The sequence below is a fragment of the Phenylobacterium sp. genome, assembly GCF_035569475.1.
Classification (GTDB): Bacteria; Pseudomonadota; Alphaproteobacteria; order Caulobacterales; family Caulobacteraceae; genus Phenylobacterium.
In genome coordinates, this window is record NZ_DATMNA010000003.1 from 1 (window position 1) to 40443 (window position 40443).

Annotated in this window: 35 protein-coding genes and 1 pseudogene; 3 read left to right on the forward strand and 33 right to left on the reverse strand. The window is 70.0% G+C overall.

Annotated features, from left to right (window positions below; translation table 11 throughout):
- The first annotated feature begins 339 nt into the window (after positions 1-339).
- Positions 340-807, forward strand: coding sequence for a hypothetical protein (locus VNW53_RS00215; protein ID WP_325552764.1), 468 nt, complete (start codon positions 340-342; stop codon positions 805-807).
- Here VNW53_RS00215 and VNW53_RS00220 read toward each other — a convergent pair.
- The 8 genes from VNW53_RS00220 to VNW53_RS00255 all read right to left on the reverse strand — a co-directional run bounded on the left by VNW53_RS00220 (position 804) and on the right by VNW53_RS00255 (position 10165).
- On the reverse strand, positions 804-1595 hold the full coding sequence (locus tag VNW53_RS00220; RefSeq protein WP_325552813.1) for a dienelactone hydrolase family protein: 792 nt from the start codon (positions 1593-1595) through the stop codon (positions 804-806). The two genes, VNW53_RS00215 and VNW53_RS00220, sit on opposite strands and share 4 nt — an antisense overlap.
- A gap of 36 nt (positions 1596-1631) precedes the next feature.
- Entirely contained in the window at positions 1632-2135 is a 504-nt protein-coding gene (locus VNW53_RS00225; protein ID WP_325552765.1) for a DUF2939 domain-containing protein, read from the reverse strand.
- 160 nt (positions 2136-2295) lie between these two features.
- Positions 2296-2763: a hypothetical protein gene (locus VNW53_RS00230; RefSeq protein WP_325552767.1), complete on the reverse strand. Its 468-nt coding sequence runs from the start codon at positions 2761-2763 to the stop codon at positions 2296-2298.
- Between the two features lie 183 nt (positions 2764-2946).
- Complete coding sequence (gene infB, locus VNW53_RS00235; protein WP_325552769.1) at positions 2947-5943, reverse strand: translation initiation factor IF-2; 2997 nt, start codon at positions 5941-5943, stop codon at positions 2947-2949.
- Positions 5944-6089: 146 nt separating this feature from the next.
- A complete protein-coding gene (locus VNW53_RS00240) occupies positions 6090-6737 on the reverse strand; it encodes an RNA-binding protein (protein ID WP_325552771.1) in 648 nt (215 codons plus the stop codon).
- Between the two features lie 157 nt (positions 6738-6894).
- Positions 6895-8592, reverse strand: a complete 1698-nt coding sequence (gene nusA / locus VNW53_RS00245; RefSeq protein ID WP_325552772.1) for a transcription termination factor NusA — start codon at positions 8590-8592, stop codon at positions 6895-6897.
- A gap of 12 nt (positions 8593-8604) precedes the next feature.
- Positions 8605-9153 (reverse strand): ribosome maturation factor RimP, encoded by a 549-nt coding sequence (gene rimP, locus VNW53_RS00250; protein ID WP_325552774.1) that lies wholly within the window; start codon positions 9151-9153, stop codon positions 8605-8607.
- Between the two features lie 436 nt (positions 9154-9589).
- The gene (locus tag VNW53_RS00255) at positions 9590-10165 is read right to left on the reverse strand and encodes an NADPH-dependent FMN reductase (RefSeq protein ID WP_325552775.1); all 576 of its coding nucleotides are present in this window, start codon (positions 10163-10165) and stop codon (positions 9590-9592) included.
- A gap of 108 nt (positions 10166-10273) precedes the next feature.
- On the opposite strand from VNW53_RS00255, the gene ppa reads away from it, so the two are divergent.
- Complete coding sequence (gene ppa / locus VNW53_RS00260; protein ID WP_325552777.1) at positions 10274-10807, forward strand: inorganic diphosphatase; 534 nt, start codon at positions 10274-10276, stop codon at positions 10805-10807.
- On the opposite strand, the gene trmB is transcribed toward ppa, so the two are convergent.
- From trmB to VNW53_RS00365, 22 genes and pseudogenes are all read right to left on the reverse strand, one after another.
- The gene (gene trmB, locus VNW53_RS00265) at positions 10804-11478 is read right to left on the reverse strand and encodes a tRNA (guanosine(46)-N7)-methyltransferase TrmB (protein ID WP_325552778.1); all 675 of its coding nucleotides are present in this window, start codon (positions 11476-11478) and stop codon (positions 10804-10806) included. The genes ppa and trmB overlap by 4 nt on opposite strands.
- Before the next feature lie 147 nt (positions 11479-11625).
- Positions 11626-12846: a methionine adenosyltransferase gene (metK, locus tag VNW53_RS00270; RefSeq protein WP_325552779.1), complete on the reverse strand. Its 1221-nt coding sequence runs from the start codon at positions 12844-12846 to the stop codon at positions 11626-11628.
- Between the two features lie 134 nt (positions 12847-12980).
- A complete protein-coding gene (locus tag VNW53_RS00275; RefSeq protein ID WP_414693225.1) occupies positions 12981-13403 on the reverse strand; it encodes a helix-turn-helix domain-containing protein in 423 nt (140 codons plus the stop codon).
- 54 nt (positions 13404-13457) lie between these two features.
- Positions 13458-15047, reverse strand: coding sequence for an apolipoprotein N-acyltransferase (gene lnt, locus VNW53_RS00280; protein ID WP_325552782.1), 1590 nt, complete (start codon positions 15045-15047; stop codon positions 13458-13460).
- Between the two features lie 8 nt (positions 15048-15055).
- The gene (locus VNW53_RS00285) at positions 15056-15979 is read right to left on the reverse strand and encodes a hemolysin family protein (protein ID WP_325552783.1); all 924 of its coding nucleotides are present in this window, start codon (positions 15977-15979) and stop codon (positions 15056-15058) included.
- Positions 15954-16439 (reverse strand): rRNA maturation RNase YbeY, encoded by a 486-nt coding sequence (gene ybeY, locus VNW53_RS00290; RefSeq protein WP_325552785.1) that lies wholly within the window; start codon positions 16437-16439, stop codon positions 15954-15956. Before ybeY ends, VNW53_RS00285 begins: the two co-directional genes overlap by 26 nt.
- Entirely contained in the window at positions 16436-17401 is a 966-nt protein-coding gene (locus tag VNW53_RS00295) for a PhoH family protein (RefSeq protein WP_325552786.1), read from the reverse strand. Before VNW53_RS00295 ends, ybeY begins: the two co-directional genes overlap by 4 nt.
- Complete coding sequence (miaB, locus tag VNW53_RS00300) at positions 17398-18780, reverse strand: tRNA (N6-isopentenyl adenosine(37)-C2)-methylthiotransferase MiaB (protein WP_325552814.1); 1383 nt, start codon at positions 18778-18780, stop codon at positions 17398-17400. The genes VNW53_RS00295 and miaB overlap by 4 nt, the downstream gene beginning before the upstream one ends.
- Positions 18781-18966: 186 nt before the next feature.
- Positions 18967-19341 (reverse strand): Fur family transcriptional regulator, encoded by a 375-nt coding sequence (locus VNW53_RS00305; protein ID WP_325552815.1) that lies wholly within the window; start codon positions 19339-19341, stop codon positions 18967-18969.
- 77 nt (positions 19342-19418) lie between these two features.
- On the reverse strand, positions 19419-19841 hold the full coding sequence (locus VNW53_RS00310; protein WP_325552788.1) for a GNAT family N-acetyltransferase: 423 nt from the start codon (positions 19839-19841) through the stop codon (positions 19419-19421).
- Between the two features lie 35 nt (positions 19842-19876).
- Positions 19877-20503, reverse strand: coding sequence for a tRNA (adenosine(37)-N6)-threonylcarbamoyltransferase complex dimerization subunit type 1 TsaB (tsaB, locus tag VNW53_RS00315; protein WP_325552816.1), 627 nt, complete (start codon positions 20501-20503; stop codon positions 19877-19879).
- 14 nt (positions 20504-20517) lie between these two features.
- Positions 20518-21090: a NifU family protein gene (locus VNW53_RS00320; protein ID WP_325552790.1), complete on the reverse strand. Its 573-nt coding sequence runs from the start codon at positions 21088-21090 to the stop codon at positions 20518-20520.
- A gap of 191 nt (positions 21091-21281) precedes the next feature.
- Entirely contained in the window at positions 21282-21755 is a 474-nt protein-coding gene (locus VNW53_RS00325; protein WP_325552792.1) for a universal stress protein, read from the reverse strand.
- 38 nt (positions 21756-21793) lie between these two features.
- Positions 21794-22828: a tryptophan--tRNA ligase gene (trpS, locus tag VNW53_RS00330; RefSeq protein WP_325552793.1), complete on the reverse strand. Its 1035-nt coding sequence runs from the start codon at positions 22826-22828 to the stop codon at positions 21794-21796.
- Positions 22829-22947: 119 nt separating this feature from the next.
- Positions 22948-24600 (reverse strand): murein biosynthesis integral membrane protein MurJ, encoded by a 1653-nt coding sequence (gene murJ / locus VNW53_RS00335; RefSeq protein WP_325552795.1) that lies wholly within the window; start codon positions 24598-24600, stop codon positions 22948-22950.
- A gap of 128 nt (positions 24601-24728) precedes the next feature.
- Entirely contained in the window at positions 24729-26516 is a 1788-nt protein-coding gene (locus tag VNW53_RS00340) for a mechanosensitive ion channel family protein (protein ID WP_325552796.1), read from the reverse strand.
- Positions 26517-26594: 78 nt separating this feature from the next.
- Positions 26595-26744: pseudogene (locus VNW53_RS19875) on the reverse strand (DUF3772 domain-containing protein); the annotation flags it as partial.
- A gap of 12 nt (positions 26745-26756) precedes the next feature.
- The gene (locus tag VNW53_RS00345) at positions 26757-27167 is read right to left on the reverse strand and encodes a hypothetical protein (RefSeq protein WP_325552797.1); all 411 of its coding nucleotides are present in this window, start codon (positions 27165-27167) and stop codon (positions 26757-26759) included.
- 180 nt (positions 27168-27347) lie between these two features.
- Entirely contained in the window at positions 27348-28037 is a 690-nt protein-coding gene (locus VNW53_RS00350) for a DUF1080 domain-containing protein (protein ID WP_325552798.1), read from the reverse strand.
- Between the two features lie 12 nt (positions 28038-28049).
- Complete coding sequence (locus VNW53_RS00355) at positions 28050-28685, reverse strand: gluconate 2-dehydrogenase subunit 3 family protein (protein WP_325552799.1); 636 nt, start codon at positions 28683-28685, stop codon at positions 28050-28052.
- Positions 28682-30382 carry a GMC family oxidoreductase gene (locus VNW53_RS00360; RefSeq protein WP_325552801.1) on the reverse strand — a complete coding sequence of 567 codons (1701 nt, stop codon included), beginning with the start codon at positions 30380-30382 and terminating at the stop codon, positions 28682-28684. Before VNW53_RS00360 ends, VNW53_RS00355 begins: the two co-directional genes overlap by 4 nt.
- 3 nt (positions 30383-30385) lie before the next feature.
- On the reverse strand, positions 30386-31633 hold the full coding sequence (locus VNW53_RS00365) for a Gfo/Idh/MocA family oxidoreductase (RefSeq protein WP_325552803.1): 1248 nt from the start codon (positions 31631-31633) through the stop codon (positions 30386-30388).
- A 178-nt stretch (positions 31634-31811) separates the two neighbouring features.
- Here VNW53_RS00365 and VNW53_RS00370 point away from each other — a divergent pair, with 178 nt between their 5' ends.
- Complete coding sequence (locus VNW53_RS00370; RefSeq protein WP_325552805.1) at positions 31812-33029, forward strand: MFS transporter; 1218 nt, start codon at positions 31812-31814, stop codon at positions 33027-33029.
- A gap of 77 nt (positions 33030-33106) precedes the next feature.
- On the opposite strand, the gene VNW53_RS00375 is transcribed toward VNW53_RS00370, so the two are convergent.
- The 3 genes from VNW53_RS00375 to mutS all read right to left on the reverse strand — a co-directional run.
- Positions 33107-35335, reverse strand: a complete 2229-nt coding sequence (locus VNW53_RS00375; RefSeq protein WP_325552807.1) for a TonB-dependent receptor domain-containing protein — start codon at positions 35333-35335, stop codon at positions 33107-33109.
- A gap of 75 nt (positions 35336-35410) precedes the next feature.
- Positions 35411-38236, reverse strand: coding sequence for a [protein-PII] uridylyltransferase (locus VNW53_RS00380; RefSeq protein WP_325552809.1), 2826 nt, complete (start codon positions 38234-38236; stop codon positions 35411-35413).
- 175 nt (positions 38237-38411) lie between these two features.
- Positions 38412-40443, reverse strand: a 2032-nt coding sequence (gene mutS / locus VNW53_RS00385; RefSeq protein ID WP_325552811.1) for a DNA mismatch repair protein MutS, incomplete at its 5' end; no start/stop codon positions are given.

Sequence of the window (40443 nt, forward strand, 5' to 3'; positions counted from 1 at the left end):
GCGCGGCTTGTTCGGCAGCAGGGGCTCGATCAGCCGCCACTCCACTTCGCTCAGATCGTATCGCGCCATCCCAGGCTCCTTTCGGAAGCCTTGAATCAAGCGTCGACCTCAGCCGCAACCTTTATGGGTTCAGAACCTAGGCCCTGTCCCGGCTGACTTGGATCGAGTCAGCCGTGAAAGAACAGGGTCGTCACCCATATCTGGAGCCTTGCCCATTCAGGTTGAATCAACCTGAATGGGCAAGGCTCCAGGAAGGCGATGCAGCTAGGTTGCGCCAGCGCACAGCAGCCGCTAAGCGCTATTGCGAACGATTCGCAGCAATGCGCTTGGGAGATTATCTTGGCGAGACCGAAGACCGCGCGGGCCAACCCGGCCCTGCGCCTGGCGTTCATCCGGCAGTTGCACGTCTATGTCAGCGTCTTCGTCGCCCCCAGCCTGATCTTCTTCGCCCTGACGGGGGCGTTGCAGACGTTCCGCATCCCCGACCTCGCGGCCTCGCCGGCGCTGATCCAGAAACTGGCGCGGGTGCACAAGGACGATGTCTTCGCCGTCAAGCCGGCCCGGCCCAAGCGGGCGAACCCCGCCGGCCACGACAAGCCCGCCCTGCCGAAGCCGCCGCAGGCCGAGCCGCCGCCGAAGGCCTCCACCGAGACGCTGAAGTGGTTCTTTGCGGCCGTGTCGGCGGCGATTGCGGCGACCACCCTCTTCGGCCTCTGGATGGCGCTGGCCTACAGCAAGCGCAGGCCGGTCATCTGGGCCCTGCTGATCGCAGGCGCCGCGGCGCCGATGCTGATCCTGGCGTTTTAGGCGCCGGTCCGTTCCCTGAAGAAATCGATCACCCGCATCTCGGCGGCCTTGGACGGGCCGTCGGGCTTCAGGTGCAGGGTCAGGACCGAGTGAGGCGGGATGTCGGCGGGCGCGGCGTCCTCGTCGCTGAGTTCGATGGTCTCGACGCGGTGGCCGAATTCGCGCTTCAGGGTGGCGAAGCGCGCGTCGGGGACCAGTACGTCGCTCCTGTAGCGCAGCGCGAGCATCGTCAGATCCTCCGCCTCGAAGCGCTGCCTGGCGCAGGCGATTTCCCGGGGCGACGCATCCAGGCCCGCGGCGCGCCGCCTCGACCCCGCGGCGATGGGCATGGAGGGCTGCGACAGCACCGGGGCGACCACCGAGGGCTCGGTCATCATCGCCAGGGCGAAGCCGCCGGTGAAGCACATGCCGACGGCGCCCACGCCCTTGCCGCCGCATTCGGCGTGGGCCGAGCGGGCCAGCGCCCGCAGCCACTCGACGATCGGGCTCGACGACCGGGTCGACCAGACGTGGAACTCGCGGCGGATGCAGATCGCGCCCAGCATCGAGGTCATGGCGTAGCCGCGGCTCACCGGCTTGCCCGGCGTGCCGAACAGGCTGGGGCAAAAGACCGTCATCCCGGCCTCGGCCACGTGGTCGGCGAACCGGACCACCAGCGGATGCAGGCCCGGTATCTCGTGGATGACGATCACCGCGGGGCCGGAGCCCTTGCGGTAGACGGGCCGCGTATAGGGCCCGTCCGTGAACTCGAACTTCTCGTAGCCCTCGAGCGCCGCGTCGTAAGCCATTCCGGTCCCCGCCAACTGCAGCGTGACCTTAGGCAATCACAGCTTCAGGCGCAGCATCGATGAATCGCCCTCGAAGCTGGTCAGCTTCCAGACGCCGGCTTCCTTGGTGAAGACCAGCAGGCAGGGGCCGTCCTTCTTCTGGGTCGCGCAGACCCGGCCGTCCGGCAGGGTCTTCAGGGCCTGGGAAATGGCGATGGGCCCGGGGATCTGCGTGTCGGCGCGGTAGCCGTAGTGCTCGGCCACCATGCGGAAGGTCTTGGGCTGCACCAGGAGTTGGTCGGCGAGGTCCAGAGTCTGGGGGCCCAGGAGCGCGGCCAGGCCCTTCAGCTTCTTGTTCGTGCTGAGCTGCTCCTCGATCTTGGTCTGCAGCTCGGCCTTCAGGGCCTGGTGGTCGACGTGGGCGTCGAAGGCGGCGCTGTCGTTGTCGCGGATGGAGATCAGCAGGGCGTGGACGTCGTTGGCCGCGCCGAGCTTCTGCGCCGTGGCGCAGGCGGCCAGGGCGAGGCCGGCCACGACAACGGCGAAGAGGGGCTTGCGCATGATCGAGCCTTCCTGAGGGTGACCCATGTTAGCCCGCGAAGACGGCCACATCACGGCTTCGATCTCATGGCCGGACTTTGCCGGCGCTTCAAGCTCGCCTGGACCCTGTCTGGAGCCCTTCTTGCCCAGTCAGGTTGATTCAGCCTGACTGGGAAGGGCTCTAGCCGCGGCCCAACAGCGCCCGGGCCCAGAGCGCGATCGGCAGGCCGATGACGAACATATGGCCGCAGACCTCCTCGACGAACTGGACGCCCTTGGGCGCGCTGGGCGGGGCGTGGGACAGCGGCACCACCACGAAATGCATCACGACGTAGATGCAGATCCCGAACAGCGGGCCGGCGATCCAGGCCATCCGGCGCAGGACCGGAAACCGCAGGGAGGCGCCGACGAAGATCGCCGCGGCCACGATCAGGATCGCGTAGTGCGAGGCGACGCCGATCGCGTCGACGATCGGCGGCATGGACTTGACCGCATCCCCATACCAGCCGCGGGCGATGGCCTTGGCCACCCCGCTGGCTGGGCCGTGGTAGATCAGCATGGCGGCGAAGAAGTCGAAGGTGGCGGCCATGAAGCCGCCGCCCAGGATGGCGGCCAGCGCCATGCCGGGCGTCTTGGCTGTTGAAGTCATGATTGTTTTCCCGTTCGGGCGGGACGCTTTCACGGAATTCCGCGAGCGGCAAAGCTTGGCGGCGGAAAATCGACCAGCGGTCGCCGGGCCGCCACGAACGGACCGGCCGGCGGCGGCGGGGCAAGAAAAAGCCCCGGAGGATTGCGCCTCCGGGGCCTGGTTCGTTCGGATCGACGCGCTGGCTTAGAGCGAGCGCTTCACTTCCTCGAGGCTGAAGCACTCGATGGTGTCGCCCGGCTTGATGTCCTGGAAGCCGGCGAAGGCCATACCGCACTCCTGGCCCGACTGGACCTCGTTGACCTCGTCCTTGAAGCGCTTGAGCGTCTGGAGCGTGCCGAGTTCGAGGACCACGATGTCGGCGCGGACGATCCGCACCCGCGCGCCCTTGCGGACCACGCCTTCGGTGACCCGGCAACCGGCGACGCGGCCGATCTTCGAGATGTCGAAGGCCTGCAGGACCTCGGCGTTGCCGAGGAAGGTTTCCCGCTGGATCGGGGCCAGCATGCCCGAGAGCACGCCTTTGATGTCGTCCAGCAGGTCGTAGATGATCGCGTAGTAGCGGATCTCCACGCCCTCGCGCTCGGCCAGGTCGCGGGCCTGTTTCGAGGCGCGGACGTTGAAGCCGATGATCGCCGAGCCGGCGCCCTTGGCCAGCATAACGTCGCTTTCGCTGATGGCGCCGGCGCCCGACAGGATGATCCGCGCGCGGACCTCGTCGGTGCCGATCTTCTCGAGGCTGCCGATGATGGCCTCCACCGAGCCCTGCACGTCGGCCTTGATGACCAGCGGCAGCTCCGACGCTTTCTTGTCGGTGATCTTCGACATCATCTCGGCCAGCGAGTTGCCTTGGGCCGGCGCGCCGGCCTTTTCGCGCTTCACGCGGACGCGGTAGGCGGTCAGCTCGCGGGCGCGGGCTTCGTTCTCGACCACGGCGAAGGGATCGCCGGGAGCGGGCGTGCCGTCGAGGCCGAGGACTTCCACCGGCACGGAAGGTCCGGCTTCCGTCACCTGCTCCTCGCGCTCGTTGAGCAGGGCGCGGACCTTGCCCCAATGGTCGCCGGCCACGACGATGTCGCCGCGGCGAAGCGTGCCGCGCTTGACCAGCACCGTCGAGACGGCGCCGCGCCCGCGGTCCAGCTTGGCCTCGATCACCACGCCGTCGGCGATGCGGTCGGGGTTGGCCTTCAGGTCGAGGACCTCGGCCTGCAGCAGGATGGCTTCCAGCAGGTTGTCGAGGCCGGTCTTCTCCTTGGCGGAGACTTCCACCGCCTGGGTGTCGCCGCCCAGGCTTTCCACGACGATCTCGTGCTGCAGCAGTTCGTTGATCACCCGCGTCGGGTCGGCGCCGGGCTTGTCCATCTTGTTGATGGCCACGATGATCGGCGCGCCGGCGGCCTTGGCGTGATTGATGGCCTCGATGGTCTGGGGCATCACCCCGTCGTCCGCCGCCACCACCAGCACCACGATGTCGGTCACCGTCGCGCCGCGCATCCGCATGGCGGAGAAGGCGGCGTGGCCGGGGGTGTCCAGGAAGGTGACCCGCTGGCCGTCCTCCAGGCGCACCTGATAGGCGCCGATGTGCTGGGTGATGCCGCCGTGCTCGCCCGACACCACATCGCTGGCGCGCAGCGCGTCCAGCAGGCTGGTCTTGCCGTGGTCGACGTGGCCCATGACGGTCACGACCGGCGGCCGTGGCAGCAGGTGGTCGTCCACGTCCTCGGCGCCGATGAAGCCCTCTTCGACGTCGGATTCGGAAACGCGCTTCACCGTATGGCCGAACTCGGTGGCCACCAGCTCGGCGGTGTCGTTGTCGATGACGTCGTTGATCTTCAGCATCACGCCCTGACGCATCAGGAACTTGATGATCTCCGCGCCGCGGATCGCCATGCGGTTGGCGAGCTCGCTGACCGTGATGACGTCGGGGATCACCACTTCGCGGGCCGCGCGGGCCTGCTCCTGGGCGCCGCCCTTGCGCTTTTCCCGTTCGCGTTCGCGCGCCCGGCGGACCGAGGCGAGGGAGCGCATCCGGTCGACGGCGCCCTCGTCGTCACCGGCCACGGCCTGGATGGTCAGGCGGCCTTCGCGGCGCTGCGGGGCGCCCTTGGCGCGGGAGATGGCCTTCGACGGCGCGGCCTCGCGGCGGCGGTCGTCGTCGTCGGGACGGCGGTCCATGGCCGCGCCGCCGGGCCGCGGGGCCTGACGCGCAGCGCGCTGGATCTCGGGCGTGGCGGGCGGAGCGGCGGGGCCGATGCGCGGGCCGCCGGGCCCACGCGGGCCGCCGGGACCGCCCGGACGGGGGCCGGCCGGACGGGGGCCGGCCGGACGCGGGGCGAGCGCCGAATAGCGGACCGTATCGCCGGTCGGCGCCGGGCGCGGGCCGCGATCGTCGTCGCGGCGCGGCGGGCCGCGATCGTCACGAGCCGGGCGGCGGTCGTCGTCGGGACGCGGGGCGCGCTGGTTGAAGCTGGCGCCTTCGAACCGCGAGGGGCTCGGCCGGTAGGTGGTGGTGCTGGCCCGGTCGTCGCGGCGTTCGGCCGAGGGCTGGTAGGTGCGGGTCTGGCCGGGACCGGCCGGAGCGCTGGGACGCGGCGCGGCCGGCGCTTGCGCCGCAGGCGCGGCGGCGACCGGAGCGGCCGGGACCGGGGCCGGCGGCGGCGGCGCGGCTGGGATCGGCGCGGGCGTGGGCGCTTCAGCCACGGGCGGCGCCGCGGCGACTGGCGCGGCGGGAGCAGCCGGGGCCGCGGCGGGCGGCGGAACAGCGGGGGCCGCAGGCTGAGCGGCGGCGCGGGCCGCGGCGTCGGCGCGGGCGCGTTCCTCCGCGGCGCGGCGCTCGGCGGCCTGGCGTTCCTGGGCCGCGTCGATGGCCCGCTGGCGGGCGGCGCGTTCCTCGGCCGAGAGGCCGTCGTTCGGCGCGCCCGCGGGACGGGGGGCCGACGGCGGCGCGGCGGGGCGCGGTTCGAACAGGCGCTTTTCGGCGGACGAGGGCGCAGCGAGGTTGCCGCCGCCCGGCACGTGGGTGCGGGCGCGCTTGGTCTCGACGACCACCGTCTTCGAACGGCCGTGGCTGAAGCTCTGCTTCACCGTGCCGGCGCTGACCGATCCGGCCCCGCGGGGCTTCAGGGTCAGAGGCTGGCGCCCGCCCGGAGGGGGGTTACGGCCGTTGTTGTTCTCGTCGCTCATGCGCTCGCTTTACTCGTCAGCCGGCAAATCCGGCCAAAGGATCGATTATCAACCCGGAGCATCCCGTGGGATGCGCCTGATCTCTCATTTGCGGATCTCGCTTTGCGAAATCACGCGGAAGCGGCGGGACAATGTCCCGTTCGCCTCTAAGGCTCCTCGCGCCAACTCTCAGGAAGGAGCGGGCAAAAGCCCGACAGCCGAAGAGCGTCCTGCGCCCAACGATCGGCGGCTCGCCCCGCAAGGAAGGCGGTGTGTATCACATTCTCCGCGCCTAAGGCCAAACCCAATTCCTCCGCGCTGAACAGGCCGAAGACCGGCGTCGGCGGAGCTTGTTTGCGAGTCTTGCCCCAGAGCTTGCGGCGGCCGTCCGCAGCGCCGTCGGACGCCTCGATCAGCCAAGCGGCCCGGCCCGCGTCGATCGCGGCCGAAACCTTTTCGAATCCAGAGGTAAGCTCGCCGGCCCGCCGCGCAAGCCCCAGCCCCGACAAAAGCCGGCGCTTCAGAAGCGATTCCACCTGGTCGGCGAGGTCCGGCGGGGCCACGAGCTTGGCCTTGGCGGCGCGGGCGAAGAGGCCCTTCTTCGCCGCGGTCTCCACCGAGGCGCGGTCGGCGGCGACCCACAGGCCCCGGCCCGGTAGCTTGCGCGCCAGGTCCGGCGTCACGAAGCCCTCCGGCCCCGCGACGAAACGGATCAGGCCCGCCTCGTCCGTCACCTGGCCGCTGACGATGTCCCGCCGCTCACGCGCCGCGGCGGCGAGGGTCTGAGGCCTGGGATCAGATGTTTGATGCTCCACGAGTCACAACCTCATCCCGCTCATCCCCGCGAAAGCGGGGACCCAGGCTTTTTTCGTTGCTGCAGATTGAGGGGCAGCACCGATGAGGTTGAAGGTCGGAAACACAAAAACTCCTGGGTCCCCGCTTTCGCGGGGCTGAGCGGTTGGGGGGTTGGCCTTACGCGTCGCGGGCTTCGCCCTCGAGTTCGGCTTCGGCGAAGGCCTCGGTTTCCTCGATGGCCTCTTCCTCCGGCTCGGGTTCCGGCTCCGGCGGGGCCTCGACCCAGCCCATGGCGACGCGGGCGCGCATGATCAGGGCCTCGGCGTCCTGCGGCTCGAGGCCGAAGGTTTCGAGGATGCCCGGCTCGCGGACCCGCTCGCCGTTCTTGGTCTCGAACCAGCCGCGCAGGTCGTCGGGCACCAGGTCGGCCAGGTTCTCGACGGTCTTCACGTCGCCCTCGCCCAGGGCGACGGCGATCGGCAGGGTGACCCCTTCGATCTCCAGCAGGGCGTCCTCGACGCCCAGCTCCACGCGCTTGGCGTCGAGTTCGGCGGCGATCTTGTCCAGGAAGTCGGTGGCGCGGGCCTGGATCTCGGCCCCGGTATCCTCGTCGAAGCCCTCGATGGAAGCGATCTCCGAGACGTCGACGTAGGCCACGTCTTCCACCGTGGCGAAGCCTTCGGTGACCAGCAACTGGGCGATCACCTCGTCCACGTCCAGGGCTTCCTGGAAGAGGGCGGTGCGCTCGGCGAACTCACGCTGGCGGCGCTCGCTCTCCTGGCTCTCGGTCATGATGTCGATCTGCCAGCCGGTCAGTTGGCTCGCGAGCCTTACGTTCTGGCCGCGGCGGCCGATGGCGAGGCTGAGCTGCTCGTCCGGCACCACCACCTCGACGCGCTCGTCCTCCTCGTCCATGACGACCTTGGAGACTTCGGCCGGGGCCAGGGCGTTGACGATGAAGGTCGCCTCGTCCGGGCTCCACTGGATGATGTCGATCTTCTCGCCCTGCAGCTCGGCGACCACGGCCTGGACGCGGCTGCCGCGCATGCCGACGCAGGCCCCGACCGGGTCGATGGAGCTGTCGTTAGAGACCACCGCCATCTTGGCGCGGCTGCCCGGGTCGCGGGCCACGGCGCGGATCTCGATGACCCCGTCGTAGACCTCCGGCACTTCCTGGGCGAACAGCTTGGCCATGAAGCCGCCGTGCGCGCGGGAAAGCAGGATCTGCGGGCCCTTGGTCTCGCGCCGGACGTCGTAGATGTAGCAGCGGATCCGGTCGCCGATGTTGAAGTTCTCGCGCGGGATCGACTGGTCGCGCCGGGCGATGCCCTCGCCGCGGCCCAGGTCGACGACAATGTTGCCGTATTCGACCCGCTTGACCGTGCCGTTGACGATCTCGCCCACGCGGTCCTTGTACTCCTCGTACTGGCGCTCGCGCTCGGCCTCGCGGACCTTTCCGGTCACCACCTGGCGGGCCATCTGGGTCTGCACCCGGCCGAACTCGAAGGGCGGCAGCACCTCTTCGTAGGTCTTGCCGATGGCGGCGTCCTTGTCGGTGCGCTTGGCGTCGGACAGGCGGATGATGCCCACCGGCTCGTCCGCCGGGACCTCCTCGCCTTCCTCGTTGACGACGGTGCCGAAGGTGGCGTCGTCGGCGACCACGGTCTGGACCCGCTTGACCACGACCTCGCCGGTCTTCTGGTCGATGTTGACGCGGATGTCGTGCTCGGCGCCGTAGCGGGCGCGGGCGCCCTTCTGGATCGCCTCTTCGATCGCCTCGATGACGATCTCGCGGTCGATGGACTTTTCGCGCGCGACCGCGTCGGCGATCTGCAGCAGCTCAAGCCGGTTGGCGGAAATGCCGGTCAGGCTCATGGGATGTCCCTCTTAGTCGGAAGTCTGTTGTTGGGATTCGGATTGCAGGCGGGCCGCGCGAACCTCGGCGCCCCGCTTCATGAGTCGATCGGTGAGGACCAGCTTGGCCTCGGAAATCCAGGAGAACGGGATGAGGGCGGTGTCTTCCTCGCCCTCGATGTCGAACGCCACCTGGCCCTCGTCGACGCCGGCCAGCACGCCCTTGAAGCGCTTGCGCCCCTCGGCCAGCCGGTCGAGCTCGATGCGGGCCAGATGACCCTCATAGGTCTCGAAGTCCTCCAGCCGGGTGAGCGGCCGGTCGACGCCGGGCGAGGAGACCTCCAGGGTGTATTCCCCGGCGATCGGGTCGGCGGCGTCCATGATCTCGGAGATCGCGCGGCTCAATCGCGCACAGTCCTCGACGTTCATGTCGCCGTCGGACGGCCGTTCGGCCATGATCTGCAGCCGGCGCGCATGCTCGCCGCCCATCAGCCGCAGGCGCACGATGGCGTAGCCGGCCACTTCGGCCACGGGGTCGAGCAGCTCCAGCAGGTTCAGGTCTTCGGCGGTCTTCCCACGCATGGGCTTCGGCCTGGCTCCGGCAAAGAAAAAAGCGGCCGGGCCGGAGCCCGCCGCTCGTAGGCGCCATACAGCGCAAACGGACGATGTTGACGGGAATATAGGCGGTTAGGAGGCGTTTGTCAGCCCTGTTGAGTCGAGGGGCGGTTTGCGGGGCGGCCGGGCGAAGCCCGGTCCTTGAGAAGCCGAGGCCCCAATGCAAACTGGCCGCCATGAGATTTAAGCCGCATTCCGACCGTGACCCTCCTCTCCCCCGAGGCGAAGCCCGAGAGGGAGAGGATAAAGGAGAGGGCGGCGGAGGGTTTTCCGAGCGCGCTCCGGGCGGATCGATGTCCCGCCAGGGCCACGGGTTCACCGCCTGTGATCCGTCGAGCGTCGCGCCGCCCTCTCCTTTATCCTCTCCCTCTCCGCTTCGCGGGGGGAGAGGGAGCGGCCGCCCCTACCCCGCCCTGAACCTCAGCGTCCAGGCCCGGAAGGCCTCCAGGTACGCGCCCAGGAACTTGGCCGTGCCCTCGTCGGTCAGGCGGCCCTCGGCGTCGAACTTCTCGTGCGCGCGGGCGACCAGGACCTCCGGCTGGGGCATGCAGAAGGAGTTGGTGAACTCGAAGGCCTGGCGCAACTGGCTCTGGCCCCGCGCGCTGCCGGTCATGCCGGGCGAGGCGCCGATGATCCCCACCGGCTTGCCGCCCAGCGGCGCGTCGCGCGGCGGCCGCGAGGCCCAGTCGAGCGCGTTCTTCATCACGCCCGGGACGCCGTGATTGTACTCCGGCGTCACGAAGAGGACGCTGTCGGCGGCGCGGATCGCGGCCTTCATCGCCGCGACGCCCTCAGGGTCGCCGCCCGCCTCGACGTCGCCGTTGTAGAGCGGCACCTCCAGCAGGTCGAAGGCCTCGATGGTCATGCCCGCCGGCGCCAGGGCCTGGACGGCGCGCAGCAGGGCGCGGTTGTAGGAGCCCTGGCGCAGGCTTCCCGCCAGGCCGACGACGCGAACGGGGGTCGAAGTGGGTTGCGACAAGGGCGCCTCCGGAATTTACCCCAATTATGCGCCCCCGCCGGGCTTACGGTCGAGCCGGATTGGCCTTAAAGACCCCACCCTGCTTCCTCCCCAGAAGGCCAACTCCCCATGGACCTGTCCAAGATTCCCGTCGGCGTGAACCCGCCCTACGACGTCAACGCCATCATCGAGATCCCGCAGGGCGGCGAGCCGGTGAAATACGAGATGGACAAGGCCTCGGGCGCCATCTTCGTCGACCGCTTCCTGCACACGGCGATGTTCTATCCGGGCAACTACGGCTTCATCCCGCACACCCTGGCCGACGACGGCGATCCCATGGACATCATGGTGGTGGGGCCGACGCCGGTGGTGCCGGGCGCGGTGATCCGCTGCCGGCCGATCGGGACCCTGATGATGACCGACGAAGCCGGCGGCGACGAGAAGGTGCTGGCCGTGCCGGTGGACGCCCTGCACCCCTTCTACAAGGGCGTCGAAAGCTGGCGCGGCCTGCCGGTGATCCTCACCGAGCAGATCGCCCACTTCTTCCAGCACTACAAGGACCTGGAAAAGGGCAAGTCGGTGAACATCAAGGGCTGGGCCGACCCCGAGCAGACCGCCGACCTGATCCGCGCCTCGATCGAGCGGGCGAAGGCGGCCGGCTAGGTTCTGACGAAATCCAGGAACACCGGGGCGCAGTCGCCCAGGCGCTTTTCCTCGTAGCGGGTGGTGATGTGGTCGGCAGGCGGGGTGCGCCAGTCGTCCGCGCGCTCGGCCGTCCAGCGGAAGGCGGGGTCGGCGGTGAGCCGCAGCAGGCTCCAGTCCACGTAGTCGGCCCAGTCGCTGGCGAAGCGCAAGGCGCCGCCCGGCTTCAGCAGGCGGGCGAACTCGGCGACCGTCTCGGCCTGGACGATGCGGCGCTTGTTGTGGCGCGTCTTCGGCCAGGGGTCGGGGAACAGCACGAAGATCCGCGCCAGGCAGGCGTCGGGCAGTCGCGCCATCAGGTCGCGGGCGTCGCCGTCGTGGACGCGCACATTGGCCAGCCCCGCCTCGTCGATGTGGCGAAGCGCGCTGGCGACTCCGTTCTGGAACGGCTCGGCGCCCAGGATCAGGACGTCGGGGCGGCGCGCGGCCTGGGCGGCCATGTGCTCGCCGCCGCCGAAGCCGATCTCCAGCCAGGCCTCGGCCCCGGCGGGCGTCAGCGCGCGCGGGTCGAACGGCTCCGCCGGCGGGCGCAGCGACGGCAGCAGGGTCTCCATCAGCGCGGCCTGCCGCGGCTTGATGGCGCGCGTCTTCAGGCGGCCGTAGGAACGCAGCGGCGGGTGGGATTCAGCCATGAAATACCCCTCCGCTCATCCCGGCGAAGACCGGGACCCAGATGGCGAGCGCCCACGTGGGCTCCAGACGCGCAGAGCCTTATCCAAACCGCCTCTGAGCTACGAGTCTGGGTCCCGGTCTTCGCCGGGATGAGCGGGCTTTGAGTCCTACGCCAGCTTCTTCAGCTCTTCCGCCAGGTCGGGGCGTTCCCAGGAGAAGCCGCCTTCGTTGTCGGGCTGGCGGCCGAAGTGGCCATAGGCCGCGGTGCGCGCGTAGATCGGGCGGTTGAGCTGCAGGTGCTCGCGGATGGCGCGCGGCGTCGCGCCGCCGATCAACTGCGGCAGGGCCACTTCCAGCTTGGCGGGATCGATCTCGCCGGTGTTGTGCAGGTCGACGTAGAAGCTGAGCGGCTGGGCCACGCCGATCGCATAGCTGATCTGGATGGTGCACTTCTTGGCCAGGCCCGCGGCGACCACGTTCTTGGCCAGGTAGCGGCAGGCGTAGGCCGCCGAGCGGTCGACCTTGGTCGGGTCCTTGCCGGAGAAGGCGCCGCCGCCGTGCGGGGCCGCGCCGCCGTAGGTGTCGACGATGATCTTGCGCCCGGTGAGCCCGGCGTCGCCGTCCGGTCCGCCGATCTCGAAACGGCCGGTCGGATTGACGTGCCACTTGGTCTTCCGCGTGATCAGGCCGGCCGGGAAGACCGCTTCCACGTAGGGGCGGATCGCGGCCTCGATGCGCTTGGGCGTCGCCGAATGCAGGCCGATGCGCTTCTTGTGCTGGGTCGAGACGACGATCTGCAGCACCTCAACGGGACGGCCGTCCTCATAGCGCAGGGTGACCTGGCTCTTGGCGTCGGGCTCCAGCACCGCGCATTCGCCGGAGTGGCGAACCTCGGCCAGCTTCCGCAGGATGTCGTGGCTGTACTGCAGGGTGGCCGGCATCAGCGACGGGGTCTCGTCGCAGGCGTAGCCGAACATGATCCCCTGGTCGCCCGCGCCCTCGTCCTTCTTGTCGTTGGCGTCGACGCCCTGGGCGATGTGGGCAGACTGCGGGTGCAGGTGGCAGGCGTACTTGGCCTTGGCCCAGTGGAAGCCCTTCTGCTCGTAGCCGATGTCCTTGATCGCCTGGCGCACCTTGGGCTCCAGCGATTTCACGATGTCGCGGGTGAGCGCCTTGTTCTCGGCCTTCGAGCCGCCCGGACGGCCGGCGCGGACCTCGCCGGCCAGCACGATGCGGTTGGTGGTGACCAGGGTCTCGCAGGCCACCCGCGCCTCCGGCTCCACGCTCAGGAAGGCGTCGACGACGGTGTCGGAGATGCGGTCGGCCACCTTGTCGGGATGGCCTTCGGAGACGCTTTCGGACGTGAAGATGTAGTTGGAACGGCTCAAGGCGCTCTGGCTCCGCTGACGGGCCGCCCGTGCAGGGCCGCCCGGAATGAGGTCGGCAAGCCTATAAAGATATCTTTATGTCCCGCCAAGCGCGCGTTTCGCGGCTTGGTTAAGCGACAGCCCCGCCTGCGGCCTCAGGAGTCGACGGGATCGGGCTCGCCGGCCATGGCGCGGACCAGGTCCAGCACCTTGCGGCGCACGCGGCTCTTGGTGATCTTCGGGAACAGCGAGGCCAGCTCGATGCCCTCCGGCGTCATCAGGAAATCCTGCATGGTTTCGCGCGGGATGTTGGAGCCGGCGGCCTCGAGGCTGTCGCCCAGGCCTTCGTAGAAATAGCTGATGGAGGTGGAGAGCGCGCGGCTCATCTCCCAGAGCTTGGACGCGCTCACCCGGTTGGCGGCGCGCTCGTACTTCTGCACCTGCTGGAAAGTCAGGCCGATGGACTCGGCCAGGCGCTCCTGGCTGATCCCCAGTTCCTTGCGACGCATTCTTATTCGCAGACCAACGTGTCGGTCTATGGGGTTCGGGCCTAGTGTGGCCTCTCCGGGCTTGTCCATTCAGCTCTCGTTGAAACGTCGCCGGACAAGCGGAGCGCCGGGCGTGCTCGAAATCTAAGGGCCGCCGACAACTTGCGGTCTGCGCCTAAAATAGGCCAAGGCGGCCAAGCCAGACAATAGAAGCATGCCCCCAAAGTAACTATCTCCCGCGCGGGAAAAGGCTGTGATTTCAATGGCAGGCGGCAGGGGTGCGTCAATAACCCCCAGGTCGCCGAGACCCAGGCGCGCGCCTGGCCGGGTCCGTCCGTAGGCGTCTATGATCGCCGAGACCCCCGTCGGCGTGGCCCGAACGATGGGCAGGCCCTCCTCGATGGCGCGGTAGCTGGCGATGTTGAGGTGCTGCAGCGGCCCGGAGCCCTGGCCGAACCAGGCGTCGTTGGAGATGTTCAGGATCCAGGCCGGGCGGAGGCCCGCGCGCGCCGCCCCGGACCGTGTGACGCCCGGAAACAGGGCCTCGTAGCAGATCAGCACCTGGACGGCCGGCATCCCCCAGGGGGCGATGGGCTGGGACGGGCCGCCGGCCGTGAAGTCGTCGGGCATGTGGACCAGGCTACGGAAGCCGATCCGGGTCGCGAAATCGGCGGCGGGCATATATTCGCCGAACGGCACCAGGTGGTGCTTGTCGTAGACGCCGGTGACGCGCAGGGCGTCGGCCTCGCGGCGGAAGGCGACCAGGCTGTTGTAGTAGCGGGTGACGCCGTCGCGGCCCGCCTCGGCGCGGTTGGCGCCCATCAGCAGGGTCTGGCCGGGCGACAGCACGTCGCGCAGCAGGGGGGCATAGGGCGAGCCCGGCGCCACCAGCTCGTCGATCACCGCCGGCAGGGCGCCCTCCGGCCAGATGACGATGGCCGGCTGGACAATCGCCGGGCGCTTGGTGAGGCCGGCGTAGGTGTCGAAGACCAGCCTGAGGTTCTCGGGCTTCCACTTGTCCTTCTGGTCGATGTCGGCCTGCACGACGCGGACCACGGGCGCGCCGGGCAAGGGCTCCGGGGCCATCTCCAGCCGGTGGAAGCCGTAGCCGTAGAGGCCGGCTAGTCCCGCCGCCGCCAGGACCAGGGCGGTCGCCCGGTCGCGCCAGCCGACCGGCTGGACCAGGACGGCGGGCGCCGCGGCGATGGCCAGCGTGATCCAGGTCAGGCCATAGGCGCCCGCCAGGGCGGCGGCCTGGGAGGGCGCGGAGCCGGCGGCCCAGGTCTCGCCGGGCAGGTCCCAGGGAAAGCCGGTGAACACATGGCCGCGCAGCCACTCGAAGGCCGCCAGGGCGCCCGCGAACACCAGCACGCCCGCCGCGCCCCTGGCCTTCGACGCCCGGTGGAGCAGGGCCGCCGCGCCCCAGAAGGCCGCCAGACCGCCGGCCATCAGCACCAGGGCGAAGGGGGCCATCCAGCCCTGCTCCTTGGCGTCGACCATGAAGGGCTCGGTGATCCACCAGACCCCGACCGCGAAATAGCCGACGCCCGCCAGCCAGCCGCGGAAGAAGGCCGAGCGCAGCGGTCGCGGCCCATCCGCGCCGATCACCGCCAGCAGGAGCGCATAGCCCAGCAGGCCGGGCAGCACCCCGAACGGCGGATGGGCGAACCCGGCGGCCAGCCCGGCCACGAGGGCGAGCGCCCTGAGCGCCCACGGATTGCGCCAGTTCAGCAACCGCGGCCTCAGGCGTGGGACTGGACGGCCGGGGCGGCGTGCCGGCGGACGCGGACGCGCTTCACCCGGCGCGGATCGGCGGACAGCACCTCCAGGGCGAAGCCGCCGGGATGGTCGACCACCTCGCGCCGCTGCGGCACGCGGCCGGCCAGCGCATTGACCAGCCCGGCGACGGTGTCGATCTCCTCGTCGAGGTCGGGCGGCGCCAGGTCGATGCCGCCGCCGATCGCGGCCTCCAGGTCCTCCAGCGGGGTGCGGCCGTCGACCACCCAGCCCACGCCGTCCTGGACGATGGGCGGATGGCCATCCTCGGCGGCGTCGTCGTGCTCGTCGGAGATCTCGCCCACCAGGGTCTCCAGCAGGTCCTCCAGGGTGACCAGGCCGTCGGTGCCGCCGAACTCGTCGATCACCAGGGCCATGTGGGTCTGTTTCGCGCGCATCTGGCCGAGCAGCTCGGAGGCGCGCATGGAGGCCGGCACATAGAGCACGGGGCGCACCAGGTTGTGGCGGCCGGACAGCACCTGGTCGGTGGGCCGTGGCTTGCGGGTCTTGCGGGCCAGCAGCTTGAAGACGTCCTTGACGTGGACCACGCCCACCGGCTCGTCGAGGGTCTCGCGATAGACCGGCATGCGGCTGTGCTCGGCCTCCACGAAGCGGGCGACCAGTTCGGCGAAGGCGCAGCTACGGTCGATGGCCACGATGTCGGCGCGCGGCTTCATCACGTCCTCGACCCGCAGGTCCTGGAAGGCGCGCGCCTGGCTGACCAGTTCGCCGGTGGCGGCGATCATCGCCGGCTCGGGCGGCGCGACGTCGGTCTGCGAGGGGCGGCTGCGGAAGCGGTCGAACAGCGAAAGCACGCCGCGGGTCCTGGCATGGGCGTGCGACAGCGCCGGAGGTTGGGCCGCGTCAGGCGCTGGGGCGGGGTCGGTCATGGTCTCCCTCCCCGGCCGCGTAGGGATCGGGGATCCCCAACCCGGCCAGGACCGCGCGCTCCAGCCCTTCCATCTCGAAGGCCTCGGCGTCGCTGATATGGTCGTATCCTAGAAGGTGCAGCACCCCATGCGCCACCAGATGCTGCAGATGATGTGCGAGCGGCTTGCCCTGTTCGGCCGCTTCGCGCGCACAGACGCCGTAGGCCAGGGCGATATCGCCCAGGAAACGCTCAGGATTGGTAGGGGCCGGGAAGGACAGGACGTTGGTCGGCTTGTCCTGGCCGCGGAAGCGGGCGTTCAGGTCGCGCAGCGTCTCGTCGTCGGTGAGCAGCAGGGTCACGCCCTCGCCGACCGCGCCCTCGGAGGCCAGGGTGGCCTCGGCGGCCGCCAGCACCAGGGCCTCGGCGTGGGCCAGGGCCGACGTCCAGGCCGCATCCTCGATCTCGATGTCGGGCGTCAAGTCGACGGCCCTGGTCCGGGCCGGGCGGCCTTGGCGGCGTCGGCGTCGTAGGCGCGCACGATCCGCTCGACCAGCGGATGGCGCACCACGTCCTCGGCCGTGAAGCGGGTGACCGCGACGCCCTTGACGCCGTCCAGCAGGCCGACGGCGTGAGCCAGGCCCGAGTCGCGCAGGTTCACCAGGTCGATCTGGGTCGGGTCGCCGGTCACCACCATGCGCGCGCCCTCGCCCAGGCGGGTCAGCACCATCTTCATCTGCAGGCGGGTGGCGTTCTGGGCCTCGTCGACGATGATGAAGGCGTGCGCCAGGGTGCGGCCGCGCAGGAAGGCGATGGGGGCGACCTCGATCTCGCCCTTCTCGCGGCGGCGGCGAAGCTGCTCGGCGCCCAGGATGTCGGTCAGCGCCTCCCAGACGGGCGCCATGTAGGGGTCGACCTTCTCGGTGAGGTCGCCCGGCAGGAACCCCAGCCGCTCCCCGGCCTCGACGGCGGGGCGGCTGACGATCAGCCGGTCGACCTCGCCGCGCAGCAGCAGGCCGGCCCCGTGGGCCACCGCCAGGAAGGTCTTGCCCGTGCCGGCGGGGCCGAGGCCGAACACCAGCTCGCAGCGGCCGAGCGCCTGCAGATATTCCGCCTGGGTCTTGGTCTTGGGCGCCACCTGGCCGCGGCGGCCGACCGGCAAGCCGCCGGCGCCCGGCGCGCCGGAGCGGGCGTTGCCGATGGCCACGCGCACATCGGCCTCGGAGATGTCGAGGCCCTGGTCGGCGCGTTCGGCGATGGCGTGGACGGCCTTCTTGGCCGCGGTCCGGCCCTTGGCGTCGCCGCTCAGCGAAACCCCGCCGCCGGGAGTCTCCACCAGGACGTCGAAAGCGTCCTCGATCAGGGCCGCGTGGCGGGAGTTGGCGCCGGCCACCGCACGGGCGGCGACGTCTGACAGGGTGATGAATTCGGGCGCGCGGCTCAAGCGGGCTCCAGCTCCCCAGAAACGTCATCCGACACGAGCGCGCCGGCCAGGCTCATCCGGGCCGATCCCTCGATCCGAACCGGAACGATTCTGCCGATCAAGCGATCCGGCGCGGTGGCGTGGACGGCCTGCAGATAGGGGCTTCGCCCGATAAGCTGGCCGGGATGGCGGCCGGGGCGCTCGAACAGCACCGGCAGGACCTTGCCCACCTGGCCGGCGTTGAAGGCGCGCGCCTGTTCGTCCAGCAGGGCGTTCAGCCGCGCCAGCCGCTCGTCCTTCACCGCCTCGTCCACCTGGCCCGGCATGGCGGCGGCCGGCGTGCCGGGACGGCGCGAATATTTGAAGGTGAAGGCGGTGGCGTAGTTCACCTCGCGCACGAGGGCGAGCGTCGCCTCGAAGTCGCTGTCCCGCTCGCCGGGGAAGCCCACGATGAAGTCGCCGCTGATCGCCATGTCCGGCCGGCTGCCGCGGATCCGCTCGATCAGGCGGACGTAGCTCTCGGCGGTGTGCGACCGGTTCATGGCCTTCAGGATGCGGTCGGAGCCGGACTGCACCGGCAGGTGCAGATAGGGCATCAGGGCGTCCAGTTCGCCATGCGCGGCGATCAGCGCCTCGTCCATGTCGCGCGGGTGGCTGGTGGTGTAGCGGATGCGGTCGAGGCCCGGGATCGCCGCCAGCCGGCGCACAAGCGCGGCGAGCCCACCTTCGCCGGCATAGGCGTTGACGTTCTGGCCCAGCAGGGTGACCTCCCGCACGCCCTGGGCGGCCAGGTCGCGGGCCTCGGCCTCGATGGTCTCGGGCGAGCGGGACCACTCCCCGCCGCGCGTGTAGGGGACCACGCAGAAGGTGCAGAACTTGTCGCAGCCCTCCTGCACGGTCAGGAACGCGGTGACGCCATGGGCCGTGCGGCCGACCGGCCCCAGCGCGTCGAACTTCTCGTCGGCGGCGAAGTCGGCGCTGAGCCGCTCGCCCCGGGCGCGGTGCGACCGCGCGATCAGCTCCGGCAGTTGGTGATAGGCCTGCGGGCCCACGACCAGGTCCACCGCGGGCTGGCGGCGCATGATCTCCTCGCCCTCGGCCTGGGCGACGCAGCCGGCGACGGCGATGATCATCCGCGAGCCACCCTCGGCCACCCGCTCGTCGCGCATCTCCTTCAGCTTGCCGAGCTCGGAATAGACCTTCTCGGTGGCCTTCTCGCGGATGTGGCAGGTGTTCAGCACCACCAGGTCGGCTTCGTCCGGCGTGTCGCTGAGCGCGTAGCCCAGCGGCGACAGCACATCGGCCATCCGCTCGCTGTCATAGACGTTCATCTGACAGCCGTAGGTCTTGATGAAGAGGCGCTTGGAGGGCGCCCCCTTTGTGGGTGTCTGGCCGGACATGGCTGGGGTTATGGGGTTGGCGGGGGCGCTCTGCAACATCCCTCCTCTTTAGGGGAGGGTGGACGAGGCGGAGCCTCGGACGGGTGGGGGTCTGTGGGTCAAGCTGAGAGTCTGCCGCCTGAGCGCGACTTCCCCACCCTGGCCGCTACGCGGCCTGTCCCTCCCCTAAAGAGGAGGGATGAGCGCTCACTTCTCCTCGATCGGCATGCCGTAGAGTTCCAGCCGGTGATCCACGAGCCTGTAGCCGAGCTTCCGCGCGATGGCTTCCTGCAGGGCCTCGATCTCGGCGTCGACGAATTCCACGACCTGGCCGGTCTTCATGTCGATCAGGTGGTCGTGGTGCTGATCGGGGTGCTCCTCGTAGCGGGAGCGGCCGTCGCGGAAGTCGTGGCGGGTGATGATCCCGGCCTCGTCGAACAGGCGCACGGTCCGGTAGACGGTGGCGATGGAGATGTGCGGGTCGATGCCGTGGGCGCGGCGATGCAGCTCCTCGACATCGGGATGGTCGTGCGCCTCGGACAGCACGCGGGCGATCACCCGGCGCTGCTCGGTCATGCGCATGCCCTTCTCGATACAGAGCTTTTCGATGCGGTCCGACACGAGGGCTCCCCAACTCCCAGTTCCCAGCCAGGATAGGTCTAAGCGGCGGCGGCGCCCAGGTCGAGGCGCATCACCAGGGCGTCGGTGAATCCCGCGGGCCTTCGGTCATAGTAGGCCTTGCGCAGGCCGGCCTGGCGAAAGCCCGCCGCGTCGTAGAGGGCGATGGCCGCGGAATTGTCCACCGCCACCTCCAGGAAAGCCTCCGCCGCACCGAGGTCGCGGGCGGCGGGCATGGCCACAGCCAGCAGGGCGCGGGCGACGCCGCGGCGCCGGGCGGCGGCGGCCACGCCGAGGGTGAGGACCTCCACCTCGCCGGCCGCGACGCGGCAGAGGATGACCCCCAGCGGCGTCTCGTCCGGCCCGGCGGCCAGGAAGCCGTAGATCCCCTCGCCGTCCAGCAGGTCCTCGAATTCGTCGTCGCGCCAGGGCTTGTCGAAGGCTTCGGCGTGGACTTGCGCCATGGCTTCGCATTCGGCCGGCGTTGAACGGATCAGCCTCATGCCGGCAGCTTGGCGTCCGGGGCGCGCAGGTAGAGGGGCTTCAGGGGGCCCCCGGCGCGGGCGGCGGCCAGGCGCGCCACGTCGCGGGCGTCGGCCCCCTCGGCGGAGACCACCGTCGCTGAGGGCGCGAAGTCGGCCAGCAGGGCGGCGCCCGACCCGACCAGGGTGAAGGGGCGGCCCTGGGACAGCTCGGCGATCCGCGCGGCAGCCACCTCGGCCGTGAGCGCGTCGGGGGCCATCAGGGCGGCGCCGCCGTCGAAGGCCTGCAGGTAGAGCTGGCCGCGGCGGGCGTCGATGGCGGGGAAGACCAGGCCTGAGGCCTGCGCCGCCAGGGCCTCCAGCGCGCCCACGCCCACCGCCGGGCGGTCGAGCGCGAGCGCCAGGCCCTTGGCGAAGGCGATGCCGACCCGCAGGCCGGTGAAGGAGCCCGGCCCCACCGTTACGGCGATTCGGTCGAGGCGATCGAAGGCCAGGCCCGCTTGCGCCATCACCTCGCGCGCCATGGGGGCCAGCCGCTCCTGGTGCCCGCGGGCCATGACCTCGCGCGCCGACGCCAGCACGCGCCCGCCATCGAGCACGGCGACCGAGCAGCTTGAAAGGCAGGTATCGAGCCCGAGGACGATCATCCCTTCGGGTTCTAGAGGGTCTGCTCCACGCCCGTCACCTCCGGCACGTAGTGCTTCAGCATGTTCTCGACCCCGGCCTTCAGCGTCGCCGAGGAGGACGGGCAGCCGGAGCAGGCGCCGCGCATGTTGAGGTAGACCACGCCGGTCCCCGCGTCGAAGCGGCTGAACAGGATGTCGCCGCCGTCCTGAGCCACCGCCGGTCGGATGCGGGTGTCCAGCAGGTCCTTGATCTCGGCGACGATCTGGGCGGTCTCGCCCTCGTAGACGCCCTCGTCATGCCCGCCGGCCTGGTCGCCCTCGCCGGCGAACAGCGGCTGGCCCGAGGTGAAATGGTCCATGACGGCCGCCAGGATCGGCGCCTTCAGATGGCTCCAGTCGTAGCCGGGCAGCTTGCCCACCGTCAGGAAGTCCGGGCCGAAGAACACCCGCTCCACCCCCTCGAGGCCGAACAGCTCCGTAGCGAGGGTGGAGGCCTTCGCGGCCTCGGCGTCGCGGAAGTCCCGCGTGCCCACGCCCATCACGTCCCGGCCGGGCAGCAGCTTCAGGACCTCGGGGTTCGGCGTCGGTTCGGTCTGGATGAACATGGGGAAGATGTGGCGCGCCGGAGAGCAGGATGCAAGTTCATGGCATCATCCCTCCTCTTCAGGGGAGGGTGGCCGAGGCGAAGCCGAGGTCGGGTGGGGGTCTATGGGCCAAGCTGGGAGGTTCCGCGCTTGAACGCGGCTTCCCCACCCTGGCCGCTGGCGCGGCCTGTCCCTCCCCTAAAGAGGAGGGACTAGGCCAATTCCGCGATCTCGTCGTCGGTCAGGTCGCCGGGCACCAGGGTCACCGGCACCTTGCGGCCGCCCCAGCTCACGCCTTCCTTGGCGAGCGAGGCCACCAGCGGGCCGGGGCCGCGCCCGCCGACCGCCGCGGCGAGCACCAGGATCTTGATCGCCGGATCGCCGGCGATGACCTCGCGCAGCGCCGTGCGGACATTCTCGGCGTGCTTGATGATGAACTCCGGCGGCAGGCCGGTCTCGGCCTGCACCAGGGCCGCGGACCTTTGCAGCACCGCCTCGGCCTCCTCGCGGGCCTGGCGCTCGATCTCCTCGCGCACGCCGGACCAGTGCTCGAAGTACTCCGGCTCGATCACCCGCAGCAGGGCCACGTGGCCGCCGGTGGAGCGGGCGCGGCGGCAGGCGAAGCGCAGCGCCGCCTGGAACTCCGGCGTGTCGTCGGCCACGACCAGGAACTTGCGCGGGCTCATGCCGCGACGGTGCGGCGCCTTCGCCGTGCGCGCAAGGTTCAGCCCGCCCAGTAACCCACGATGCGCTTGACCTCGGCGAGGGTCGGGGCGGCGACCTCCCGGGCGCGCTCGGCCCCGGCGCCCAGGATGCGGTCGATCTCGCCCGGATCGGCCAGCAGCCGGCGCATCTCACCGCCGATCGGCCCCATCACCGAGACCGCCAGGTCCGCGAGCTTGGGCTTGAAAGCCCCGAAGCCCTGGCCCGCGAATTCGGTCAGCACGTCCTGGGCGCTGCGGCCCGACAGCGCCGCATAGACCCCGACCAGATTCTGCGCCTCGGCGCGGCCGGCCAGGTCGTCGAGCTTTTCCGGCAGCACGTCGGCGTCGGTGCGGGCCTTGCGGATCTTCTGGCTGATGGCGTCGGCGTCGTCGGTCAGGTTGATCCGCGAATTGTCCGAGGGGTCGGACTTGGACATCTTCACCGACCCGTCGCGCAAGCTCATGATCCGCGCGCCCGGCCCCTGGGTCAGCGCCTCGGGCAGGGGGAAGAACCCCGGCGCCGCGAAATCATGGTTGAACTTGGCGGCGATGTCGCGGGTCAGTTCGAGGTGCTGCCGCTGGTCCTCCCCCACGGGCACGTGGGTCGCCTTGTAGACCAGGATGTCGGCGGCCTGCAGCACCGGGTAGGTGTAGAGGCCGACGCTCTCGCGTTCCTTGTGCTTGCCGGCCTTGTCCTTGAACTGGGTCATCCGGTCGAGCCAGCCCAGGCGGGCGACGCAGTTGAACACCCAGGCGAGCTCGGCGTGGGCCGGCACCGCGGACTGGGCGAAGATGGTGGCGACCTTGGGATCGAGGCCGGTGGCCAGATAGGCCGCGGCGATCTCACGGACCTGATGCTTCAGCTTCGCCGGGTCCTGCCAGGCGGTGATGGCGTGCAGGTCGGCCACGAAGATGAAGGTCTCCATCTCGTGCTGCAGGCGCGCGAATTTCACGAGCGCGCCCAGGTAGTTGCCCAGGTGCAGGTCGCCGGACGGCTGCACGCCGGAGAGCACGCGCGGTTTGCCCGCATAGGCGGGTGGAGCTTGGTCGGTCATGGAATCAGGCTTCTCTGGGAATGGGCGTGAGGGCGCAAGGCCCGCGTGAGGCAGGTCGGGCGTTCAGCGCCATCGCCAGGTCAGAGACGTCATGTGGCCGAAATAGTCCGGTCGGCCGATCAGGACAAGTCTTCGGCGGCGACGCGGCGGCCGCGCAGCGCGGCGCGCACCTCGGCGATCGTCATGCCGCCCGAGCCGAACAGCAGCAGGGGATAGAGGCCCGCCGCGCCCACGGCGACCAGGCCGATGGCGAACTCCTTCGCCCCGATCTTCCACAGGTGCAGGTGGCCGAACGCGCCCTGGATCGCTTCGCGCCAGTGGTTCACGGCGACCAGGGCGAGCGCTAGTCCGACGTTCGCCGCCAGAATGCGCAGCAGTCGGTCTACGGCCTGCGGCGTGGGTCGGTAGTGCGATCGCCGCCATAGGGCGACCGCCATCATCACCACGTTGGTCCACCAGGCGACCGTGGTCGCCGCCGCCACGCCGGGGACGCCGATCAAGTAGAAGAGGCTCACCCCCACCGCGACATTGGCCGCCACCGACACGAAGCCCAGGCGCATGGGCGTGGCGGTGTCCTGGCGGGCGAAGAAGGCGCGGTTGAAGAGCTGGGCGGCCACGAAAGCCGGCACGCCCCAGCCGTAGAAGAAGAGCGCATTGGCCGTCCGATGGGCGTCGGCGACGGTGAACTGGCCGCGCGTATACATGGCGTCGATCAGGAAGAACGGGATGGTGATCAGGGCCACGGCGCAAGGCAATGCGAAGGCCATCGAGAATATTACCGCCTGGTCCATGGCCGCCCCGGCGCCCTTTTCGTCGCCGACGTGGATGCTCCGCGATAGCCGGGGCAGCAGCGCCACGCCGATGGCCACGCCGATCAGGCCCTGGGGGAGCTGGTAGAGCCGCTCGCAGTAGAACAACCAGGAGCGCGCCCCGTTCACCTGGCTGACCAGGATACCGGAGACGAAGACGCTGATCTGGGTGGCGCTGGCGGCGATGGCGCCGGGAATGGCCAGGCCGATGAGCTTCTTGATCTCGGGCGTGAGCCGCGGCCAACGAACGTCGACCCTGGCCCCCGACCGGCGCACCCCCCACCACAGCAACGCGGCCTGGGAGATGCCGGCGAGGATGATCCCCCAGGAGCCCCAGACCGCGGCCTCGTGCGGGGTCTTGGCTGGCAGGACCGTGGCCAGGGTCCACAGATTTAGCAGGATCGGCGCCGCGCCTGACAGAATGAAACGATTGCGCGCATTCAGCACGCCCGAGAGGTGGGCGTAGATCGCCATGCACGGCAGGTAGGGCATGGTGATCTGGGTGAGCAGAATCGCCAGCTTGAATTTCTCGGGGTTGGCCGCGAAGCCGGGCGCGATCAGGTACATGAGCCACGGCATGGCCAACTCGGCCACGACCGTGATCGCGAGCGAGGCGGCGGCCAGCGTCGCCATGGCGTCGGCGGCCAGGACGTCGGCCACCTCTTCGCCGTCGGTCACCAGCGAGCGCGAATAGGCCGGCACGAAGGCAGAGGAGAAGGCGCCCTCGCCGAAGATGCGGCGGAACAGGTTCGGGAACGCCCAGGCGGTGTTGAAGGCGTCGGCCACGAAGCCGGCGCTGGCCCCCATGCTGTAGCTGAGCGCCAGGTCGCGCAGGAGCCCCGCGAACCGGCTCACCAGGGTGAAGCCGGAATTGACCAGCGACGAGCGGATCAGGCCCGCGGGCTTCGCGGCCTCCGGCTTGGGCTTGGCGGCCGCCGGCTCGGGCGTGGAGGTGGCGGTCACGGACGTCTCGGGCAGCGGCGATTCACGGGGCGCAAACTAGCGCGCGGCGCGGACGGTGGATATGCGGTCCTTCTCCCGCGATGGAGGAAGGCGGGCCTCTTCCGCGGGACGGCGCCTTGCCCCCTTCGTCAGGCTGTGGCGCCGCTCGGCTCCATAGGCCGATCTCCCACATCGACGTGGACCACCGGGTTTGAGGTCGCGAGCGCTATGCCGTGCGCCTTGAGGTCGGGCAGGATCTGGAAGAGCAGATCGCTCTTGGCTTTGAACGCCTCTCGCGGTGAAGCGAGGTAGACGAAGGCGGTGAACTCCATGGCTCCGTCCTTGATGTCGGTCATGTAGACGGCCGCCGCCGGATCGCTGAGCGCGTCGGGATGGACCTGGAGGCGCTGCATGAGCAGGTCTCGGACGACCAGCGGGTCACTTCGGGCGTCCAAGGAAAGCACGATCTTTACGCGACCCAGGGCCGCGCCGTGGGTGACGTTGCGGACGATCTTCGACACGAGCTCCGAATTGGGCACGATCAGACGCGAATGATCGCCCATCTCGACCTCGGTGGCGCGCACGTTGATTCGACGGACATCGCCTTCCATGTCCCCGATGGCGATCCAGTCGCCGACCTTTATGGGCCTCTCGGCCAACAGGATCAGGCCCGACACGAAGTTGCCGATGATCGCCTGCAGCCCAAATCCGATACCGACCGACAACGCGCTCGCGAAGAGGGCGATGCGGTCAAGGCTCAGGCCCAGATAGGCGCAGGTCAACAGGAACGCCGCGAACACGCCGACGTAGGTCACGCCGGAGGCCAGCGAGGTCCGCACGCCGAGGTCCATCCGGGTCTTCGGAAGATAGCGCGACTCCAGCCAGACGCGCAGGACCTGGGTTGCGGCCAAGCCGATGCCGAGGACCAGCAGGGCCCCCGCAATGGCGCCAGGAGAAATGGAGACCTGCCCCAGCCGCAGGACGAGATCGGTCGAGGTGATGCGTCCGAACACGTCCTGGGCGTCGGCGCCAAACGGGGCGAGGATCGCCGCCCAGGCCGCAAGCAACAGCGCCAAACGCACCAGACCCGAGACGAGCTCGACGACCTGCTCGACCCCCAGTGTCGAGAGCCCGATCGAGATGCGGATCGCGCGCCCAAGCGGGCGGTTGGGCGACAGCAGCCAGGCGACGGCCGTATCGACGCCGCGCATCAGGATGAACAGCGCTGCAAGGACGGCGGCGGCCCAGACGAACTCCCGCATCACGAAGGTCGCGAGCGCCAGATAGCCCGCCACCATCGCGACGCCGGCGCAGGCCAAGGCCAACCAGGCGGCGATCGCGGCGAGGATCCACGGCAGTTGAACATTGGCGCTGTCCGCGGCCGTGGAGGCGGCCTCGGCTTCTGCGACACGAGCGCGGCCGATCTGACCGAGCGCGCTGGCGATGACCGCCAGTTCGAGGAGGAGCGTCAGGCAGCCGACGGCCTCGCTCGTGGCGCTGCTGGCGCCCAGCAGGTTGTTCAAACTGGCCAGGAATCCCGCCAGCGCCGCGCTGACGGCGATCAGGACCGGGTAGGGCGCCAGGCGGCGTGCGGCGACGTCGGAGATCGGCGCCACGCGCCATGCGGGCCATCGGGCGGATAGGAGCGCTCTCGCCGCGCTCTCGACGAGGGCTCCGAAGACGGCCGCCTTCCAGAGCAGCGACCAGATCTGGGCGAAGAGCGGCGTTGAGGCTCCGGTGTCCACCAGCGCCCCCTTGACGACGGCGCCGGCGACCAAGGGCGTGAGGACGGCGACAAGGACCCACCAGACCGCGATCAGGGCCGCCGCGGTCCGCCCGGCGGCGGACCGTTTCGCCAGGCGGACTTCCCCCCAGCGATTGAGCAGCAGCCGGACAGGCGCCACCAGCAGGGCGGCAAGAAGGGCGGCGAGCGTCAAGACCGCCGCGGCGCCCGGGGACCTGGCGCGGTCGGCGACCAGCGCGCGTTCCCCATACAGAACCGCGTTGAGCTTAAGCAGGTCCGCGGGTGCGTCGCGGGCGAAGTCGACCCACAGTCCAGGGTCCAGCAGGGAACGGCTGTGAACCCACAGCCGCTGGGAGAACAGCCGGCGGCGCCGGTCATCCAGGTAGGCGCTCAGTTGATCGGCTTCGGTGGCCAGCAGCCGCGCCTGTTTGACCTAGGTGTCGACAGATTGGCGATAGCGCAGGATCTCCCGGCGGCTTTGAGCGGTCTCCGCGTCCTCCGGCGGCTCCCCCGCCGTTGGCGCCGGCCCAAGCTGGGCGATCCGGGCGTCAGCGCTCTTGAGGCGTGGGTTGAGGTTGTCCAGGGCGTCGGCGAGCCGTGCCTGGATCGGTGCGATCGCTACGACCCGGGCTCTCAAATCCGCGTCGCCAAGTGCGTTCGATCGCGCGTGCAATGAGATGCTGTCGAGCTGAGCCTCGGCTTCATCGACCTGTCGGGCGAGCGCGGCGACCGGCGCAGGATCGAGGTCGCTCGCCGTCGCACCCTGGGCCGCCGCGCTGGCCCGCTGGGTGGCGGCGGATGTCGGCGCGACCGGGGCGGCGAGCACTGCGACGGCCACAAGCATGCCCAAGGTGCGAGGACGGTTTCGCTTCATCAGACCTGCGGGGTGAGTGGAATTGGAACGTTTCCTTATGCGCCGCGTGTCCCCGCGTTAGAAGGGACTTCGCGGTGGATCGCCGTCGGGCGCGCTTCGATCACCTGCTCGCGGCCTACACAGGTCTTGCGCAGGCGGTTTTCGCTCTTGCTACTTGAGCACCTTGATCTTGATGTTCTTGAACCAGACGGCGTCGCCGTGGTTCTGCAGGGCGATCGCGCCGGTCTTGCCGGTGGCGAACTGGGGCCAGCGCTTGAACTTCGACGCCGCCACGCGGGCTTTGAAGTCGGCGGAGTTCATGTCGTATTCGACGACCTTCATGCCGTTCAGCCAGTGCTGGACGCGGCCGTGGTCGACGACGATGCGGCCGTGGTTGAACTGGCCCACCGGCTTGGTCATGTCCATCGACGGCGCATAGAGGGCGAACAAGGAGCCCGCCTGCTGCGGCGGGGCCTCGCCGTGGGCGTTGTCGAGGATCTGGTACTCGGGCCCGCTCTCGTAGGTCTCCTCGCCCACCGGGATCACGTGGATCATCACGCCGGAATTGCCCTTCGGGCTGATCTTCCAGTCGAAATCGAGTTCGAAGTTCTCGAAGTCCTCCTTGGAGACCAGGTCCTTCGACGTCTTGGGGTCGGGACCGATCACCCCGTCCCTGACGGTCCAGCCGGCGTCCGGCGCGGCGGTCTTGAAGCCCTTCCAGCCGGTGGTCGACTTGCCGTCGAACAACAGCTTCCAGCCCGCCGCCTGCTCCGCGGGGGTGAGCGTGTTGTCGGCGGCGAGCGCGGGGGCGGCGGCCATGGCGAGGACGGCGGCCGCGAGGCCGAGGGCGAGGGCTTTCATCTTGAGGCGCTCCTAGAGGCCGAGTTGCTGGAAGGCGCGGTCGAGGTGCGCCTTGACCTCGTCCGACGGACCGGGGTCTGAGGTCCGCGGGACATTGCCGATATAGCCGATGTCCTTGAAGCCGGCCTCGGTCGTGTAATAGGCGCCGATGGTCAGGTGGCGGACCTTCTTCCAGAAGGCCTGGGTCGCGGCGTCCGTCGCCTTGGGCAGGGCCGCGAGCGCCGCGGCGCGGTCCGCGGCCGAGGCCTTCAGCACCTTCGCGCCCAGCGCATTGAGCCCGTTCATCACCAACGGGCGGTCCTTGACCTGGTCCGGATAGGGCGCGCTCACCCACTCGTCGATGAAGTCGGGCACGCCCAGCGAGCTGGCCGAGGGGGCGGTCGCGCTGGCCGGCAGGATGTAGTCGGCGAGGATCGCCGCGGTGGTCAACTGGTCCGGCGTCATGATCCGCGACCAGGGGGCCTTTTCCGGCTTGGCGAGCTTGGGGTCGGTCCCGTAGCCGCGGGTGACCACGTCGCCGCCCATCTTCGGCCCATAGACCACCACGCCCGCGCCGCCGGCGATGGCCGCGCCCACCACGCCGACCCAGGCCAGCGCCGTGCGTCGGTCGATCTTGGAGACATAGGGTTCCGGGGATTCGGTGCTCATAGGGCCCCCTGCTTGGCGACGGTCGCCAGGTTGTCGGCGGAGCGCCAGGCCAGCGCCAGGATCGACAGCGTCGGGTTCTTGTCCGGGCTGGAGACCATCACCGCGCCATCCATGACGAAGAGGTTGGGCACGGCCCAGCTCCGGCCGAACTGGTCGACCACGGAGTCGGTGTCGTTGTGGCCCATCCGCGCGGTGCCGATCTCGTGGATCATCTCGCCGCCCTTGGAGATCGCCTTCCGGCCGTCGGTCTCGACGTGACCCTCGGGCTTGCCGCCCAGGCGGTCGATGACCTCGAGGAAGGTCTTCACCGCATGGGCCGCCTGGTTGATCTCGTGCTCGCCCCACTTCCAGTGGAACCGCAGGACCGGGATGCCCCACCGGTCCTTCGCCACGGGATCGATCTCGCAATAGCAGTCGTCGTTGGGGATCATTTCGCCGCGGCCGTCGAAGCCGATGGTCGAGCCGAACCGCTGGCGAAGTTTCGCCCGCAGGTCGTCGCCGACCAGGCTCTCGTCGTCGCGCACCAGGCCGGCCATGCCCATGGATGGCATGTGGCGGCCGCCGCCGATCTCGATGTGGTAGCCGCGGGCGAAGCCCAGCTCCTTCTGTTTCTCGTAGCCCCACCAGGGAATATAAGTGTGCTGGGTGCCCTGGCCGTCGTCGTTGGTGGGCGGCAGGCCCTCCAGGTGCGGGAACTGGCCGGAGACGCCCGTGCCGACACTGTCCATCAGGTAGCGGCCGACCATGCCGTGGGTGTTGCACAGGCCGTCGGGGAACTTGGCGCTCTTCGAGTTGAGCAGAATCCGCGCCGTCTCGCCGGAGCCGGCGGCCAGCACCACCGCCTTGGCCGTGGCCGAATGGTGTTCGCCGGTCTTGCGGTCGACGTAGGTGACGCCCTTGGCGCGGCCGGCCTTGTCCAGGTCGACCTGGTAGACCAGGGCGTTGGTGGCGATGGTCAGGTTGCCCGTGGCCATGGCCGGCGGCAGCAGGACCGTGGTCGACTGGAAGTTGGCGCCGATGGCGCAGCCGCGGCCGCAGGGCGTGGCGAAGAGGCAGGTGTTGCGCCCCTCCATCTGGCCGGTGACCACCGCGCCGTGCATCGGGATGACCGGGATGCCCATGGCCTTGAAGGCCCGTCCGTAGAACAGCTCGAAGGCGCGCGGCGGCGCGGACGGCATCAGGCAGCCGGCCGGCGAGTCGGGGGTGTTCAACAGGTTCTGCGGCGGATAGGCGCCCGAGACCCCGATCAGCTTCTCGGTCCTGTCGTACCAGGGCGCCAGGTCGTCGTAGGCGATCGGCCAGTCGTGGCCCAGGCCGTCGCGGCTCCTGGGCTTGAAGTCCAGCGGCCCGAAGCGGAGCGCGATGCGGCCCCAGTGGTTGGTGCGCCCGCCCAGCATCCGGGGCCGCCACCAGATGAAGGGCTCGGAGCCCTCGGCCACGGTATAGGGCTCGTTGGGCACCTGCCAGCCGCCATCCACCGTGGCGTCGTAGAAGCCGAAGGGCTTGTCCGGCGTGCCGACGCCGCGCAGGGGCGCCTCGGCGTTGGTGTTGAACATCGGGGTCTCGACCCGCGGGTCGTAGTCGCGCCCGGCCTCCAGCATCAGCACCTTCATCCCGGACTTGGTCAGGTGGTAGGCGCTCATCCCGCCCCCGGCCCCCGAACCGACGATGATCACGTCATAGGGCTCAGCCGCCATGGTTCAGGCTCCAGTCCGCGCCGGAACCGGCACGTAGGTTTCCAGGGAGTCGTCGGGCAGGCGCACGACCTGGCCGGTCTCGGCCGACTTGTAGAGCGCCATGACCATCTTGGTGACCTCGACGCCATCCTCGAAGGTTTCGATGGGCGTCCGGCCGTGCCGGAAACAGTCGACCATGTGGCGGTTCTCGCCGACGTAGCCGTAGGTGCCGGCCTCGTCCTCGACGATGGGCATCTGGCCCTGCTCGGCGTTCTGCTTCTCCACTAGGTCTTCTCCCTGGCCGCCGGTGATGGCGCGGGAGAGGAAGACCTTGAGGCTGGGGTTCAGGGACGAGAATTCCATGGCGTATTCCGGCCCCAGCAGGGCCAGGTCGATCCTGAGACCCGGGCCCACATAGGACCAGGAGGTCGAGGCCTCGACGATCAGCTCCTGGCCGGTCTCGTCCTCGAGCGTGATGGTGGCGCGGGCGAAATCCTCCACCGGATGGGCCTGCATCTCGACGCCCTGGAAGTCCCTGGCGAGGGACTTGGCGTAGCGGCTTTGCGTCCATTTCAGATAGCCGACCGAGCCCTGGACGGTTTTCACGGTAAGGCTGGCGCGGGACGCGTCCGGCGCGGTGAGCAGGAAGCGGCCGACCTCCACGGAGTGGCACATCATGTCGCTCATCACCCCGCCGCCCTGGCGAGGGCCCTGCCAGAACCAGGGCTCGTGCGGGCCGGAATGCTCCTCCGCCGCGCGGGCCAGGTAGGGCCGCGACGAGGCGGGCACGGCGCGCCGCCAGACGATCTCCTTGCCGCGCTCGACGGCGGTGGAGAAGACCTGGTTCTCGAGGTAGCCGTGGGCGAGGCCCGCGTCCTCCGCCAGCCGCAGGACCCCGCGGGCCTCGGCGAGCGTGCGGCCCAGCGGCTTCTCGCAGGCCACCGCGCGGACCTTGGAGCGGCCGGACTTCACCGCGTCGTGGATCGCCCGCATGACCTCCAGGCGCCGGTCGTTGGGCGCGAGCAGCCAGATGGCGTCGACGTCATCGGCGGTCAGCAGGCTCTCCAGGTCGGCGTAGGCGCGGCAGGGGCCGAGTTCGGCTTCGTTGACCATCGCCGCCAAGCCGTCGCGATGGCCGGCCGTCGGGCTGTAGACGCCGGTGATCTGGGCGTGGCGGACGGACTGGAAGCTCTTGACGTGGAACTTGGCGATGAAGCCCGAGCCCACGAAGCCTATGCGCAAAGGACCAGGCGCCTCGCTCACTTGCGCCATGCTCTTTAATCCCCTGCGAACCACTGACTTGCAGCGAACTTGGCGCCGGCTGCGGGAGAGGTCAAACCGCGCCGGGGGCGAGGCGTCTGCCGATCGGATCGTGATGGGTGCGCTTGGGCGTCAACTGTGTAATCGATAGGCCAAGCGGGGCCTTGAGACCCACGCCAGGGGAGCGAAGATGACAGTCCGGATGCGGCTTTTTCTGATGATGGTGCTGCAGCTCGCGGTCTGGGGCGCCTGGGCGCCCAAGCTGTTCCCCTACATGGGCATGCTGGGCTTCGCGCCCTGGCAGCAGTCCCTGGTCGGCAGCGCCTGGGGCATCGCCTCGGTGGCCGGGATCTTCTTCTCCAACCAGTTCGCCGACCGCAACTTCGCCGCCGAGCGGTTCATGGCCGGAAGCCATGCGCTGAGCGGCCTGGCGCTGGCGGCCTGCGCCTTCCTGACCAGCTTCTGGCCGTTCTTCGTGGCCTACCTGGTCTTCAGCCTGCTCTATGTGCCGACGCTGTCGGTCTCCAACTCCATCGCCTTCGCCAATCTGAAGGACCCGGCCAAGGACTTCGGCGCCGTTCGAATGGGCGGCACGGTCGGCTGGGTGCTGGTGAGCTGGCCGTTCGTCTTCCTGCTGGGCGCCAAGGCCGACGCGGCGCAGGTTCGCTGGATCTTCCTGGTCGCGGCGATCGTCTCGTTTGCCCTGGCGGCCTACAGTCTGACCCTGCCGCACACGCCCCCCAAGCGCGACGCGCAAGCCGCCGACCCGCTGGCCTGGCGCGAGGCGATCAAGCTCCTGGGCGTGCCGTTCGTGGGCGTGCTGTTCCTGGTCACCTTCATCGATAGCGTCATCCACAACGGCTACTTCGTGATGGCCGACAACTTCCTGACCAACCGGGTGGGCATCGCCGGAAACCTGTCGATGATCGTGCTGAGCCTGGGCCAGCTGGCCGAGATCGTGACGATGTTCATCCTGGGCGGCGTGCTCGCCCGACTGGGTTGGAAGACCACCATGATCGTGGGCATCCTTGGCCACGCCGCGCGCTTCTCGGTCTTCGCCTTCTTCGCCGACAGCGTGCCGGTGATCATCGCCGTCCAACTGCTGCACGGCGTCTGCTACGCCTTCTTCTTCGCCACCGTGTACATCTTCGTGGACGCGACCTTCCCGAAGGATGTCCGCTCCAGCGCCCAGGGGCTGTTCAACCTGCTGATCCTGGGGATCGGCAACGTCGCCGCGAGCTTCCTCTTCCCGAGCCTGATCGCCCATTGGACCGACGCCGCCGGCAAGGTCGACTACCGCAGCCTGTTCATGGTCCCCACCGGCATGGCGGCGCTCGCCGTACTGCTGCTCGCCGCCTTCTTCCATCCGCCGGAGCGCGGTCCCGTGGCCGAGGGCGCGGCGGCCTAGAGACATCGCCTGCAACGGCTGCGCCCCGGCCGGCGGACCGGCCGCCGGGTTCCAGCCGTGAAGCTTGTTCGGCGCATCTACTGCGAGCCGCCGCCGAAATCGAACCCGGGCTCCTTGGGCTTCTTGCCGGCGCCGCCGAAGGTGCGGGTGAAGCCCACGAATATCCCGCGGATGTGGATGTGCTGCTCGCTGTGGTCCTGCAGGATCGGCGTCGACGTGACCTGCCGGAAGCGCAGGCCTTCGAAGGGATCCTGGACGGTGACCACGCCGAACAGGGCGTCGCTGAACTTGTGGCGATATCCCAGGTAGGTCAGCGCAAAGGGCTCGACGAACCCCTGGGGCGTGAGCCGCTTGGCGTTGACATTGGTGGTCACCTGGAAGGTGTCGTTGGGCGTGGGTTGCCAGGTCAGGCTCGCCCGGCCGCCGACCTCGAAGGCTGAGCGGCGCCCGGCGAAGTCCAGCAGCTGCTGCAGGCCGTCGCTCGCGGCGTCGATCTCGTTCCAATAGAGGTTGGTGGAGACGCTGTAGCTGAGCGTCTTGGTGAGGTGGCCGTTGGCCACCAGCTCCAGGCCCGCCGCCTTGCTGTCGGTGAGGTTCGCCTTGGTGTTCAGCAGCACGCCGCCGCCCAGGGCCGTGACCACGTCGGTCACGCCATGCTGGTTTCGGCGATAGTAGAGGGTCGCCAGGTAGAAGGCCCCGCCGGCCCGGTACTGGTAGCCAGCTTCGAAACTGTCGGTGGTCTGCGGCTGCAGGTTCGGATTGCCGGCCTGAAAGCTCAGCGGACTGAGCTGGATCCGGAACGGGTTGAGGTCCTCCGGACCGGGCCGCTGCACCCGCTTCGAATAGCTGAGGATCAACTGCTGCGCGTCGGAGACCTTGTAGGCCAGGTGCAGGGACGGATAGGGGCGGAAATAGCTGGTGTCGTGCGTCTGCGCGGCGGTGACCTGGCGGATGCCGAGCCGCACGTCCTCCAGCCGAAGGCCGCCCAGCACCGTCCAGGCGCCGAACGGTTGCTCGTAGGTCGCGTAGGCGGCGGCGATGGTCTGCTTGAAGAGGAAGAGGTTGCTTTGGAGCGGGTCCGGCAGGGCGCTTGCGGGCGAGCCTCCGATCAGGCCCTGGTTATCGTAGCGGTTGTCGTCGATCCGCAGGTCGTAGCCGGCCTTCAGCTTGCCCTCCGCGGGCATCGGACGGCCATAGTCGGCCTTCAGCTCGGTCCGGTCCGCGGTGTTCCGGGTCTGCAGGTCCGTGAAGACCGCCGGGCCGGGCGGCAAGGTCGTGATCAGGTTGAAGGCCTGGTCGCGCGCCTCGGCGATGTGTTCGCGCGCCAGGTTCACCGTCAGGGTGTGGTCGTCCCCGCTGAAGGTCCGGCGCAGGGTCGCCTGCGCCTCGCCATCGCCCAGTCCCCACTTCAAGCGGCCCGCCTTGTCGAAGGCCTGGATCAGCGCGCCCGTGGGGTCCTCGCCCTGGAACTTCGCCTCCGGCGACTGGTCCACGTCCAGGTGGCTGAAGCGGGCGTCGCCGCTGATCCGGGTCTTGGGATCGAGGTCATAGTCGGCGCTGGCGTGGGCGGCCCAGCGGTCGAGGTGGCCGCCTCCATGGTTCTCGGTCTGACTGGCGCCGAGCACATGACCCTGTCCATCGAGGATTTCGCGCCGATCCACCCCCTCGGCGCTCTGCGGGTCGTATCGGGCGTTGGCGTCGCCCGAGACCGTCAGCTTCTCGGAGTTGTACGAGCCGGTGACGCCGGCCTGGCGGCGCCCCTGATTGCCAAGCGTGAGCCGCACCGACCCGGAGCCGCCCGCCTTACGGGTCTTCTTGCTGATCAGGTTGATGATCCCCGCCGCGCCCTCGGGCGAGAACTCCGCCGAGGGGTTGGTGATCACCTCGACCCGCTCGATGGAATCCGCCGGCAAGGCCTGCAGCGCCTGGCCCGCGGCGGCGCCCTTGAACTGCCCGGACGGCTTGCCGTCCAACAGGATGGTCACGTTCGTGTCGCCGCGCAGGGAGACGGCGCCCTGCGGGTCCACCTCGACGGAAGGGATGTTGCGCAGCGCGTCGCTGATCGAACCCGTCGTGGTCTGCAGGTCCGACGCGATGCCGTAGCTCTTGCGGTCGATCTCGCTGCGAAATCCTTGAGTGGAGGCGCCGGTGACCGTAACGGCGTCGACCGTGTGGGCGGCCCCCTGCGACTTGGCGGGCGCGGCGGGCTTCGCGGGCGCCGTCGACGGGGCCTGGTCCTGCGCCTGGGCCGCGAGCGCCACGCTCGCCAGCATCGTCGCCAGAGTGACGCCCGTCCGATGTCCCATGGAATCCCCCGCGTCGCTTCGAGGGGATAAAACTACATTTGTAATTCAAATGAAACTACAAATGTACATTTGCGGTCAGCGAGCCACGCTGGCCCGGGCGCGCTGCAGGTTGGCCCGGCGGGGCTCTTCCTGGTCGATGTCGTTCAGGGCGGCCAGCAGGGCGGCCTTGAGCGCATTGCCCTTGCGGGCGTCCGTCACCTTCTCGCCGTTCGGCCCGGTGACGTAGAAGGCGTCCACGGCGCGCTCGCCGTAGCCGTCGATGTGGGCCGACAGGATCGACAGGCCCGCGTCGGCGATGGTGCGGGCGAGCGCCGCCAACAGGCCTGGTCGGTCGCGGCCCGAAGCCTCCACCACCGTCGAGGTCTCCGAGGCGTCGTTGTCCAGCATCACCGCCGGCTCGATGGAGAAGGCCGCCGCCCGGCCCAGGTCGGCGGCGCGGCGCGGTTCGTGCGCCACCGGCTCGCCCCGGGCGGCGGCCTCCAGGCTCTCCACCAGCCGGCTCAGCGAGCGCGGGTTGTCGGCCCCGTAGGGCTGGCCGGCGGCGTCCTGCAGGTAGAAGACGTCGAGCGCCTGGCCGGTGCGCGAGGTGAAGACCCGCGCGCCCAGCACATTGGCGCCGGCCCCGGTGATCGCGCCCGCCAGGTCGACGAACAGCCTGCGGCGGTCGATCGCGGCCACCGCCACCTCGGCGGCGTTGCGGTCGAGCCGCACCCGGCCCTCGGCCGCCGCGCCGCCTTTCCCGTCGTCGGGGGCCGCCCGCCGCGAAAGGGCCGCGTGGGCCAGGACCTCGCCTTCGCTGAAGGCCGAGAAATAGGCGTCCTCCATGGCGTCGGCCCAGGCCTCCGAGGCGGGATCGGCCTTGGCCACCCGGACGCGGGCGTCGTAGGCGGCGTTCTCGTGGTAGCGCTTCAGCGCCGCGGCGCTGTCGGAGCCGCGGCCGCCGCGGAACACCGCCTCGGTCGCCCCGTAGAGCTCGCGCAGAAGTTGGCCCTTCCAGCCGTTCCAGACTCCCGGCCCCACGGCGCGGATGTCGGCGACGGTCAGCACGAGCAGCAGGCGCAGCCGCTCCGGCGTCTCGACGATCTTGGCGAAGTCGGTGACCGTGCGGGGGTCGGAGATGTCGCGCTTCTGGGCGGTGTCGCTCATCACCAGATGGTGCTCGACCAGCCAGGCCACCAGCTCGATCTTCGAACGCTCCAGCCCGAGCCGCTCGCAGGCGGAGCGCGCCGCCCGGGCGCCGGCCTTCTCCTGTCCGCCGACCCCGCCCTTGCCGGTGTCGTGCAGCAGCATGGCCAGGAACAGGGCCTCGCGGTCGACGATCAGCGGCATGACCGTGGTCGACAGCGGATGCTCCTCGGCGAAACGCCCGGCGGCGATGTCGGCGATCACGCCCACGGCCCGCAGGGTGTGCTCGTCCACCGTGTAGGAGTGGTACATGTTGAACTGCATCTGGGCGACGATCCGCCCGAACTCCGGCAGGTAGCGGCCGAGCACGCCGGCGTCGGTCATCAGGGTGAGTGTCCGCTGCGGATCGCGCCCGTGGGCCAGGACCTGCAGGAACACCTGGGCGGCCTGGCGGTCGCGCCGCACGGCCGAGGTGATCAGCGGTGCGAGCCGGGTGGCGGCGGTGAAGGCGTCGGGGTGCAGGTCGAGGTTGCGCTCGTCGGCGATCCTGAACAGGCGCAGCAGGTTGATCGGGTCGTGCTCGAAGACCTGCGGGCCGTCGATGTTCAGCCGCCCGGCGATCTCATGGAAGCCGGGCTCGTCGAGGCGCTTGCGCTTGGGCCGGCGGGCCGGCAGCAGGCGTGACAGGCCGCGCGGCGCTGTCTTCACCCGCTCGGCCTCCAGCTTGGCGGCGAAGACGCGGGTGAGCGCCCCCACCTCCTTGGCGATCAGGAAGTAGCGGCGCATGAACCGCTCGACGGCCGGGTTGTCGGCGCGGTCGCCATAGCCCATCCGCCGGGCGATCTCCGGCTGCAGGTCGAAGGTCAGGCGCTCCTCCGGCCGGCCGGTGGTGAAGTGCAGGTGGGCGCGCACCGCCCACAGGAAGTCGAAGGCCTGGATGAACGCGCGCACCTCGCGGCGCTCGAACATCTCGAGCTGCATGACCTTTTCGATGGATTGCCCGGGATGCAGGTACTGGGCGATCCAGAACAGGGTGTTGAGGTCGCGCAGGCCGCCCTTTCCCTCCTTGATGTTGGGTTCGACCATGTAGCGGCTGGCGCCGGCGCGGGCGTGGCGCTCGTCGCGCTCCCGCAGCTTGGCGGCGACGAACTCAGCCCCGGTGCCCTTGACCACCTCGTGCTGGAAGCGCCGCACCAGCTCGTCCGCCAGCTTCTGGTCGCCGCTCAGCCGCCGCGCCTCCAGGATCGAGGTGCGGATCGTGAAGTCCTCGCGGGAAAGCTTGATGCACTCTTCGACCGTCCTCGAAGCGTGCCCGACTTTGAAGCCCAGGTCCCACAGGGCGTAGAGCATGTATTCGATGACGCTCTCGGCGTGGGCGGTCTGCTTGTAGGGCCGCACGAACAACAGATCGATATCGGAATAGGGCGCCAGCGTGCCGCGGCCGTAGCCGCCCACGGCCATCAGCGCCAAGCGCTCGCCCTCGGTCGGATTGCGGGCGCGGAACACGTGGACGGTGGTGAAGTCCCAGAGCGCGGTGATCACCTCGTCGGTGACGCCGGAGATCAACCGGGCCGTCTCGATCCCGCCGGCCCCGTTCTCCAGCCGCTCCTTGGCGATCATCCGGCCACGGAACAGGGCGGCCTTGAGGATCTCCAGCGCCGCCTTGCGCTGCGCCGGCCCGTCGCCCGCCTCCAGGGCCGCGGCCGAGAGCTGGGCGCGCAACCGCACGCCGTCGACGACGTATTCCAGGCGGGTGGGCTTCAGGCGCGGGGGCATGCAAGGTGGATATAGGAATTCTTGGCCATTTCCCTCCCCCTTGTGGGGAGGGCGGCCGGGGCGAAGCCGAGGTCGGGTGAGGAAGCGTGCTTCGGAGCGCGGAGTCAGCGCTTGAGCATGACTTCCCCACCCGTCTCGCTGCGCTCGCCCCCTCCCCGCGACGGGGGAGGGAAGGTCACCCCGCCAAGCCCTTCAGCCGGTAGAGCGCCTCCATCGCCTCGCGCGGGCTCATGCCGTCGGGGTCCATGACCCGCAGGGCCTCTTCCGCCGCGCTCGGCCCGTTGGAGGGCGCGGACTCCGCGACGGCGGCGAACAGCGGCAGGTCGTCCAGGTTGGCGGGGCCGGCGGCTTCGCGCTCCAGACGCTCCAGCACGTCCCTGGCCCGCGCCACCACCGGCGCCGGCACCCCGGCCAGCTTGGCGACCTGGACGCCGTAGGAGCGGTCGGCGGGGCCGGGGCCGGCTTCGTGCAGGAAGATCAGATCGCCGTTCCACTCCTTGGCCTTCAGCGACAGGTTGGCGACATAGGCCAGGCGCTGCTCCAGCACCGCAAGCTCATGGTAGTGCGTCGCGAACAGCGCGCGGCAGCGGTTGGTCTCGTGCAGGGCCTCGGCGCAGGCCCAGGCGATGGCCAGGCCGTCGTAGGTCGCCGTGCCGCGGCCGATCTCGTCCAGGATCACGAAGGAGCGCGGCGTCGCCTGGGTGAGGATGGCGGCGGTCTCCACCATCTCGGCCATGAAGGTGGAGCGGCCGCGCGCGAGGTCGTCGCCGGCGCCCACGCGGCTGAACAGGCGGTCGACCACGCCCAGACGCAGGCGCCTGGCGGGCACGAAGCAGCCGGCCTGGGCCAGGACCGCCAGCAGGGCGTTCTGGCGCAGGAAGGTCGACTTGCCGGCCATGTTCGGGCCGGTGACCAGGGCCAGCCTGGGGCCGCCCGCGCCCGCCCCGTCCAGCCGGCAGTCGTTGGGGGTGAAGGCTTCGCCGGCGCGGCGCACGGCGTTTTCCACCACGGGATGGCGCGCGGCCTCGGCCTCGAAGGCCGTGGAGCGGTCGACGCTCGGACGGCTCGCGCCCACGTCCTCGGCCCATTCGGCGACGCCGGACGCCACGTCCAGCCGCGCGGCAGCGCTCGCGGCGCCCTGGAGATCGGCGGCCACGCCGACGGCGGCGTCACGCCAGGCCTCGAAGGTGTCGAGCTCTATGGCCAGCGCCCGCTCGGCCGCCTGCGCGATCCTGGCGTCCAGCTCGGCCAGTTCGACGGTGGTGAAGCGCACCTGGTTGGCCAGTGTCTGGCGGTGGATGAACGTCGCGTTCAGCGGCGCGGCGAACAGCGGCTCGGCGGCCTTGGCGGTGGTCTCGACGAAATAGCCGAGGACGGCGTTGTGGCGGATCTTCAGGGCCACGCCGCTTTCGGACGCGAGCCTGGCCTCAAGGCCGAGGATCACCCGGCGGCTGTCGTCGCGTAGCGCCCGGGCCTGGTCCAGCTCCGGCCGCACGCCTTGGCCCACGAAACCGCCGTCGCGGGCGAGGGACGGAAGGTCGCCGCCCAGGCCCTCGTCCAGCAGGGCGCGGAACTGGGCGAGGTCGGGATGCAGGGCGGGGTTGAGCGCCGCCAGGGCCTGGGCGATCTCGGCGGGGAGCTCGACAAGCGGATCGCGGGTCGAGACGAAGAGCCTGGCCACCGCTTCGCCGATGGAGAGGCCGTCGCGCAGGCAGCCCAGGTCGCGCGGACCGCCCCGGCCCAGCGCCAGGCGCGAGAGCGCGCGCGCCATGTCGCCCAGGCCTTTCAGCGCCTCGCGCAGCTTCTGGCGCTGCGGGCGGTGCTCGCAGAACCAGGCCACGGCGTCGAGCCGCGCGTCGATGGCGGCGGGGTCCAGCAGGGGCCGCGCCAGCCGGGCGGCCAGCAGGCGCGCGCCGGGCGCGGTCACGGTGCGATCGATGGCGCCCAGGAGCGAGCCGTCCCGCGAACCAGAGGTGGCCCGCTCGATCTCCAGGCTGGCCCGGGTCGCCGGGTCGATGGCCATGACGTCGGCCTCGCCCGCCCGGCGCGGCGGCGACAGCGCCGGCAGCTTGCCCGCCTGGGTGGTCTCCAGGTGGGCGGCGATCAGGCCGAGCGCCGAGACCTCCGCGCCCGACAGCGCCCCGAACCCGTCCAGAGTCTCGACGCCATAGAGGCGCTTCAGCCGGGCCTCCGACGCGGCCGGCTCG

What these genes read in the sequence shown, in the direction of transcription:
- VNW53_RS00220 (WP_325552813.1), bottom strand. Translation starts at nt 1,595, where the DNA reads ATGGCTTACGACGCGGCGCTCGAGGGCTACGAGAAGTTCGAGTTCACG.
- VNW53_RS00225 (WP_325552765.1), bottom strand. Translation starts at nt 2,135, where the DNA reads ATGCGCAAGCCCCTCTTCGCCGTTGTCGTGGCCGGCCTCGCCCTGGCC.
- VNW53_RS00230 (WP_325552767.1), bottom strand. Translation starts at nt 2,763, where the DNA reads ATGACTTCAACAGCCAAGACGCCCGGCATGGCGCTGGCCGCCATCCTG.
- infB (WP_325552769.1), bottom strand. Translation starts at nt 5,943, where the DNA reads ATGAGCGACGAGAACAACAACGGCCGTAACCCCCCTCCGGGCGGGCGC.
- nusA (WP_325552772.1), bottom strand. Translation starts at nt 8,592, where the DNA reads ATGAGCCTGACCGGCATTTCCGCCAACCGGCTTGAGCTGCTGCAGATC.
- rimP (WP_325552774.1), bottom strand. Translation starts at nt 9,153, where the DNA reads ATGCGTGGGAAGACCGCCGAAGACCTGAACCTGCTGGAGCTGCTCGAC.
- ppa (WP_325552777.1), top strand. Translation starts at nt 10,274, where the DNA reads ATGGACCTGTCCAAGATTCCCGTCGGCGTGAACCCGCCCTACGACGTC.
- trmB (WP_325552778.1), bottom strand. Translation starts at nt 11,478, where the DNA reads ATGGCTGAATCCCACCCGCCGCTGCGTTCCTACGGCCGCCTGAAGACG.
- VNW53_RS00275 (WP_414693225.1), bottom strand. Translation starts at nt 13,403, where the DNA reads ATGGACAAGCCCGGAGAGGCCACACTAGGCCCGAACCCCATAGACCGA.
- VNW53_RS00285 (WP_325552783.1), bottom strand. Translation starts at nt 15,979, where the DNA reads ATGACCGACCCCGCCCCAGCGCCTGACGCGGCCCAACCTCCGGCGCTG.
- miaB (WP_325552814.1), bottom strand. Translation starts at nt 18,780, where the DNA reads ATGTCCGGCCAGACACCCACAAAGGGGGCGCCCTCCAAGCGCCTCTTC.
- VNW53_RS00305 (WP_325552815.1), bottom strand. Translation starts at nt 19,341, where the DNA reads ATGCGCATGACCGAGCAGCGCCGGGTGATCGCCCGCGTGCTGTCCGAG.
- VNW53_RS00310 (WP_325552788.1), bottom strand. Translation starts at nt 19,841, where the DNA reads ATGGCGCAAGTCCACGCCGAAGCCTTCGACAAGCCCTGGCGCGACGAC.
- VNW53_RS00320 (WP_325552790.1), bottom strand. Translation starts at nt 21,090, where the DNA reads ATGTTCATCCAGACCGAACCGACGCCGAACCCCGAGGTCCTGAAGCTG.
- VNW53_RS00325 (WP_325552792.1), bottom strand. Translation starts at nt 21,755, where the DNA reads ATGAGCCCGCGCAAGTTCCTGGTCGTGGCCGACGACACGCCGGAGTTC.
- trpS (WP_325552793.1), bottom strand. Translation starts at nt 22,828, where the DNA reads ATGACCGACCAAGCTCCACCCGCCTATGCGGGCAAACCGCGCGTGCTC.
- VNW53_RS00345 (WP_325552797.1), bottom strand. Translation starts at nt 27,167, where the DNA reads ATGCTTGTGGCCGTCGCAGTGCTCGCCGCCCCGGTCGCGCCGACATCC.
- VNW53_RS00350 (WP_325552798.1), bottom strand. Translation starts at nt 28,037, where the DNA reads ATGAAAGCCCTCGCCCTCGGCCTCGCGGCCGCCGTCCTCGCCATGGCC.
- VNW53_RS00355 (WP_325552799.1), bottom strand. Translation starts at nt 28,685, where the DNA reads ATGAGCACCGAATCCCCGGAACCCTATGTCTCCAAGATCGACCGACGC.
- VNW53_RS00360 (WP_325552801.1), bottom strand. Translation starts at nt 30,382, where the DNA reads ATGGCGGCTGAGCCCTATGACGTGATCATCGTCGGTTCGGGGGCCGGG.
- VNW53_RS00365 (WP_325552803.1), bottom strand. Translation starts at nt 31,633, where the DNA reads ATGGCGCAAGTGAGCGAGGCGCCTGGTCCTTTGCGCATAGGCTTCGTG.
- VNW53_RS00370 (WP_325552805.1), top strand. Translation starts at nt 31,812, where the DNA reads ATGACAGTCCGGATGCGGCTTTTTCTGATGATGGTGCTGCAGCTCGCG.
- VNW53_RS00375 (WP_325552807.1), bottom strand. Translation starts at nt 35,335, where the DNA reads ATGGGACATCGGACGGGCGTCACTCTGGCGACGATGCTGGCGAGCGTG.
- VNW53_RS00380 (WP_325552809.1), bottom strand. Translation starts at nt 38,236, where the DNA reads ATGCCCCCGCGCCTGAAGCCCACCCGCCTGGAATACGTCGTCGACGGC.